Genomic DNA, 56,368 nt, shown 5'->3' with positions numbered 1-56,368 from the left:
CAGGGACCCGGCGCAGATGCAGTTCGCCCAGCTTTACGACGACTACCCGGTGATGGCCTTCGTGCAGATGGAAGGACTGGGCCTGTGCGAGCCGGGCCGGGCCCACGAATACGTGCGCCATAACGACCTGAGCTGGCGCGGCGCGCTGCCGGTGAACACCGGCGGCGGCCAGCTGTCGGCAGGGCAGGCCGGCGCCAGCGGCGGCATGATCGGCGTGTACGAGGCCGCCGCCCAGTTGCTGGGCCGCGCCGAAGGCCGGCAGCTGGACTGCCGGCTGGGCCTGGTCTCCGGCTACGGCATGGTGGCGTATGGCCGCGGCCTGTGTTCCAGCGCCGCCATTCTCGAACGCGTGCACTGAGGAGTCCACATGCTCAAGCCCCAACCACGGATCAACGCCTTGAACCAGCCCTTCTGGCAGGGGTGCAACGAGGGCCGGCTGATGATCCAGTATTGCGGCGCCTGCCAGCGCCACGTCTTCTATCCCCGGGTGTGCTGCCCGTTCTGCCGCGCCGACGGCCTGCAATGGGTGGCCGCGAGCGGACGCGGCAAGGTGATTTCGCATACGACCGTGCGGCGCACCCATCACGACGGCTTCAATCCCGAGGCGCCCTATGTCTTCGCCGCCGTCGAACTGGAGGAGGGGCCGTGCCTGTATGGGCAACTGCCCGGCGCGCCGAGCGATGGCGCGTCGCTGATCGGCCGGCCGGTACGGGCAGCCTTCGTCGAGCACGGGCCGGGCCAGAAGATCGCGGCCTTCCGCCTGGCTTGAGTCCCCGCCATTTTTTTCGGTAGACACGCCATGTCCGACTTTCATGCCAGCACCGAAGTGCGCCGGGATTTTCCCGTCAGCGCCCGGATGCTTTACCTGGACACCGCGCACCAGTCGCCCCTGGCCGCCAGCGTGCGCCGGGCGCTCGAGCGCTTCTACCAGGAGGCCAGCGAGTCCGGCGGGCCCAAGCCGGTGTGGCTGGAAAGGGTGGAGCGGGTGCGCGCCCGCGTCGCGGCCTTCCTGGGCGCACAGGCGCGCGAGCTGGCCTTCACCAAGAACACCTCGGAAGGCCTGAACATCGCGGCCAACGCCATCGACTTCGCGCCGGGCGACAACGTCGTGCTGATCGAGGGCGACCATCCCAACAACGCCTACGCCTGGCTCAACCTGAAGCGGCGCGGCGTGGAAGTGCGTTTCGTCCGGCTGCCGGGCGGCGTGGCCGACGCGGCGCTGTTCGCACCCCGCGTGGATGCGCGCACCCGGGCCATTTCGCTGTCGCACGTGACTTTCCATGCCGGCCAGCGCCACGACGTCGCCGACATCGGCCGGCTGTGCCGGCAGCGCGGGATCTATCTGGTGGTCGACGCCATGCAGTCGGTGGGCGTGCTGCCCATAGACGTCAAGGCGATGGGCATCTCCATGCTGGCGGCGGGCTGCCACAAGGGGCTGCTGGTGCCGCAGGGGCTGGGCCTGTTGTACGTCGATGCGGCGCTGACGGAGCTGCAGCCGGTGTACCTGGCCACGGCGGGGCTGGCGCGTCCGCCCGCCGACCTGATCGCCAATCCCGACGACCTGGCGCTGCGCGAGGACGCCGGCCGCTTCGAGATCGGCAATTACAACCTGCCCGACATCCACGCGCTGGACGCCGCGCTGGACCTGATCGAAAGCGTGGGCGTCGCCGCCATCGAGCGCCACGTGCTGGCGCTGGGCGACCGGCTGATCGAACGCATGGACGCGCTGGGCGTGGGCCTGGTCGGGCCGCGCGAGCGCGCGCGCCGCGCCCATATCTACGTGCTGGACCTGCCGCCCGGCGAATGGATCGGTTTCCTGGCGCAGCAGGGCGTGCGCGTTTCGCCGGAGCGCGACGGCGTGCGCGTGTCTTTCGGCCTGTTCAATACCCCGGAGGACGTGGACCGCGTCGCCGGGATCATCGCCGCCGGCTTGCAGGCGCCCGTATCGGCCTGAGGAAGAGGTGTCGCCTGCGACGTTAATCGCCCGGTCCCGAGGCCGGGCCTGAATCAAGGGGCATGTCATGCAAAAAAGCACATTCTTTCGCTATGCCGCGGCCTGCGCGCTGACGCTGGCGGCGTCCTCGGCCTGGGCCCAGGCGCAGGGGCCCACCCTGCAGAAGATCAAGGAGACCGGCGCGGTGACGCTGGGGTACCGCGAGTCCTCGGTGCCGTTCTCCTTCCTGGACGCGCAGCAAAAGCCGGTGGGCTTTTCGCTGGACCTGTGCGCCGCCATCGTCGATCGCATCAAGCAGCAGCTCGGCATGCCCGACCTGGCGGTCAAGCAGGTGGCGGTGAACTCCTCCAACCGCATCCCGCTGGTGGTCAACGGGACCGTGGATATCGAATGCGGCGGCACGGCCAACAACCTGGCGCGCCAGAAGCAGGTGTCGTTTTCGGTGGCCACGTTCGCGAGCCAGCCGCGCTGGCTGGTGCGCACCGAATCGGGCATGAAGCGGCCGGCCGACCTCAAGGGCAAGACGGTGGTGGTGACCCAGGGTTCGAACGCCGTGGGCTTCGTGCGGGCCGCCAATGACAAGGACAAGCTGGGCGTGAACGTCATCCAGGCCAAGGACCACGGCGAATCCATGCTGACCCTGAGCAACGGGCGCGCGGCCGCCTTCCTGGAGGACGACATCCTGCTGGCCGGCGAGCGCGCCAATTCCCGCGATCCGGCGGCCTTCACCTTCCTGGAGGGCGGCTACCAGCCCGGCTATTACGGCCTGATGTTCAAGAAGGACGACGCGCCGTTCAAGGCCCTGGTCGACGGCGTGCTGACGGGGATGATGAAGGACGGCTCGTTCGAGCAGGCCTACCGCAAATGGTTCGAGTCGCCGATTCCGCCGCGCAACGTCAATCTGAACTTCCCGGTTCCGGAGCGGCTGCGCGAACGCATCGCCTCGCCCAGCGACAAGGTCGATTTCTGATCGCGGCGGGGCGGCCATGTTCAGCGTGCTATTCGAGGAAGTGCCGGAAGGCGGCGAACGCTATCTGGATTGGCTGATGAGCGGCCTGGGCTGGACGCTGTTCCTGGCCCTGGCAGGCTGGGCCGTCGCGTTCGCGCTGGGCGTGGCGGTCGGCTGCGCGCGCACCACGCGCCGGCCGCTGCTGGCGGCGCTGGCGCGGATCTACGTGGAGGTCTTTCGCAACATTCCCGTGATCGTGCAGATGTTCGTCTGGTACTTCGTCATGCCCGAGCTGCTGCCGCGCGCCTGGGGCGACGCGGTCAAGGCCATACCGCCGCCGTGGGGCAGCGTCATCCCGGCCCTGCTGGGGCTGGCGCTGTACACGGCGGCGCGGGTGGCCGAACAGGTCAAGGCCGGGATCGAGGCGCTGCCGCCGGGCCAGCGCAAGGCCGCCGAAGCGCTGGGCATGCGCGGCCTGCAGATCTACCGGCTGGTGCTGCTGCCGCAGGCGCTGCGCATCATCATGCCCACGCTGACCAGCGAGGTCATGGGCATATTCAAGAACAGTTCCGTGGCGCTGACCATAGGCGTGCTGGAGCTGACCGCGCAGGCGCGCCAGATCAACGAGTTCACCTTCCAGACCTTCCAGGCCTTCGGCGCGGCGACGCTGCTGTACCTGCTGCTGGCCTGCCTGGTGTACGCCTGCATGCGGCTGATCGAACGCCGCCTGCGCATTCCAGGCCAGCAGCCCGATCCGGCGCCGCGCAGCCGCCTGCGCTGGCGCAAATCGCTTAAGGAGGTGTCGACGCCATGAACAGCATCGACTTCGGCGCCATCGAGCGCGCGGCGCCTTATCTGCTCGAAGGGCTGGGCTTTTCGCTGCAGCTGACCGCCAGCAGTTTCGTCGGCGGGCTGGTGCTGGGCGTGGCGCTGGCCCTGGTGCGGCACTTGCAGGTGCCCGTGCTCGCGCCCCTGGCCACGGCCTACGTCACGCTGATGCGCGCCATCCCGCTCATCATGGTGCTGTTCTGGTTTTTCTTCCTGGTGCCCATGGTGCTGATGTGGATGACCGGCGCGCCGCGCCCCGTGCCGGTGGGGCCGGTGTATACCGCCTTCATCACCTTCGCGCTGTTCGAGGCGGCCTATTACGCCGAGATCATCCGGGCGGGCCTGAACGCCGTCCCGAAAGGGCAGTACGAGGCCTGCCGGGCGCTGTCCATGTCCACGGCCAAGACCTACTGGCTGGTGGTGCTGCCGCAGGTGCTGCGCTCGGTCAGCCCCATCCTGCTGACCCAGACCATCATCCTGTTCCAGGACACCTCGCTGGTCTACGTGCTTTCGATCACCGACATGCTGGGCGCGGCCTCGAAGATCGCGCAGCGCGACGCCAGCCTGGTCGAAATGTACCTGACCGTCGCCGCGACCTATCTCGTGATTTCCGTACTGGCCTCGCAGGCCGTCGCCTACCTGCGCAAACGCAATGCCGTGGCCGTCCACGCCTGAGCGCCGCGCCCCGACTGGAGAATGACCATGATTGCGATCGACGCCACGCCTGCCGTCCAGCTGCGCAGGCTGAACAAGCACTACGGCGCGTTCCACGTGCTGAAGGACATAGACCTGGAGGTGGCGCAGGGCGAGCGCGTCATCGTCTGCGGGCCGTCGGGTTCAGGCAAGTCCACCATGATCCGCTGCGTCAACGGGCTGGAGAGCTATACGGACGGCGAGGTGCTGGTGCTGGGGCACGCCCTGGCCCACGGCGGCGCGGCGCTGACCCGCGCGCGCCAGGAGGTGGGCATGGTGTTCCAGAGCTTCAACCTGTTTCCCCACCTGACCGTGCTGGAGAACTGCATGCTGGCGCCGGTGCATTGCCAGGCCGTGTCGCGGGCCGAGGCGCGCGAGCTGGCCTCGCATTACCTGGACCGCGTGCACATCGCGGACCAGGCCGGCAAGTACCCCGGCCAGTTGTCCGGCGGGCAGCAGCAGCGCGTGGCCATCGCGCGCGCCCTGTGCATGCGCCCCAAGGTCATGCTGTTCGACGAGCCCACTTCCGCGCTGGACCCGGAGATGGTCAAGGAGGTGCTGGACACCATGCTGGCGCTGGCGGCCGACGGCATGACCATGATCTGCGTGACCCACGAAATGGGCTTCGCCCGCCAGGTCGCCGACCGCGTGGTGTTCATGGACCAGGGCCAGGTGATCGAGCAGGGCTGCCCGGGCCAGATCTTCGACGCCCCGGTCCACGACCGCACGCGGCGTTTCCTGGAGCAGGTGGTGCATTGAGGCAGCGCGGCGCCTATTTGCCGGTCCCGATCAGCGCCAGCAGCCCGTCGGACAAGGTGCCGCGCCAGACCAGGTAGTCGTGGCCGCCGGCCACCTCGCGGTGTTCGACCCAATAGCCCTTGGCGCGCAGCACGTCGCGCAGATGGCGGTTGGTTTCGAGTATGCCCGGCTGGCTGCCGCGCCCGGATTCGAACAGGCCCGCTCCCAGGAAGAAGCGCACCGGCAGCTTGCGCACGGCGGCGAACTGGCGCGTCAGCCACTGGTCCTCTTCGCCGGCCGGCGACCACCAGTACGAGCCCGATTGGCTGAGCACGTTGCCGAACACGTCGGGATGGCGCAGCGCGGCGTAGGCCGAGGCCAGGCCGCCATAGCTCGATCCGCCGACGATGGTGCGCGCCGCCGGCGCGCCCAGGCCTTGCTTGCGCGCCCACGGCATGAGCTCGCGCGCCAGGAAGTCGGCGAACGCCGGGTTGGGCGGTAGTTCCTGGCTGCGCGAATCGGCCGTGGGATTGTCGATGAGCAGGGCCGCGGTCGGGGGGATGACGCCGGCGGCGATCATGTTGTCCAGTATGGTCGGCGTGGGCACCCGGCCCAGGTAGGCGCCGGCGTCGAACAGCACCAGCACGTGGTTTTGCGCGGCCTCAGGCTGCCAGCCCGCCGGACGGTACAGGTGGATCTTGCGCGTGTTGCCCAGGATGGCGCTGTGCAATTCCCGGGTTTCCACCGTGCCGGCCGGCACGTCCGCGCGCGCCTCGACCCAGGGCTGCGCCGGGGCGTCGGCCAATTCCAGAACCGAGTAGGTCTGGAACGGGTCGATGCCGCGCCGGGGATAGGCGCGGGGATTGTACGGGTCGGCTTGCGCGGTCGCCAGGATGGCGCGCCGGCGCGCCATGCCGGAGCCAGGCAGTTCCGGCACGTCGGGCGCCAGGCGGTAGGACAGCCGCGTGGAGCGGGGCACGACGAAGCTGACGTACCAGACGTCGGAGTCGCCCAGCCGGGTCAGCTGCGCATGGTCCGAAGAGGGGCCGCCGAACAGGCGGACATTGCGTTCGGCGCCGCGCCACAGGAACGTGACGCGGTCGCGCGAGGCGTCCACCGGCTCGACCAGCGGGGCGCCGGTCTGCGCCACCTCGTCCCAGAAGGACGCCGTGGCGCCGCCCGAAGCCAGCGTCTGCGCCAGGGCGGCCAGGCGCGGGCTGTCTATCTTCGCGGCGGGCGCATGCTGCGCCGACAGCGGCAGGCGTTCGGTGACCGTCCACCGGTACGCGCCGCGCCCCTGGGCCCGCACCGTAAAGGCGCCGTCGGCCGGCGCCACCAGCATCAGCGTGCCGGCGGGTTTTTCATGGTCGCTCAGCCGGCGCACGTGGCGGCCGGCGGCGTCCAGCAGGTCCAGCGTCACGCCGCTGTCGGCGGCCCAGGTTCCGGCCAGGAACTCGCCTTTCTGCATGGAGATCCGTTCGTCGGAATAGGCCTGCGGCGTGACTGTGCCCTGAGCGGATTGCGCGGCGGCGACTTGCGGCGCCGCGGCCGCCAATGCGCCCGCGAGCGCCGCCGCCGATGCGCGTGCGCGCCATTCCAAACCTTTTTGTTTATGCATGTCCATCCATTTCATCGGCATGGCGCCGATAAGTCATCGAGAGAAAATCTGAGCGCCGCGGTGGCTATTCGGTGCTGGCAAGCGGCAGCCTGGGCGCCCATACGCTGTCGGGCTCGCCGCGCGCGATGCGGCGCGCGCTGGCCTGCGCCAGCCAGGCGAACCCCAGGGCCATCGCCAGCGCCGTGGCGTCCACGGCCAGGGTCGCCGCCGACGCGTGCGCCCAAAGGCCGGACGCGGGAAACAGGGCGCCCAGCAGCGAGGTCGCCGGGATCGCCAGGGCCAGCGCCGCGGCCAGCCTAAGCAGATGCACGCCCGCCGCCGCGCCGCCGCGCAGGAAGGCCCAGGCGATGCACGCGAAGAAAGCCAGGTAGTACAGCGCTTGCAGCCAGGCGTCCAGGTCGCCCACGCGCCCATGAAGCCATTTGGACGCAAGCATCATCAGCGAAATCCCGCATACGCTTCCCAGGCAGACGCCGACGGTGGCCGAGGCCATCAGGCGCGTGTCCAGCCGTTGCGCGGGTATTGCGCCGGTCCGCCGGTCGGCCCGCTTGCGGCGGGTTTCGATCCACAGCAGGTTGCCGCTGTAGAACAGCCAGGCGCCCGCCAGCCCAAGCAGGAAGTACAGCCATTTCACGGCCGCTCCGCCGAAGGACGCCATATGCAGGGCGAAGAAGCTGCTGATCCAGAGATTGGGCGTGTCCTGCCCGCCCGGCAGGTAGTCGGTGCTGAGGACCTTGCCGGAATACGGATCGAGCGCCAGGAAGCCGCCCATTGCCCTGGGCGAGACGGCGCGCTCGTTCTTGCCCCATACGCGCACCAGGGCGCGCGGACCGGCGATGCGCTGGTATTGCAGCGTTTCGGGTTCGAAGCCGGGCGCGAACTCGCGCGCCCGGGCCACCAGCTCCCGGGGCGTGAGCAGGGCCGCCGGATCGCGCGGGCCGGCGGTTTCGGGCGGACCCGCGCGCTGGAACAGCGCCGCCAGCTTGCCCTCGTACATCAGCTTGTCCTGCAGGTCGTAGATGCCGTCGTGAAACGCGAACACGACCGAGCTGAGCGCCATGACGATATGGAAGGGCAGGGAAACGATGCCCACCACGTTGTGCGCGTCCAGCCACATGCGTTTGAGGTTGCGGCCGGTGCGCAGGGCAAAGAAGTCCTTCACCAGCGACGGCAGCAGCACGATGACGCCGGAGACCAGCGCAAGCGCGTACAGCGACGCGACCACGCCCATGAACCAGCGGGCGGGATCGCTGTCGACGGGCAGGCCCACCACGCGGTGCAGCACGTCCACGAAGGACGCCAGCCCGCTGGGCCTGGATTGCTCCATTTGCAGCCCGCCCGCATCCAGGTAGGCGATGTAATGGCGCTTCGATGCTTCATCGCCCTCATTCCCGTCGGCCTCATCCCAGCCCATGCGGGCCGGCACGTGCTCGGCGTTGCGCAGATGAATGGCGAAGCCGTCGGCCACCTCGGGCCGCGCCGCCAGGACGCTGGCGATCAGGCCGGGGGTCTCGTCCAGCGGCAGGTACGAGACGGTCGGATTCGGCGTGGCCCAGCGGACGATGGGCTCTTTGAAGACCGTCAGCGCGCCCGCGTAGAACGCGATGAACAACGCCATGCCCGTCAGAATGCCGGTCCAGGTATGGACGGACTTGTAGATGCGTATCAGGTCGGCTTTCATGGCGTGTCTCCGTCAAAGCGCGCCGGTCAGGAACAGCGCGGCATACAGCGCCAGGCATGCCCCGCCCAGCCAGGCCCAGGCGCGCGCGCCGCTGGTGAAGAAATAGACGGTGCCGAGCACGCCGAGCCAGACGGGCGGCACCAGCCACATGACGAGCTGCGAGCGCGTCACCAGCGGGATGCCGGCGGTCAGCGCGGCCAGCGCGGCGCTGGCGCCGATGGCAAGCGCGAACCCCAGCAGCGCGCCCGCCAGGCTCTTGGATATCCAGTCGCGCCGGATGGCGGCGGGCTTACCGGGTTTCATGCCGGGTTTCATGGGTATCGCTCCCGTGCGATCCCGCGAGAGCGCCGAGGTAGGGGATGAGGCTGAAGAACAGCATCAGGGCCGTGCAGAACACGAACACGGCCGCGACGCGCGTATGGGTGTACAGGCAGCCCCAGCCGCCAAGCGCCAGCAGGACGAGGCCCGCCGTGCGCGCCGGCAGCGTGGGCCAGGGTAGGGGCCGCCAGCGCTGGTTGGGCGAGGCGCGATAGATGCAGAAGCAGCCCAGGAATATGGCGGCCAGGCTGAGGGCGATCAGCGTTTGGATAATCATCTTGGCAAGGTTTCCGCTGGCGCTCAGAAGGTGATGCTGGCGGAGGCCGTGACGGTGCGCGCCGGGCCCAGCGTGGCGATCGGGGTGGTGTCGCTGAAGCTTCCGGCGTAATAGTGCTTGTCGAACACGTTGTTGACGTTCAGGCGCAGCACCACGTCGCGGCCGTTGACCTGCATGGCGTAGCGCGCGCCCAGGTCCAGCTGGCCCCAGCCCGGCAGCCGCAGCTTGTTGGCGGCGTCGGCGTACTGGCTGGAGGTGGCCTGCACGCGGCCGCTCAGGGTCAGGCCGGGCACCCACGGGGCGTCCCATTCCAGCCCGGTATTGGCCTGCCACCGCGGCGCGCCGACCGCGGTATTGTCGTCGTAGCGGCCGAAAGCGGTCTTGACCTGCTTGCCCTGGGAATAGGTGACGCCGCCCAGCACGCGCAGCCCGGGCGCGAGTTCGCCGAAGGTGTTCCATTCCACGCCGCGCACGCGCTTTTCGCCGCCGTCGGCATACGTGGGGCTGGAGGCCGACCCTTGGGCGACCAGCATGGGCTTGTCGATCTGGAAGACGGCCAGCGTATTGACGAACGCGCCCGCGTTCCACTTGACGCCCAGTTCCTTCTGCTCGGTCTTGTAGGGCGCGAACACCTGCCCGTAGTTGCTGGCGGTGGTGTCGGTGACGCTGTCGCCCTTGCTCAGGCCCTGCACGTAGTTGGCGTAGAGCGAGACGTCCGGCCCCCACGGTTTGACGACGATGGCGGCCGCGGGCGTCACGGCGTCCTTGTCGTAGCGGGTCGTCGTCTTGCCGGCGCTGTCGAAGTTCGTGGTCTTGACGCGCTGGTTGCGCAAGCCGGCGGTCACCCGCAGCTTGTCGTCGAGAAAGGACACAGTGTCCACCAGCGCCAGGCTGGACAGGGTATTTTCCGCCGTCTTGGGCGCGCTGCCCGGCATGGCCGGCATGACCGGCGTGACCGGATCGTAGATGTTGGACTTGAAGGTGGAGCGCGCGCCTATGGACGAACCGTCTTCCAGGTCGAGCCGGGAGGCCTGCAGCACCAGTTCGTGGCCGACGCCGCCCGTTTCGAAGCGCGTGCGCAGGCCGGCCTCGGCCGACCTGGCGTCGGTGTAGGCGCGCTGGCCGACGATGACGCCCGTGAAATTGCCCTCGGCGTCGATCTGCCGCGCGTGGGTGCCGTTGATCAGCCCCGATTGGTGGCTGGCGCGCCAGCCCACGCCGGCGAAGGCCGACACATGGTCGTTGAAACGGTATTCGGCCCGCCCGATGACGGCGTTGCTCTGTATGTTGCCGTAGCCGGTGCTGAACAGGTTGGTGCGGGGATCGGGGGCTTCGGGAACGACCGAGCCGCCGAACCAGAACATGGCCGGCGTGCCGCCGCTGAACGATTCCTGGCTATGGTAGGCGTCTATGGATGCGGTGAGCGCGCTGCCGCGATAGTCCAGGTCGGCGGAGAAGAATTCGCGCTTGCGGGATTGGCCGTCCAGCGTGGTGGCGCCGTCGCTGAACGAGCCGTTGACGCGCGCGCCCCAGGCGTTGCCCGCGCCGAAGCGCCGGCCGGCGTCGATGGTGGCGCCCAGCTGGCCGTCGGCCTGCCAGTTCACGCCGTAGGTGGCGGCCGGCGTGTCGCCGGCGCGCTTGGGCACCAGGTTGACGCTGCCGCCGACCGCGCCGCTGGGCGCCATACCGCTGAACAGGGCGTTCGGCCCCTTGAGCACTTCGACCCGCTCGACGAATTCGAGCGGGGTGCGTCCCATGGGCGCCAGGCCGTACATGCCGTTGATGGCCACGTCGTTCTGGTTGACGTCGAAGCCACGGATGCGGAAGTTCTCGTACGCGTGCCCGCTGGACGTGGTGAAGCGGATCGACGGGTCGTTGGCCATGACGTCGGCCAGCGTGCGCGCCTGCTGGTTCTGGATGAGTTCGGCGGTGTAGCTCGTGACGTTGAAGGGCGTGTCCATGACGCTCTGGTTGCCCATGAGACCCAGGCGCGCGCCTTCGGCCACCTGGCCGCCGGCATAGGGCGGGGGCAGGTCCTCGTCGCCCAGCGAACCCGCGGTGACCGTGACCGGTTGCAGCGTGGCCGGCGGCGGCGCGGTCTGCGCCCAGGCGTTGGGCAGCGGCAGAAGCATGCTTAGCGCGAGGCCGGGCGCGAGCCGCAGCATTCGCGAGTCGAGTTGGTGTAGCCGCTGGTTGGACAATTTCCGCTCCATTTCAAAATGCAAATGAGAATGATATCGAATAAATATCTTTTAAGACTAGCCCTGTTTGCCAATCTGGGACGCTTGCCGCAACGCCGGCTTGATCCATGACAAGCCGTGCTAGAGTCGATTTCCCCACTGCCAGCCGACCGACATGTCCTCAGACCTCGATTCCGATTCCGCCATCGCGCCCGCGCGCACCGCGCTGCTGGTCATGCATTACCAGACGGACATCATGGCGTTGTTTCCTTCGGCCGCGCCGGCGCTGCTGGCCAACACCCGCGCGCTGTGCGATGCCGCGCGGCGCCGGGGCGTCGCGGTGTATTTCGTGCGCATCGGATTCAGCGCGGGCTACCCGGAGGTCAGCGCGCTGAACAAGAACGGGCAGGGGATCAGGCGGATGGGGCTGTTCGTCGACGACGAGATCGCGCCGCAACTGGGCCGGCGCGAGGACGAGCCCTTGATCGTGGCGCACCGGGCCAGCGCATTCTTCGGCACCGGGCTGCAGGAGCGGTTGTCGGCGGCGGGCGTGGATACCTTGATGATGGCCGGCATCGCGTCCACCGGGGTGATGCTGTCGTCCATCGCCTATGCCAGCGATGCGGACTTCCGGTTGTTCACGGTCAAGGATTGCTGCTACGACCCGGACCCGGTGGTGCACGAACGCCTGTTCGCGACGGCGTTCGAGTCCCGCTGCACGGTGTTGTCCCTGGAGCAGGCCCTGGCGCTGCTCGCCTAGCCGCCCAGGCGCGCCTGCAGCGAGGCCAGGTAGGCGTCGCGCGAGGGCTGAAGATGGTTGCGGCACACGGTCATCAGCGTGTCGCGGTCGCCGTCGCGCAATGCGTGGATCAGCGCCCAGTGTTCCTGGCGCGAGCGTTCGCGGCTGGCGGCCGAGGTCAGCGTGCCGAAGCGGATGGGATGGGTGCGGCGGGCGTATTCCTCGATGGCCTGGGCCAGCACCGTGTTGTCCGGCAGGCTGAAGAATTCGCGGTGAAAGGACTGGTTGCTGCGGAACACGCGGCGCGCGTCGCCGTCGGCGACGGCCGCGTCATGTTCGCGCTGCACCGCCACCAGCGCGGCCAGCCTGGCCGGCGGCACGGGCAGCGGGATCAGGCTGGCGGCCTGCACCTCCAGCATTTCGCGCAGCGCGTAGAGTTCGCGGACTTCGCGCGCCGGGAAGGCGCGCACCACGGCGCCGACGTTGCGCTTTTTTTCGACCGCGCCCAGCAGTTCCAGCCCGGCCAGCACCTGGCGCACGGCATGGCGCTTCATGGAAAAGCGCGCCATGAGTTCGTCTTCGGTGAGCCGTTCGCGCGGGTGCAGGCGGCCGAAGACGATGTCTTCTTCCAGCGCCTCCATGGCGGCCTGGACGGCGTCGGGGGCCTGCGCTTGCAGGCTGTCGGGCGCGATCGCGTTCATGGGCCGGCTTACTTCCCGGGCACGGTGTCGCGCGTGACGGCGGCGCGCAGGAAGTCGAAGTCCACGCCCTGGTCGGCCTGCGTGACCGTCTGCAGGAACAGCTTGCGGTAGCCGCGCTCGGCGACCGGGCGGCTGACCGGCCGGGCCGCGGCGCGGCGCGCCAGTTCGGCGTCGTCGACCAGCAGCGAGATCTCGCGGCGCGACACCGACAGGCGGATGCGGTCGCCGTTCTCGACATAGGCCAGCGGCCCGCCGATGGCGGCTTCGGGCGTGACGTGCAGCACGATGGTGCCGGCCGCGGTGCCGCTCATGCGGCCGTCGGAGATGCGCACCATGTCCTTGACGCCGGCGCGCGCCAGCTTCTTGGGAATGGGCATGTAGCCGGCTTCCGGCATGCCGGGCGCGCCGGTGGGGCCGATGCGCTTGAGCACCAGGATGTCGTCGGCGGTCACGTCGAGCGCCTCGTCGTCGATGCGCCGGGCCATGTCCTCGGCGTCTTCGAACACCACGGCGCGGCCCTCGTGCTCCATGAGCTGGGCGTTGGCGGCCGACTGCTTGATGATGGCGCCGCCGGGGGCCAGGTTGCCGCGCAGCACGGCCAGGCCGCCCACGGGATAGATGGGCGAGGCGGCGCTGCGGATCACGTCCTGCGCGAAGGCGGGCGGCGCGTCGTCCAGCTCTTCGCCCAGCGTGCGGCCGGACACGGTCAGCGCGTCCAGATGCAGGTAGGGGCGCAGTTCGCGCAGCAGCGCGGGCATGCCGCCGGCGTGGTGGAAGTCTTCCATATAGTGCTGGCCGGAGGGCTTCAGATCCACCAGCACCGGCGTCTCGCGGCTGATGCGGTCCAGGCCGGCCAGGTCGATGTCGATTCCCAGGCGTCCGGCGATCGCCGTCAGGTGCACGATGCCGTTGGTGGAGCCGCCGATGGCCAGCAGCACCCGCAGGGCGTTTTCGATGGACTTGCCGGTCAGGATGCGGTCGGGCGTGAGCCGCGCGGCGGCCATGGCCACGGCGGTGGCGCCGGTTTTCTCGGCCACGCGCACGCGGTCGGCGGTGACGGCCGGCGCCGAGGCGCCGCCGGCGACCATCATGCCCAGGGCTTCGGTGATGCAGGCCATGGTGCTGGCCGTGCCCATCACGGAACAGGTGCCCACGCTGGCCACCAGCTGGTTGTTGACGTCCGCGATCTCCTGCGCGTCGATCTCTTCGGCGCGGTAGCGGCCCCAGTAGCGGCGGCAGTCGGTGCAGGCGCCCACGCGCTCGCCGCGGTGCGAGCCGGTCAGCATGGAGCCGGTGACCAGCTGGATCGCCGGCACGCCGGCCGAGGCCGCGCCCATCAGCTGGGCGGGCACGGTCTTGTCGCAGCCGCCGATCAGCACCACGGCGTCCATGGGCTGTGCGCGGATCATTTCCTCGGTGTCCATGGACATGAGGTTGCGCAGGTACATGCTGGTGGGCTGCGAGAAACTTTCGTGGACCGAAATGGTGGGGAAGTCCATCGGCAGGCCGCCGGCCAGCATCACGCCGCGCTTGACCGCTTCGATCAGCTGCGGGGCGTTGCCGTGGCACGGGTTGTAGCTGCTGCCGGTGTTGACGATGCCGATGATAGGACGCGACAGCGCGTCGTCGGTGTAGCCGGCGCCCTTGATGAAGGCCTTGCGCAGGAACAGCGAAAAGCCGGTGTCGCCGTAGTTGGTGAGCCCGCGCGCCACGCCGCGGGCGGCTGCGCCGGCGCTGTCGAAGGGGCCGGGGGCCGGCTTGTCGTTGTGGGTCTCGTCCGTCATCTTGATCTCGATAATATTATTGATAATTTGATGGCGGCATCATAGCGAGCCTTTGCACACAGCCGCAAGCGCTTTGTACGACGATTTCTATTGATCTGAATATAAGATCAGTCGATAGAAAAATTCTGCTTCTTCAATCAAGTGGCCCACCCTAAACTGGCGCCGTTGACGAGCCGGGCGTTGCTCCAATTCCTATACCCATCCCGGCAGGAGACCTACATGTCAGACCTGCGCCTGCGGCCGCGCCGCGCCGTCCTGTTTTCCCTGCTGGCGCTGTGCGCCGGCGTTTCCGCTCCGGCGCTGGCCGCCGACAGCTATCCCGACAAGCCGATCCGCATGATCGTGCCCTATCCCCCGGGCGGCGCCACCGACGTGATCGGCCGCGTGCTGGCGCAGGAACTCACCGGCGCGCTGGGCCAGTCGGTGGTGGTGGAGAACCGCGCGGGCGCGGCCGGCAACATCGGCGCCGACCAGGTCGCCAAGGCGCCGGCCGACGGCTATACGCTGCTGATGGGCGCGCTGACCAGCCATTCGATCAACGCCGCGCTGTACCGCGGCCGCGTCACCTACGACGTGGAAAAGAGCTTCGCGCCGGTTTCCATTGTCGGCACGGTGCCACTGGTGTTCGTGGTGAACCCGTCGGTGAAGGCCAACACGCTGGCGGAATTCATCGCGCTGGCCAAGTCCAAGCCGGGCTTCATCACCATGGCCTCGGCCGGCAACGGCTCGCCGCAGCACCTGGCCGGCGAAATGTTCAAGCGCACGGCGGGCGTGGACGTGCTGCACGTGCCCTACAAGGGCAGCGGCCCGGCCATGACCGACCTGATGGGCGGCCAGGTACTGAGCATGATCGAGACGGTGCCGGCGGCCCAGGCCAACATCAAGGCCGGCAAGCTGCGCGCGCTGGCGGTGACTTCGCCGCAGCGCGTGGACGCGCTGCCCGACGTGCCCACCGCCGAGCAGGCCGGCCTGAAGGGCTTCGAGGTCAGCTCCATGTTCGGCATCGTGGCGCCGGCCAACACGCCCGCGCCGGTGATCGAGCGCCTGAACGGCGAACTGAAGAAGATCCTGGCCAAGCCCGACGTCCAGGCCTCCCTGCTCAAGCAGGGCGCGATCGCCACCTGGACCACGCCGGCCGACGCCAGCGCCCGCGTGTCGGCCGAAGTGGCGCGCTGGACCAAGGTGATCGACGAGGCCGGCGTCAAGGGAGAGTGACGATACGCCCGCGTCGAGGTTGCGCCGTTACGTCACTTGCGGACGTTCCGGCGCGGCTGTGTCGGGCGCGCAACAAGGCTTGCGTGAAAACGCAAGCGCGCGCATCAAACGGTTTGCGGCCCCTGGGGATTGTTGCGGCAACACGCTGCGACGCCCCTGGGATCGGCCGCAATATTCCGCAATAATCCCCGGCGGCCCCTCTGGGGGAGGTTGACCCTGAATTGACTAAGCCGTAATGTACTTTGCGGGCCGCTCTAGGGCGGCAGGGGGATACAAACGTGACAGACAGCCAGGACGAAAGATCGATCCTGTATACGCATTTCGGCACGCATAGCCCGTACTGGCGCCTTGCCGCCGATAGCGATGCATTCGAGCTGGCCGCGGTCAAGGGCGCGGCGAACATCGCCACGGCCCTGCGTCCCGAGCAGGCGGCGGCGATACGCGCGCTGACCGGCATTACCTCCAGCCTCCCGATCGACATCACGCTGTACGGAGACCCGGTGCGTCTGCACCTGGTGGGCCGCAAGATCAACCCCAACGAATGGGCCGGCACCGCGTCCGCCCATTCCGATACCGCATCCGTCGCCAAGGACCTGGTCGAGGGCCTGTCCTTCGCCGAGACCGTGGTGTCCGAGGCCAACTCGGTCATCGTCATCGTCGACCAGCACGGCCGGGTGCAGCGCTTCAACAAACTGAGCGAGGAATACACCGGCAAGCGCGAACAGGACATCGTCGGGCGCAGCGTGTTCGACATGTTCATGACGCGCGAAGAGGCCATCGCGTCGCGGCGCAACATCGCCGAGTTCTACAAGCACGGCCAGTCCTACGAGGCCGAGCGGGTGATCAACACGGTCAAGGGCCCGCGCCTGTTCCTGTTCCGCAACAAGTTCGTCACCAGCGGCAGCGGCGAGAAACGCACCTACCTGATCTGTTCGGGCACCGACATCACGGAAGAACGCCAGGCCCAGGAACGCCTGCGCGTGCTGGCCAATACCGACATGCTGACCAACCTGCCGAACCGCCACGCGATCACGACGCGGCTGAAGACGGCGCTGGCGGCCGGCGCGGACGCGCGCGGCGGCGTGCTGTTCCTGGACCTGGACAATTTCAAGCGCATCAACGACCACTACGGCCACGGCTTCGGCGACCACCTGCTCAAGTCGGTGGCGGTGGCCATCTCGTCCTGCCTGTCCGAAGGCCAGACGCTGGCGCGGCTGGGCGGCGACGAATTCATCGTGCTGCAGGAAGAGGCCCAGCCCTGGGAACTGGAAGCCACCGCCCAGCGCATCATCGAGCGCCTGCGCGAACCGTTCCGTCAGGGGCTGATCGAGGTCTACACCAGTTGCTCCATCGGCATCGCCATGTACCCCGACCACGGCGACGACCTCGACAGCGTGGTGCGCAGCGCCGACATCGCCATGTACGTGGCCAAGGAAGCCGGACGCCATACCTACCGCGTGTTCCAGCCCGAGATGGACCGCCGCAACGCGGACTACGTGTGGCTCGACACCAACCTGCGCAAGGCCCTGACCGAAGGCCACCTGATGCTGTACTACCAGCCCAAGCTGGCCGGACGCACGGGCGAGGTCACCAGCGTCGAGGCGCTGCTGCGCTGGCGTTCGCCCGAGCGCGGCATGGTCTGTCCGAGCGCCTTCATTCCCTATGCCGAGGAATCGGGCCTGATCTCGCCGCTGGGCGTCTGGGTCATGCGCGAAGCCGCGCGCCAGGCGGCCGCCTGGAAGCAGGACGGCCTGAACATCCGGATCGCCGTCAACATCTCGGCGCGCCAGCTGAATGACAAGGGCGTGGTCAGCGAGTTCATGCGCGCGACCAGCGACGCCGGCCTGGACCCCTGCCTGCTGGACATCGAACTCACCGAAAGCTGCTTGATCGAAGACGAAAACGCGGCCATAGAACTGATCAAGCAGTTCCGCCAGCTGGGCGCGCGGGTGCACCTGGACGACTTCGGCACCGGCTATTCCTCGCTGTCGCAGCTGGCCCGGATTCCGCTGGACGCGATCAAGCTCGACGCCAGCTTCGTGCGCGGGGTCAACGAGAATCCGGTGTCGCAGGCGCTGGCGCGCGCCATCGTCGCCGTTGCGCGCACGCTGGAACTGAAGGTGATAGCCGAGGGCGTGGAAACCCTGGAGGAAGCGGTGTTCGTGGACTCGCTCGGGGTGGACGCCAAGCAGGGCTATCTGTACGCCAAGCCCATGCCGGCGGCCGAATTCTCGGCCTGGCTGGCCCAGCGCCGCCGGCTGCACCTGATCGCCTGATCGCTTGCAGCAGCCGGCCCGGCGCGCCGGGGATCAATGCATGGTGGCTTCCGTGCCCGACTCGGACGTGACGGCGCTGCGCCGGTTCTGCGCCATCACCAGGCGTTCCATGTAGGCGCGGTCCTTGGGATCGATCGAGAACGCGGCCTCGACCCAATCCTCGGTGATGTCCATCAGCTCGGAGCGCGGCAGGCTCAGCACGCGCTGGCGCGCGCGCAGCATGGCGCGCATGCCGTTGAGCTTGGGCCGCATCACGTCGATGAAGGTGCGCGTGGCCTTGTACGCGTCGCCCGGCTCGAACAGCACGTCCACCAGGCCGCGCGCATGGAACCATTCGGCGGTATGGGATTCGCCCGTGCCGATCAGTTCCTCGGCCAGCTTCATGCCCGAACGGCGCGCCACCAGCGAGTACCCGCCCATGCCCGGGAACAGGTTGAACGCCATTTCCGGGAAGCCCATGCGGGCGGTGTTCTGGGCCAGCACGAAGTGGTGCGCCAGCGCCGCCTCGAAGCCGCCGCCCAGCGCGGTGCCCTCGATCATGGCCAGCGAGATCGCGCCGGTGTCGAAGCCGCGGGTGGCGGCGTGCACGCAATCCACGCAGGCCCGGGCGTAGGCCCGCAGGGCCTCGCGGCGGCCGGTGCGGATCGCCTCGGCAAAGAAGTTGAGATCGCCGCCGACGTTGTAGATCTGCGGCACCAGCGAGCCCGTGACCCAGAAGTCGATGGGCAGGCCGGAATCCTTGGCGGCGCGCGCCAGGGTCATGATCTCGTCGATCAATTCATGGTTGAAGCACGGCCGCGGGTGTGCCCGCAGCATCATCCACATGACTCGACGTCCCTCCTCGTAAAACGCGGAGATCTGCTTCAGATTGCCGGCGGCGGTGAAGGGGTGGCAGTCCGGATGAATGAGCTGATTCATTTACTTTCGTCCAATCGATCAAGGTGAGTCGGAGTACTGCGGCTTCAGCCTAATACAGACCTTCGGGCTTCCGTCTCATGCAAAACTCATGCGACTGGCCAGAGTTCTCCGTAATGCAAAGGCCGGAGTGATCGTTGGAGAAAAAATGCGGGCGCGGCGCGGCGCTCAACCCCTCAGCCGAGGCGCGCATACGGAGAAGGGATGAGGGGGCGAGCAAATCCGCGGCTCTCCGGGCGGCGCCCGGCGAGCCGGGCGGGGTGGCCCGGCTCATGCTTAGGAACGAGGGGGGAGAGGGCGACGGCCGCCGCCTTCAGACGATGCCGGTCAGGTAATAGACGGCGATCGTCACGAAAACCGACAGCGTCGAGATCAGCGTGATGGCGAAAATATCGCCGTAGGACTGGCGGTGGGTCAGGCCTGTCACGGCCAGCAGCGTGATCACCGCGCCGTTGTGCGGCAGCGTGTCCATGCCGCCGCTGGCCATGGCGGCGATCCGGTGCAGCACCTCCATCGGGATGCCGGCGGCGTTGGCGCTGTCGATGAAGGTCTGCGCCATGGCGGCCAGCGCAATGCTCATTCCGCCCGAGGCCGAACCGGTGATGCCGGCCAGCGAAGTCACGGCCACCGCCTCGCCGACCAGCGGGTCGGGTATGGCCTTGAGCGCGTCGGCCACCAGCAGAAAACCCGGAAGCGCGGCGATCACGCCGCCGAACCCGTACTCGGCGGCGGTGTTCATGGAGGCCAGCAGCGCGCCCGACACCGCGCTCTTGCTGCCTTCGGCGAAATGCGCCCGGATGGCCGAGAACGAGAACAGCAGAATGGTGGCGATGCCCGCGATCAGCGCGCCCATGACCGCCCACAGCGCGACCTGGTCCTGCGCGTTGACCGGCAGCGGCTGGGGCAGGCCGGGCAGCGCCACTTCGGAGCCGGCCGGATACCAGCCCGGAATCCAGCGCGTCAGCAGATAGTTGGCCACGCCCACCACCACCAGCGGCAGCAGCGCGATCAGCGGATGGTGCTGGCGCTCGCCGGGCGGGGTGGCGGGCTCGTTGCGCAGGTCGGTGCCGTAGGTTTCGCCGGCCGCCGCCGCGCGCTTGCGCCGCCATTCCAGGTAGGCGATGCCGGCCGTCAGCGTGCAGGCCGCGCCGATCAGGCCCAGCCACGGCGCCGCCCAGGTCGTGGTCTCGAAGAACGTGGTGGGGATGATGTTCTGGATCTGTGGCGTGCCGGGCAGGGCGGTCATGGTGAAGGTGAACGCGCCCAGCGCGATCGCGCCCGGCATCAGCCGCTTGGGGATGCCGCCCTGGCGGAACATCTCGGCGGCGAAGGGGTACACCGCGAACACCACCACGAACAGCGACACGCCGCCGTAGGTCAGCACCGCGCAGACCAGCACGATGGCCATGATGGCGCGCTCGGCGCCGATCAGGCGCAGCACCGCCTGCACGATGGCGCGCGAAAAGCCCGACAGTTCGATCAGCTTGCCGAACACGGCGCCCAGCAGAAAGACGGGGAAATAGAGCTTGGCGAAGCCCGCCATGCGCTCCATGAAAATGCCCGAGAACACCGGCGCCAGCGCCGATGGGTCCGTCAGCAGCACCGCGCCCATGGCCGCGATGGGCGCGCAGAGAATCACGCTATAGCCGCGATACGCCGCCAGCATCAGGAACGCCAGCGCCGCCACCACGATGATCAATCCGGTCATTCGGTACTCCAGGAATGAAGAGACAAGGGGTGAGGGGCCTCCACCTTACCGCAACAAACCGGATTGCTTATTGCGCGCGGCCCGCGTTCCGGAAGGTCCGTGCCGGCCCCCGGGGCGGGATACGATGCGCTTTGGTGATAGTCTTCTGCTGCGCGGCCGCGGAATTGCCCGGCCCGCGACCCGTCCAATCCACGTTTACTGAAAAGTGTTCGACCTAGACGACTTTCTTCCCTATCGGATCACGGTGCTCGCTTCCCACATCGCCGTCAGCTTCGCCCGGCAGCATGCCGAGCGCTTCGGGCTGTCGATTCCGGAGTGGCGCGTCGTCGCGGTGCTGGGCCGCCACGGCGAGCTGTCCTCCGGCGAAGTCATGGACAAGACCAGCATGGACAAGGCCAAGGTCAGCCGGGCGGTCACGCGCCTTGCCGCCGCCGGCATCATCGCGCGCAAGGCCCATCCGGAAGACCAGCGCAGCAACCGGCTCGAACTCACCCGCGAGGGGCGGCGCATCCACGACCGCATCACCCCGATCGCCGTCGACCTGGAGCGGGAGCTGCTCTCGGTGCTCACGCGCGAAGAGCAGGAGACGTTCGGCAGGGTGCTGGCCAAGCTGGACCGCAAGGTGCTGGACATGGCCGGCAGCGCGCTCGACGGCGACGCGCACATCTAGGCGCGCGGTTCCTCTCGGTATTTTCCCTTGGTCGCCATCTTGTTCCTTTACAAGCGCCGTTTGAAAAATTAGTATCGTTTCAAACGAAACAAATAGGAGACAAGCAATGAACGCCATTGAAACGGATGCGCTCGCCGAACCCGAAGTGCGCGACGGCCTGCGGATCGATCCCATCACGCCCGCCATCGGCGTGGAAGTCGGCGGCCTGCGCCTGCATGGCGAACTGGATCAGGCGTCGATCGACCTGCTGCGCAAGCTGCTGGTCCGGCACAAGGTGCTGGTGTTTCGCGACCAGGACATCTCCGCGCAGGAGCAGGTCGGGTTCGCGCGGCGCTTCGGCGAACTCGAAGTGCATCCGGTGTTTCCCCGCCACGAGCGCTTTCCCGAACTGGTATTGCTGGGCGGCGACGGCAGCAGGCCGGCGCGCGAGAACATCTATCACAGCGACGTCAGCTGGCGCGAGCTGCCGTCGATGGGCTCGGTGCTGCGATGCGTGGAGTGCCCGCCCGTCGGCGGCGATACGGTCTGGGTGAACATGGAGCTGGCCTATCGGCGGCTGCCCGAGTCCGTCAAATCCGCCATACAGGGATTGCAGGCGGTCCACGACATGCTGCCCGGCTTCATCGACAGGATCGAGCCCGATCGCCGCGCCTGGACGCGGCTGGAATTCCCGCCGCAGATTCACCCGGTGGTGCGCGTGCATCCGGAGTCGGGCGAAAAAGTGCTGTACGTGAACGAAGGCTTCACCACCCATTTGCTCAACTACGTCGAATCGGGCGCCTTCGGCGGCATGCCGGAGTTCGCGACGGGCGCGCGGACCCTGCTCGATTACCTGTTCCAGCAGGCGCGCCGCCCCGAATATCAGATGCGGCTGCGCTGGCGCGAGAAAACGGTGGTCTTCTGGGACAACCGTTCGACCCAGCACTACGCCATCCAGGATTATTTCCCCGCGGTGCGGCGCATGACGCGGGCCACCATAACGGGGGAACGCCCGCTGCAGGCGCGCGCCGCCGCCGCGTCGCCTGCGAGTCTTTCATCCGGTCCGGGAGACAGCGATGCACAACGCTAGCGACCGCCGTTCGGCGGCAATCGTCATTGCCCTGCTGTTCGTCTTCATGCTGATCAACTTCGCGGACAAGGCCGCGCTCGGCCTGGTCGCCGTGCCGCTGATGAAGGAACTGGATCTTTCCGCCGACCAGTTCGGCGTCGTCGCGGGCACCTTCTTTTCGCTGTTCGCGATATCCGGGGTGATCGTCGGATTCCTGGCCAACCGCATCGCCGCCAAGCCGCTGCTCGGCGCCCTGGCGCTGATCTGGACGGTTGCGCAATTGCCGCTGGCCCTGGCCACGGCCAGCATGCCCCTGCTCATCGCGTGCCGGGTGTTGCTGGGGGCGGGCGAGGGGCCGGCGTACCCGCTGGCCCTGCACGCCTGCTACAAGTGGGTGCCCAACGGCAAGCGCAACATTCCCACCGCCATCATCATGCAGGGCGGGCAGGCCGGCATGCTGCTCGCCGGTCCGGTGGTGACCTTGCTGACGATCCACTACGGCTGGCGTTCGGCGTTCCTGGTCCTGGGCGTCGCCGGCCTGCTCTGGATGGTGTTGTGGCAACTGTTTTCCAAAGAAGGCCCGCTGGACCAGGCCGCGCCCGCCGCGGCCGACTCGCCGGGGCAGGCCGTGCCGTACCGCCGCCTGCTGCTGGACCCCACCTACATCGGCAGCGTCGCGGTCTATTGGACGGCGTACTGGGTGGTCGCCATCATCTTCACGTGGATTCCGTCGTATCTGCAGAACGCGCTCGGCTATCCGGCTTCGCAGAGCGGCTGGATGTTCTCGCTATTCATCGCCATCAATATTCCGGTGTCGCTGCTGGGGGCCTACGCCTCGGAAGCCATGCTCAGGCGCGGCTGCAGTTCGCGACTGGCGCGCGGCGTCCTGACGGCGATGCTGACGCTGCTGGGCGCGGCGCTGATCCTGCTGGCCGTGCAGGCCGAGATGCCGCGGGACGTGCGCACCGTGCTGCTGGCGCTGGGTTGCAGCCTGCCGCAGATCAGCTTCGTGCTGTGCCCGGCCATCGTCGGAGAAATATCGCCGGTGCGCCAGCGCGGCGCGGCGCTGGCGATCTGCAACTCCATCGCCACCACCGCCGGCCTGATCGCGCCCATCGTCATGGGGCGGATGATAGGCGCGGGGCTGGGTACGGCCGGATACCAGGACGGCCTGATGTGCTCGGCGGCCGTGCTCGCGGCCGGGGCGATGGTCTGCCTGCTGACCGTCAACTCGGAAGGTAGCCTGCGCAGGGTGGGCGCGATCAAGGCCGCCTAGCATCCATTCACTCATATGAGATCGTCATCATGGTTCCCAAGTTTCTGAACACCATCGACGGCCGCCAGGTGGCAGGCGTGGAATGGTTCGATTCATACAACCCCGCCACCGGCGAAGTCATCGGCCATGTGGCCCAATCGACCGAGGCCCAGCTGGCGCAGGCCGTCACGGCGGCGCGCGCCGCGCAGCCGGCCTGGGAAGCCCTGCCGGACGAGGCGCGCCGGCGCGCCATGGCCGACGTGGCGCAAATCCTGCAGGACAATGCCGAGTACCTCGCGGACTGGGTCACGCGCGAACAGGGCAAGCCGCTGGGCGGCCTGGGCCCCGCCGAGATTCCGGGCGCGCGCTACGAACTGGCGGGCTGCGTGGCCTGGACCCAGGCGCCGGCGGCCATGCCGCTGCACGACGAAACCGTTTTCGAGGACGACAGCCGGCGCGACGTGATGCAGCGCAAGCCCTACGGAGTGATCGCCGCCATCGCGCCGTGGAACTGGCCGCTGCTGATCGCGATCTGGCAGATCATTCCGGCCCTGCGCACCGGCAACACCGTCGTGCTCAAGCCGTCGGAATACACCAGCATCGCAAGCCTGGAAATGATCCGCCTGATCGCAGCGGCGCTGCCGCCGGGCGTCATCAACACCGTGGCCGGGGCCGGCGCCACCGGCGCGGCACTGATCGCCCAGCCAGGCATAGACAAGATTCTGTTTACCGGTTCCGGCCGGACCGGTTCGCACATCGCAGGCACGGCGGCGCAGATGCTGCGGCCCACGACCATGGAGCTGGGTGGCAACGACGCCGCCATCGTCCTGGACGACGCCGATCCCGCCCGGATCGCCACGGGACTCTTCTGGGGCGCGTTCCTCAACATGGGCCAGACCTGCGCCTGCATCAAGCGTCTGTACGTGCCCGACAGCCTGCACGACGCCGTGGTCGCGCAGCTCAGACAATTGGCGGCTTCCATGCCCATGGGCAATGGGTTGGAGCCCGGCGTGGCCATCGGGCCGATCCAGAACCGTCCTCAGCACCAGCGCATCGTCCGGCTGGTCGAGCAGGCCCGGGCGCAAGGCGCGGTGGTGGAGTGCGGCGGCGCGCCGGCGGACGGTCCGGGCAATTTCTATCCCGTCACCCTGGTGACCGGCATCGCAGACGGCGCGGCGCTGGTCGACGAAGAGCAGTTCGGTCCGGTCCTGCCCATCATCCGCTACACGGACCTGGACGCCGCGATCGCCAGCGCCAACCGCCTGGACCTGGGCCTGGGCGCGTCGGTCTGGTCGTCCGATCCGGATCGGGCCGCGTCGGTCGCCGACCGCCTGCAGGCGGGCACGGTCTGGATAAACCAGCATGGCGCGGTGCACCCCGCGGTGCCGTTCGGCGACATCAAGGGCTCCGGCTGGGGCGTGGAGTTCGGCCTGGAGGGACTGAAGGGCGTCACCCGGCCCAAGGTCATCAGCCTGGCCAAGGCCTAGCCGGCGCGTGGCCCGGCGCCGGCGGAATCAGCGCGACAGCAGCGCCTGCGCCTGGGCCGCGATGTTCAGGTCGATGGCGGCGTCGTCGCCATCGTTCAGGTACCAGGCGGCGGACAGCCCGCACCAGGCCACCACCCATTGCAGCAGCCGGCGGCGCTCCAGGCCGGCTTGCCCGGCAACGATTTCCAGGCGCCGCTCGAAGCGGCCGGGCACGATGGCCACCGGCGGTTCGGGGTCCGACAGGTCCGGGTTGCAGAAGATGTTTGCGTAGTCGAACGCGCGCTCGCCATACAGGCGCTTGGGATCGATGACCAGCCAGCCGCGAGCGCCGAAGTTCAGGATGTTGTCGTGGTGCGCGTCGCCATGCAGCACCGCCAGGTCCCGCTGGCTGTCGAGCAGGACGCGGGCATGGCGGGCGCTCTCGGCCAGGATGCCGCCGCGCGCGCGGGCGGCGGGCCAGAGATCGGCGAACCAGGACTCCAGCGGGCGCAGTTCGGGCAAGGGCTTGGCCCGCGGCGCGTGCAGTTCCTGAAGCACGCCGCAGATGATGCGCGTCGCCTCGTCGTCGCGGCCGTTGCGCGCATACTCCGCCAGCGAGCGGCCGCCGGTGGCGCGCTCCAGCACAATGGCCTCGTCGTCGTGCGCGAGCACGCGCGCCGCGCCGTGCCCGTCCCACCAGCGCATCAGCACGCCGCCCTGTTTTTCATCTTCCTCGTGAGAGACCTTGAGCATGGCGGGCTGGCCGCGATGCAGCACCGGCAGCAGCCGCGCCGCATGGGTGACGATGGGGGCGCCGTCGGGCGTCAGATTCCAGCGGGACAGGTAGGCGTCGAACATGGCAGCCGTGGCGGTCTTGATCGGAAGGCCTATGGTAGTGGAAGCGGCGCTCGGCTCCGGCTCAGCGCGCGCCGCGACCCGGCAGCAGCCCGGTGAGCGCCGCGGCCAGCAGATTGACCGCGGCGCTGATGGTGATGGGCAGCGCGTAGCCGCCGCGCAGGTCATAGGCGTAGCCGGCCGCAACCGGGCCGATCAGGGTGCCGAACGCCACGCTGGTGTACAGCACGCCGATGATGCCGCTGACATGGCGGCCGCCGAAGTAGTCCATGACCACGGCAGGCAGCAGCGCGACCCAGCCGCCGTAGAACAGACCGAAGGCCAGCGCGAACAGCGCCAGCGTCCAGAACTGGCCGCAGGCGCCCCATAACGCCAGCGTCGCCGCCATGCCGGCATACATGGCGGCCAGCGACGCGCGCCGGCCCAGGCGGTCGGCCAGCGCGCCCAGCAGATAGCGGCCGGCCGTGCTGCCCGCGCCTATCGAGCCCAGCAGCAGTACGGCGAGCGCGGGCTCGATGCCCCGGTCCAGGGCGTAAGGAACCAGATGCACGAAGGGGACGAATACGCCGAAGGCGCCGGCCAGGCAGGCCAGGTACAACAGGACGAAAGCCTTGCTGCGCACCGCCGTCCGCACCGGCAGGCCGGGCGCCGCCGTGCGCGTCGCGTCGGCGGGCCGCGGACCGGCTGCGCCGTCGGGCAGCAGGCCGCGGTCCGCGGGAGAGTTCTCGATCCAGCGCGCCGCCGCGCAGCCGGCCAGCGCCACGCCCGCGGCCAGTATCAGATACGCGCCGCGCCAGCCCCAGTGGTCGATCAGGACGGCCGCCAGTGCCGGCACCAGCAGCGTGCCCACTCCGATGCCGCTGACCGCCAGTCCCGACGCCATGGCGCGGCGGCGTTCGAACCAGCGCTGCACCGCGCCGACCACCGGCACGTAAGAGCAGCCTATGCCCAGTCCGACGCCCAGGCCATACGCCGCGTAGACCTGCGTCATGTTGCGCGCCGCGCCCGCCAGCGCGAGGCCCGCCGCCAGCAGCAGCATCCCGGCCACGGCCAGCCGTCGTGAACCGTAGCGGTCGGCCAGCGGACCGCTGATGGCGCCGAAGCCGAAATACAGAAAACCCGCCAGCGAGAACACCAGCGATACTGCGCCGCGGGTGGCGGAGAACTCCTGTTGCAGCGCCTCGACGAAAGCGCTGAAAGAATACGCGCTGCCAAAGCCGAGCAAGGTAATCGCAAAGGCGGCGGCCACCACCCGCCATCCGTGGAAGATCGGTGCGGCGCGGCTGCGGCCGCCCAGCGGTTGCGCGGGGGTGGTCATTCGGCGTACTCCCGCGGGCGGCTCAGGTGCCAGCGCGTCGCCGCCTGGAAGGCGGCGCCCAGGCGCAACAGCGTGGCCTCGTTCAAATGAGCCGCCACGAGCTGCACGCCCATGGGCATGCCTGCTTCGCACAGTCCGGCGGGCAGCGTCAGGCAGGGATGGCCGGTCATGTCGAACACGCAGGTATAGCGCTGCAACGCGGCCACCAGCCCTGGCTGGCGGCCCAGCGTGCTGACGGTGGCCAGCGTCAGCGGGGCCATCGGCTGCACCGGCGTCAGCAGCGCATCGACGCCGCCGAACAACGCGTCCACCTTGCCGCGCAAGGCCATGCGCCGCAGCAGGATGCGCTGGTAGTCCGTGCCGGACAGCGCCAGCCCCGCGTCCAGCACGGACGCCAGGACCGGGCCGTAGTCGGCGTTGCGCGCGGGATAGCTGGACGCGTGCGCCACGGCCGCTTCCACCGCGCAGTTCGGCGCCCAATCGCGTACGGCCTGTTCCGCGTCGGCGGCCGGAAAGCGCAGCGGCACCAGCGTCGCGCCCAGTTCCTGGAACACCTGCGCTGCGGCGGCCGTCATGGCCAGCGTCTGCGCGTCCGCGCCGTCGCCGTTCCAGTCTGCGTCGATGCCGATCCGCAGTCCTTGCGCCGGCTCCCCGGCCAGCCGGACGTAAGGCGGCACGGGCGCCTGCAACGCGGTCGGGTCCAGCGGGTCGGGACCGGCGATAGCCTGCAGCAGCACCGCGGCGTCGCGCGCGCTGCGGGCCATGACACCCATGTGATCCAGCGACGGCGCCAGTTCGAAGGCGCCGTGGCGGCTGACGCGGCCCCAGGTCGGCTTGATGCCCGTCAGCCCGGCGGCGGCGCTCGGCCAGCGGATCGAGCCGCCGGTGTCCGAGGCCGTCGCGCCGAAACACAGGCCCGCCGCCGTCGCCACCGCCGATCCGCTGGACGAGATCCCGGTCCAGTAGGCGGCGTTCCATGGGTTGCGCGGCGGCGCGATGTCGGGATGGTGATCCGAATAGGCGCCCTCGGTCATCTGCAACTGTCCCAGCAGCACCGCGCCCGCCTCGCGCAGCCGGCGCGTCACGGTAGCGTCGTAGTCCGCCGGCTTGTCACGGTGAAGCACGCCGCCGGCGGCCGTCGGCACGCCTTTGCGCCGGAACAGATCCTTCAACGCGATGGGCACGCCGTGCAGCGGACCGCGATAGCGGCCGGCGCGGATCTCGGCCTCGGCCGCCTCGGCCTCGCGCAGCGCCGACGCCGCCGTAACGCGGGCATAGCTGCGCAAGACGCCGTCCAGTTTTTCGATTCGCTGCAATTGGGCGCGCGTGACCTCGACCGGCGACGCGTCGCCCGACCGGATCAGCGCGGCCAGCTCGGTCAGTTCCAGTTAATGGGGGGCAGCGCCCGGCTTGATGGCTGGTAGGGAGTTCATCTATGCTTTATCTAACGTGTACAAGGGCAAGGACTGCAAGTTAATCCCTGGAAACAAGCCCGTACAAGCCATGATTTCTATGCTTTTCGCATTAGAAAAACTAAACATTGTGTCGCCATCCAGATTGCCTCCGCTAAACGCTTTGCGCGCCTTCGAGGCCGCGGCCCGCCACCTGTCGGTAAAGGCCGCGGCCGAGGAACTGTGCGTGACGCCCGGCGCGGTCAGCCAGATGGTCAAGACGCTAGAGCAGCATCTGGGCGTGGCGCTGTTTCTGCGCATGAACCGCCGCATCCAGCTCACCGACGCGGGCCGCGATTTTCTGCCGCCGGTGCGCAACGCCTTCCGCCAGATACTCGCGGCCTCGGCGCGCGTCGCCTCGCCGCCGGCCAGCCGCGTTCTCGTGGTCGGCACCACCGCGTTCTTCGCCTCGGCCTGGCTGATCCCGCGGCTGGCCGATTTCCATGCCCGCCATCCCGAAATCGATTTGCAGATCGTCACGGGCAACGCCCTGGCGGCGTTCGGTCGCGACGGCGCGGACATCGCGATCCGCCACGGACTGGGCCGCTATCCGGGCTTGCAGAGCGAACACCTGTTGACCGTGGCGGTCGTGCCCGTGGCCGCGGCCGGACTCGTCGCCACCCTGGGCATGCCGCGCAGCGCGCGCGACCTGCTGGACTGGCCGCGCGTGCACGATCAGGCGCGCAGCGGCTGGCAGCTATGGTTCGCGGCCCAGGGCGTCGAAGACGCGGGTATGCCGAGAGGTCCGGCCTTCGACGACGGCGGCCTGCTTCTGAAAGCGGTCGCCGCGGGGCAGGGCGCGGGCCTGTTGCCGGCCGCGATGGTGGCCGACGAACTGGCCTCGGGCCGCCTCGTGCAACTGGCGGACCAGGCCAGGCTGGAAGAGTTTGCGTACTACCTGGTCTGGCCGGGCAGGGCCGCGCTGCCGGACAAGGCGCGCGCGTTTCGCGACTGGCTGCGGGAATCGGGCGCCCGATGAGCGCGCCTCAGGCGCTGCCCGCCGCGGTCAGCGCCGCAGCCCGCCGCGCCAGTTCCGCCACGCCCAGGCTGGTGGCCAGCGTATGCCGTTCCAGCTCGTGCAGCGGCACCCAGCGGGCCTCGCTGGCGTCGTCGCCGGCGACGGGCTCGCCCGACCGCCAGCGGCACAGCACCGCGATCAGGATGAAATGGCGGCGCAGCGCGCCCGACTCGTCGCGGTCGAACACGTCCACCGCGTCGAACACCTGCACCGGCTCGGCGCGCACACCGGTTTCCTCCAGCAGTTCGCGCGCGGCGGCGTCCTCGATGCGCTCGCCGGCCTCGATCTTGCCGCCGGGAAACGCCCAGCGGCCCGCATCGGGAGGATTGGCGCGGCGTACCAGCAGCACCTGGCCGTCGCGCACCACGGCCGCGATCGTGGCGGGAATGGGATGTGTGGTCATTGCGGAGTGTTATTTGAGCGCCGGGCCGGGATACGCCGCGCGGACCTGCCTGTCGTGTTGACCCGTTCATCATATGACAGTAGCGCAAATCCCCGTGGTGCCGGCCTCGATTCCTGGTGCACACTGTCGCCACGCGCCGCCACGAGCGCATGCGATCGACAACAGGGGCTTGCAGCATGGACACACCGGACCGGCAGTTGCGCTATTTCCTGCGGATAGCCGAATTGAAATCGCTGTCGCGGGCGGCGGAGGAGCTGGATCAGACGCAGTCCGGACTCAGCCGGCAACTGGCCGCGCTGGAAGCGCACGTGGGCAAGCCGCTGTTCACGCGCACCGGGCGCGGGGTGGAACTGACCGAGGCCGGGGCCCGCCTGTTGGACGGCATATCGCCGGCCTACCGCAGCATCGACCGTACGCTGGAGGCGGTGCGCCAGCGCGAGGGCGTCACCCAGGGGACGGTCCGTCTGGCCACGGTGCATACGCTGAGCTATTACTTCATGGCCGAGGTGGTGGCCAGTTTCGTCAGCAGGCATGATCACGTGAATCTTTCCGTCATGGGCCGCAGTTCGCCCGAGGTGGTGGCGCTGGTGGAAAGCGGCAAGGCGGACGTGGGCTTCGTCTACGATTCGGCGGTCGCCTCGGACAACCTGGCCTCGACCACGCTGTTCGACGACGATATGTGCCTGATCGTGCAGGGCGGCCAGCCGTTGGTGGACAACGCGGACCTGGCTGGCATGAGCCTGCGGCTGGTCGGTTTTCCGCCGCATTACGCCCTGCGCAAGATGATCCACAGCGCCGGGCTGGAGCCCGAGTTCGTCGCCGAGGCCGAGACCATAGACGCCATGCTCAAGCTGGTGTCTTCCGGGGTGGGCGCCTGTATCCTGCCTTCGCGCATCCCCGACAAGCTGCTCAACGACTACGGCCTGCGCAAGGTTCGCATCCACAGCCCGATCCTGCGGCGGCGCGTGGTCGCCATCACGCTTGCGCGCCGCCAGCCTTTGCCTCTGGTGAGCGGCCTGTTGGCCAGCGCCGTCCGCATCGCCCTGCAATAGCCCGGCGGCCGCCTCGGGCGGCGCGCCGAATAGCAGCTATGACCCTGGCTGCATGGCTGGATTGCGCCGCGGTTTCCATACTGTCGGTACTGCGCGCGCCGTGCGCCGCAGGCATAACAGGGGAAGACATGAATACCGCGTTAAGGGAAAAATCCTACTTCGACACCCGCGCCACGCAGGAAATGGCGCGCCATCTGCATGCCGTGCCGCGCAGCATCCAGGAGACCATGGCCTACGCCTGTCGCATCCTGGCCATGACCGAGCAGGAGGCCGGCCTGGCCGGGCAGATCAGCATGCGCTCGCAGCGGCCCGGCGCCTATTGGACGCTGCGCTTCGGCCTGGGCTTCGATGAAGCCACGCCGGCCGATTTCATCGAGGTCGACCGCGACCTGCACACGCTGACGGGCGAGGGCATGGCCAATCCGGCCACGCGTTTTCACCTGTGGGTCTACGAGGCCCGGCCCGACGTGCAGTCGATCATCCACACGCATTCGCCCTGGGCCTCGGCGCTGGCGGCGGCCCGCCAGCCGCTGGTGGTCGCCCAGATGGACATGACACCGCTGCATGACGATTGCGCCTTTCTGGGCGAATGGCCGGGCGTGCCGATCGCGGACCAGGAGGGCGTCATCATCTCCCGGGCGCTGGGCGCCAAGCGGGCCATCATCCTGGCCCACCATGGCTATCTGACGGCGGGCCAGTCCTGCGAAGAGGCGACCTACCTGTCGGTGTACCTCGAACGCGCCGCCCGCATGCAGATCCGCGCCCAGGCGTTCGGCCCGCTCACGCCCGTGGACGATGCGCTGGCGCGCGAAGCGCACGACTACCTGCTCAAGCCCTCGATCGTCAACGCGACGTTCAACTACTGGGCCCGGCAGACGCATGGCGTCGCGTCCCTGCCGCTGCCGGCCGCCTGACGCCGCTGCGCGGCATTCCTCCAGACACTTTTCGGGGAGTCACGACATGATGACGACCAAGCCTGCGGCTGCGCGCTCGCGCCGCGAATACGTGACGGCCGGACTGGCCAGCATGATGGGCACCACGATCGAGTGGTACGACTTTTTTCTTTATGGCACGGCCGCGGCGCTGATCTTCAACAAGATCTTCTTTCCGGCCTTCGATCCGCTGACCGGTACGCTGGCGGCGTTCGCCACCTATTCGGTGGGTTTTTTCGCGCGGCCGCTGGGCGGCGTGATCTTCGGCCACTACGGCGACAAGATAGGCCGCAAGTCCATGCTGCTGATCACGCTGCTGCTGATGGGCGTGCCCACGATACTGATCGGACTGATTCCTTCCTACGAGCAGATCGGCTACTGGGCCGCGGTGCTGCTGGTGCTGATGCGTTTTCTGCAAGGCATCGCGGTGGGCGGCGAATGGGGCGGGGCGGTGCTGATGGCGGTAGAGCACGCTCCCAACGGCAAAAAGGGCTTCTTCGGCAGCCTGCCGCAGGCCGGCGTGGCGCCGGGCCTGATCCTGTCGTCACTGGCGATGGGGGCGGTCGCGTCCCTGCCCGAGGCCGACATGCTGGCCTGGGGCTGGCGCCTGCCGTTTCTGGCCAGCGTGGTGCTGCTGCTGGTGGGCTGGTTCATCCGCGTCAAGGTGGCCGAATCGCCGGACTTCGAGCAGATGCGCGACAAGGGCGCCAAGGTCGAAGTGCCGGTGGCCGAGGTGCTGAAAAACCATCGCCGCGCGCTGCTGGTGGTGGTGGGCGCGAGGCTGGCGGAAGTGACCTGGTTCTATACCGTGGTGACGTTTTCCCTGGCCTACGCGACCGGCACGCTGGGCATCCCCCGCTCGGTGATGCTGGACGCCACCATCTGGGGCGCGGCGCTGGCGCTCATCACCATGCCGCTGTTCGGCATGCTGGGCGACCGCATCGGTCACAAGTGGGTGTTCATGGCCGGCACCATCGGTATCCTGGTGTGCGCGCCGCTGTTCTTCCTGTGGCTGGGCAGCCGTGAGACTGGCTGGATCATTGCGGCGGTGTGCCTGGCGATCGGCCTGGTGTATGCCTGCCTGTACGGGCCGGAGGGCACACTGTTTTCCAGCCAGTTCCCGGCCCATGTGCGCTATACGGGAATTTCGCTGGCGGTGCAGGTCGCCGGCGCCATCGGCGGCGGGCTTGCGCCCATCGTGGCGACCTGGCTGCTGGCCAAAGGCGGTGGCGATCCCAAGTACGTGGTGTGGTATCTGGCGCTCCTGGGGCTGGTCGCCCTGTACAGCGCCTGGCGCATGCGCAGCGAAGCCGCTGCGCCCGTGCTGCGCGTGCCGGCCCGCACGGACCTGAGGACGCCATGAAGACCATCGACTATTACTTCTGGATGAATTCGGACTGGGCATTCCTGGGCGCCGACCGCCTGGAGGCGCTGGCGGCCAGGCGACAGGCGGCGATCCGCTACCTGCCGGTAGACCTGCCCGAGGTCTACGCCCGCACCGGCGGCATATTGCTGGGCCGGCGCGCGCCAGAGCGCCAGGCCTACCGCGTGACGGAACTGGCGCGCTGGTGCCGCAAGCTGGGCATCCACGTCAATCCGCAGCCGGCCCACATGTGCCCGGACGCCAGCCTGGCCTCGCGCATCGTCATCGCGGCCGACAGCGCGGGCCTACCGGTGGCGGCCCTGTACAAGGCCATTCTGAAAGCGCAGTGGTGCGACGAGCAGGATATTTCCGACCCAGCCGCGCTACGCGCCATCGTGCAGCGCGAGGGCCTGGACGCCGCGGCGCTGCTGGAGGCGGCGGCGCGGCCCGAAACGGAGGCAGCCTATCGGCGCAACACCGATGCCGCGGTGGCAGCCGGGGTATTCGGGTCGCCGTCCTACGTCTATCGCGGCGAGCTGTTCTGGGGGCAGGACAGGCTCGACATGCTGGAGGAGGCGGTCGCGGCCTAGGCGGCGCGCCGCCCGTTTCACCGCGCGGTCGCGCCTGCTTCGGCCTGGCTGCGGCCGCGCGCCAGGAATTCGGCGGCACGCACGATGTCGACGTCGTTGCGGCGGTCCTCCGCCATGTAAGGAACCTGCTTGCGGAACTCGCGCCACAAGGCCCCGGTGCCCGCACCGGTCTTGAAATCGGGCTGTTTCGCAATGCGCAGGTCCACCGCCTGGGCGGCGTGCATCAGCTCCACCGCCAGCAGCGTCGTCATGCGGTCGACCTGGGCGGCCAGCCTGCGTCCGGAGGCGGGCGCGTTGGTGCCCACGTCCTCGATGTTTCCGGCCTGGGGCTGCACGTCGGTCGACATCGGCATGGACAGCGTCCGGATCTCCGCCGCCAGCGAGGAGACGGTTTTCTGGATGGGGCCATAGCCGATCGCGCCGTTGCCCGGGCTCAGAAACCTCGGCAGGCCGGTGAAGCCCGGGTCCGTCAGCCTGAGCGTGCGTTGCGTCGACAATTGCGCCACCTGGGACAGGGCCACCGTCATGCCCTGCAGGGGCAGCGCCCAGCCGCTGGGATCGAATCCGGCGCTGGGCAGCACGGCGCCGCGGACGGGCCCTTCGGTGACGTAGAACTGGCGCTCGTAGGGCTGCGCCGTCTCGGGCGGGCGGGCGTCCAGGGCCACGGTGGGATTGTCGTCGGAACTGTTGATCTGCAGCTGCAGCTGCCGTTGCAGCAGGTCCAGCATGTCGCGCGCCGCGCCGTGCGCCTGGCTCACCGTGCGAAAGCTCAGCGGGTCCTGCAGCGGCCGCTGGGCGTCCTGCTGCCAGAGCGAACTGCCTTGCAGCATGGCCGTCATGTGCTGCGCCGTGCGCAGTTGCCCGCCGTAGGGGCGCTGGGCCTGCGCGGCCGGCAGTATCGGCGCGAGATTGCCGTTCAGGCCTTCCAGCGACAGCGCCGCGACCGTGTCGGCCTGCGTCAGCAGCCTGGCGGCGTCCAGCGCCGCCAGCGATGCGACGGCGGCGCCATAGGCGTTCGAACTGACGATGGACAGCGCGTCCTTGCCGAAGGGCCGCACCGGCTCCAGGCCGGCCTGGCGCAGCGCCTCGGCCGCGGGCAGGCGCCGGCCGCCATAATAGGCTTCGCCTTCGCCCGTCATGGCCAGTCCGATCTGCGGCAGGATCGTGATGTCCGCTTCCCCGACCGAGCCTTCGCCGAACATGACGGGAGTGATCCCGCGGTTGATGAATTCGGCGTACCGGCGCAGCACCGCCGGCTGCATGCCCGAACCGCCGAACAGGGCGGTATTGAGCCGGATGAGCATCGCCGCGCGCGTGACGTCCTGCGGCGATTCGGCGCCGTAGGCGGCGCTGTGCGAGCGCAGCAGGTTGCGGTTGAACTGTTCCGACAGCTTGCGGACCTCGGCCGAAATCTCGCTGCCCTCGAAAATGGTCTGGTCCTTGTTGAGTCCGACGCCGCGGTTCAGGCCGTACACGGGACGTTCCAGCCGGGCATACGCGAGCAGAAGGTCGTACGAACGCTGGGCCCGCAGCATGGCGTCGTCGGCCAGGGTCACGCCGCAGCCCCGCCGGGCCACGGATTCGACCTGCGCCAAGGTGAGCGAGCGGCCGTCGAGCGCGACCGGATCGCAGGCGGGGGCGGCGGTCGCCGCGGACGCAAGCAGGGCCGCCAGCAGCATGGCCGCAGGCAGGGCGGCGCGCGCAGGCGGGGCGAGGGCGGGGACGGGATGGCGATTGCAGTCGGGCATCAGGACTCCTGGCGAGAGGAAATGGGCGTGGCGCCGCCGCGGGCGACGGAGAGGCCCGCGGCGATGGAGGTCGAGGCGTTGCCGGTGCTAAGGGCGGGCCTGGCCGCGCAGCGGCAGGCGCAGCAGGTCCTGGCCCAGCACGACCGGGCCCGAGAAGGTCTGGCGGGCTTTTTCCCAATGTTCGGGGGGCGCGTCGCCGGGCACCAGATGCGACAGCACCAGCGTCTTGACGCCCGCACGGGCGGCCACTTCGCCGGCCTGCTCGGGGGTGGTGTGCGCTTCCAGCAACTGTTTGGCCAAGGCCTGCTGGCGCGCGTTCCAGGGCTTGGCGCCGACGATGTGGTCGACCCAGGCCGGATCGATCGCCTCGTGCACCAGAACGTCGGCGCCGCGCGCCAGCCTGATCAGGTTTTCGCTGACCGCGGTGTCGCCCGAGAACACCACCGAACCCGCGGCGGTGTCGAAACGATAGGCGAAGTTGGGATACACCAGCCCGTGCGGCACCAGCACGGCGCTGACCTTGACGCGCTCATCCTGCCAGACGGGGAACGGTTCCATCGGTGGCGCCGGGTCCGTGTTCGGGTCCCGCACCACGCCGGCCGGCACGGCGATATCGTGCGCGTCGAAGAACTGGCGGATGTCCGGGACGCCTTCGCTGCGCACGCGTATGTTGAGGTCGGCCGACATGCCGGCGACGACCGATTCGACCAGATCGCGGGTTCCGGCCGAGGGGTTTTCGGCATGGATCACCGGATCGTCCTTCATGCCGGGCGCCAGCGGCGGCAGCACGCCGCGGCGTCCGGGGCCGTAGATCTGCATTGAGGCCTTGGCCCGGCGCCGGGCGCTGGGGTCGTACATCAACAGCGTGGCCAGGTCGATGACATGGTCGGTGTGCAGGTGCGTGAAGAACAGCGCCTGCTCCGCGCCGGGCTTGACGCCGGCGCGCCGCAGCTGGCGGTAGGCGCCCGAACCCAGATCGACGATATAGGCCCGGCCGTCCACCAGCACCGCCGACGAGATTCCATGGGGCGAGTCCTCGCCGTACCAGGTCGGTCCTCCGGCCACGCCGAGCAGGACCAGCTCGGCCGCGGGCGGGGGTTCGGCCGCGAGCGGACCCGAAGCCAGGCTCGCCAGCGCGAAGGCGGCGGCGATCAATGTCTTGCGTGCTTTGGCGTTAAACATGGCGGCTCTGCGGAAGAAGGGTCAACGCGACCAGCGCAACCGCGCTGGCGCCCATTACATACAAGGCGGGGGCGAACGCGATCCCCGTGGTGTAGGTGATCCAGGTCAGGATGGCGGGGGCGAAGCCGCCCAGGACGGTGACCGCCGTGTTGTACGACAGGGACATGCCCGAGGAGCGCACCGCGGTGGGAAAGACCTCGGACAGCGCCGCCGGCGCCACGCCCACATACAAGGACACCATCAGGCAGAACAGCGACTGCACCACGATGAGCGTGCCCTGGGTATGCGAGTCCCGCAGCCACATCATGAGCGGATAGACGGCGAGCAGCATGATGAGGGCGGCCACGCGCAGCACGTTGCGGCGGCCGTAGCGGTCCGACAGCGTGCCGGCGAAGACGCAGCCCCCGATCAGGAACAGGTTGCCCACCAGGGCGGCCAGGAAGGCTTGCGAACTGGAAAAGCCCATCGACTTCTGTACGTAGATGGGCATGAAGATGATCAGCGCATAGGGGCCGATGGCCCACAGCACGGAGATGCACAGGCCCGTCAGCAGCTCTTTGGGATAGTCGCGGATCACCGACAGCAGCGGCGTTTTGACGGGCTTGCCCTGGCGGGCCTGGCGCGCCTGTTCCTCGCGGAAGTGCGGCGTTTCGTCCAGCGCCCGCCGCATCCACAGGCCGACCGGCGCGATCGCCAGGCCGATGATGAACGGCACGCGCCAGCCCCATTCGCCCACCTGCTGTTCGGTCAGCAGCGTGGTGACCAGGGTCGCGACCAGCGCGCCCAGCAGGTTGGAGATGCCCATGCTGGCCTGCAGCCACGAGGCGTATTGGCCGCGCTTGCCTTCGGGCGCATGTTCGACCAGGAAGGCGGTGGCGCCGCCCACTTCGCCGCCGGCCGAAAAGCCCTGCAGCACCCGGCCGCACACGATGAGCAGCGGCGCGCCCACGCCGATCGCCGCATAGGGAGGCGCGGCGGCGATGAGCAGCGTTCCCAGGGCCATCAGCATGATGGTCAGCGTCAGCGCCGCCTTGCGGCCGGCGCGGTCGCCGTAGGAGCCCAGCACCAGCGCGCCCAGCGGCCGCACGACGAAACCCAGCCCGAAGGCCAGGAACGACGCCATCAGCTGGACCGCCGGATCGGAGTTCTGGAAGAAGTTCTGCCCGATGTACACCGCGAACAGGGCATAGACCGTGAAGTCGTACCATTCGAGCGCATTGCCGGCCGATGCGGCGATGACCGCCTTGCGTCCGCTGTGCATGCCGGCCGCTGGAGCGGACTCATGGTCCGGCATGGCGGCGGCTCCCGGGTTGAGCGTGATGTCTTTCATTTTTTCCCCATCGAGGTCGTGTGCGCCTGTATGACGCTATATGTATCGCCTGTGGCTCTCCCGCCTCGGGCGGGAGAGGGTTTTCGCTTGCTACGCTGGCCGGCTCGAGGCCAGTTCGGAAAGATGGTGCTGGCGCGAGCCGAACCGGGCCTCGATCACCGTCACCCGCTTGAAATGCGCGCCGACCTGCAATTCCTCGGTCATGCCGATGCCGCCATGGAGCTGGATCGCGCCCTGGCCGACGATGCGCGCGGACCTGCCGACCTGCGCCTTGGCCATGGAAAGCAGCCGCGTCGCCTCCGGCAGGCCTTCGGCCAGCGCCATGTTGGCCGCCAGGGTGAGCGAACGGGCTTCTTCCAGCGCCGTGTACATGTCCACCTGCCGGTGCTGCAGCGCCTGGAAGGCGCCGATGGCGCGCCCGAACTGCTGGCGCACTTTCAGATAGGCCAGGGTGGCGTCGTGCATGGCCTGCATCGCGCCGACGGCGTCGCCGCACAGCGCGCCGATCGCGTGCGCGTACAGGTCGTCCAGCACGGCGGCGCCTTCGTCCGGCCGGCCCAGCACGGCGGCCCGGTCGATGCGCACGTCGTCGAAGCGCAGGTGCGCGGCGTTGCCGCCGTCCAGCCTGCGGAAGGCGCGCTGCGTCACGCCCGGGGCGTCGGCCGGCACCAGGAACAGGGTGATGCCGTCGCGCTCGCCCGGCTGGCCGGCGGTGCGCGCCGACACCATGAACGCCTGTGCGCCCGGCGCGTCCGACACCGTGTGCTTGGCGCCCTGCAGCACGTAGCCGTCGCCGTCGCGCCGCGCTTTCATGGCGACGGCGTAGCGGTTTTCGTGCGCGCCGGCCTCGCGGTGGGCCAGCGCCATTCTGTAGTCGCCGCGGGCAAGCGGGCCCAGGCAGGCTTCGCGCTGCGCCGGGCTGCCGTGGCGCAGCAGGCAGCCCGCGCCCAGGACGGCGGTCGCCAGGTAGGGCTCGCCGGCCAGCGCCTTGCCCAACGCCTCCATGACGATCATGGCCTCCACCGGCCCGCCGCCGATGCCGCCCAGGTCTTCCGGCAGCAGCAACGCCAGCCATCCCAGTTCGGCCATCAGCGTCCAGTCTTCCGGCGCATAGCCGCGGGCGCTGGCGACCAGGCGCCTGCGCCGTTCGAAATCGCCGCAGTCGCGCACGTAGGCCTCGGTGCTGTCCCGCAGCATGCGCTGCACTTCATTGAACGAAAAATCCATCGTCGTCTCCTACAGCGCCAGCACGTGCTTGGCCAGAATGTTGCGCTGGATTTCGTTGGACCCGCCCCAGATCGTGACCTTGCGCAGATTGAGGTAGAGCGGCCCGGCGGCCGCCGCGAAATCCGGACCCAGCGCGTCGGCGTCGGCGCCCGTTCCGTCCAGCAGCGCTTCGTCCAGGGCCAGCGCGTCCGCGCCCAGGCAGTCCATGGCCAGTTCGCTGATCGACTGTTCGATTTCCGTGCCGCGTATCTTCAGGATGGAGGCGGCGCTGCCGGGACTCTGGCCCGCGTTCATGGCGCTAAGAAAGCGCAGCTCGGTGTATTCCAGCGCGCACAGCTGCGTTTCCAGGTCCGCCACGCGCAGGCGCAGGGCAGGGTCGTCCAGCCGGCAGCCGCCCATGCCGTCGGGCAGGCGCTGCGCCACGCCCTTGACCCGCGACAGCAGGCGTTTGGAGCGGGCCACGCCCGAGATCACGAAGCGCTCGTGTTCGAGCAGGAACTTGCCGTAGGACCAGCCGGCGCCTTCTCCGCCGACCCGCTGGGAAGCCGGAACCCGCACGTTGTCGAAGAACACCTCGTTGACTTCGGCGTCTCCGTCCAGCATGCGGATGGGGCGCAGGCTGATGCCGGGCGAGCGCATGTCCAGCAGCAGGAAAGAGATGCCCTGCTGGGGGCGTTCTTCCTTGCTGGTGCGCACCAGGGCGAACATCCAGTCGGCCCATTGCGCCCAGGTGGTCCAGATCTTGGAGCCGTTGACGATGTAATCGTCGCCGTCGCGCACGGCCGTCGTGCGCAGCGAAGCCAGGTCCGAGCCGGACCCCGGCTCGGAATAGCCCTGGCACCACCAGTCACGGTTGGCCAGGATGCGCGGCAGAAAGCGCGCCTTCTGCGCTTCGTCGCCATAGGTGTAGATCACCGGCCCCACCATGTTGACGCCGAACTGCACCAGCGGCGGACAGGGCTGCGCGCCATACTCCTGCTGGAACAGATACTTCTGCACCGGGCTCCAGCCGGGCCCGCCGTACTGCTCGGGCCAGTTCACCGCATACCAGCCGCGCGCCGCCAGGACGTCCTGCCAGCGCACGTAATCGCTGCGTTCCAGACGCAGCCCCAGTTCCACCTTGCGCCGGATATCGCTCGGCAGGTTCTGCGCGATGAAATCGCGTACTTCGCAGCGGAATCGCTCTTCTTCCGGGCTGAACCGCATTTCCATTCCGTTTCTCCTCAGATCACGCCCGCCGCGCGCAGGCCGTCGATGGCCGCGGCGTCCATTCCCAATACGTCGGCGAGCACCGACGCGCTGTGCTGCCCCAGCGTCGGCGCGCCATCCAGCCTGCCCCGCGCCACCCCGGAAAAATGCACCGGCTGTTCGACCAGCTCCACCTCGCCCAGCACGGGGTGGAGCGCGCGGGTGGCCAGCCGCCGCACGCGCGCCTGTTCGCTGTCGATCGCCTGGGCCGTGTCCTGGATGGGCGCGGCGGGTACGCCGGCTCGCGTCAGGGCCGCCACGGCCTCTTCCACGCTTTGCGTCGTGCTCCACGCCTCGATCAGCGGCCGCAGCTCGGCGTCGTTGCGGCTGCGCTCGCCGTCGCTGCCGAAGCGCGGATCGGCGGGCAGGTCGGGCCGGCCTATGGTGTCCGCCACCGCCTGGAACAGCTTGTCGTTGGCCGCCGCGATGACCAGGTGCCCGTCGCGCGCGGCGTAGGCGCCGAAGGGCGAGCTCAGCGGATGCCGGTTGCCGACGCGCACCGGCGGGACGCCGCCGAACAGGTACTGGGCCAGCGCGGTGGGCTGCATGGCCAGCAGCGCATCGAACATGGCCACATCGATATGGCGGCCGCGTCCGCTGCGTTCGCGGTCGTACAGGGCGGCCATGATTCCCCAGGCGGCGAACATGCCGGCGCAGATGTCGCCGACCGACTCGCCGATGAGCGTCGGCGCGCCGTCGGCCTCGCCGGTCAGGCTCATCATTCCGCTCATGGCCTGCGCCACCACGTCGTAGGACGGCCGCCCCGCGTTGGGGCCGTTCTGGCCGAACCCGGAGATGCTGCAATACACCAGGTCGGGTTTGCGCCCGGCCAGTTCGGCATAGCCGATGCCCAGCCTGTCGGCCACGCCGGGCTTGAAGTTCTCGATGACCACGTCGCTTCTGGCGGCGAGTTCGCGCGCGATGCGCTGGCCCTCGGCATGCTTCAGGTCGAGGCGCACGCTTTTCTTGCCCCGGTTGTTGAGGATGAAGTTGGTGCTTTCGCCCTGGACCATGCGGCCCATGTGCCGCTGGTCGTCGCCTTGCGGCGGTTCGACCTTGATCACCTCGGCGCCCAGGTCGGCGAGCATCGCGGTGCAATAGGGCCCGGCCAGCACCCTCGTGAAATCCAGCACCCGCAAGCCTTGCAGCATTTTGTTTTCCATGTCGCCAGTCGCCATGTCCGTGGAATCAACGGCCGCCCGCGGCGGTATCGATGCGGGCGATTCCCTTTTTGTTCACCTCGTCCAGGGCCTCTTCGTAGCCGGCGTCCGCATAGCGCAGCACGCCGCTGGCCGTGTCGTTGGTCAAGGACAGGCGCAGCCGCTCGTCGGCAGCGCTGGAGCCGTCGGCCACGACGGTGACGCCGGCGCTGGTCATGTAGCCGCTGTATCCGCCGCCGCCCGAATGGATCGCCACCAGGTCGGCGCTGGACGAACAGTTGATCATCGCGTTGAGCAGCGGCCAGTCGGCAATGGCGTCCGAGCCGTCGCGCATGTTTTCCGTCATGATGTTGGGGTGGGCCATCGCGCCGGCGTCCAGGTGGTCGCGCGTGAAGGCGACCGGCGCGCTCAGCTCGCCGTCGCGAACCATCCGGTTCACCTCCAGCGCCAGTTCGGTGCGTTCGCCGTGGCCCAGCCAGGCGATGCGCGCGGGCAGCCCCTCGAACGGCACCTCTTCGCGCGCCAGCCTGATCCAGTTGGACACGATGAAGTTGTCCGGAAAACGCCGCAGCAGGAAATCGTCGATCTTGCGGATGTCTTCGGGGTCGTTGGACAGCGCGATCCAGCGGAACGGGCCGATGGCGCGCGCGAACAGCGGCCTCAGGAAGGCTTCCGTGAAGACCGGGATCTCGAAGGCGCGCTCGACGCCGCCCTGGCTGGCGTGGGTGCGGATGAGGTTGCCGTTGTCGAACACCACCGCGCCGCGGTCCTTGAAGCCCAGCATCGCGGTGACGTGGCGCACGATGGACTCGCGGCTGGCGTCCATCAGGCGGGAAACGTCGGTGCGGCGCAATTGCGCCACCTGCTCCAGCGTGTAGCCGGCGGGGATGTAGCCGTAGACCAGGTCATGCGCCGACGTCTGGTCCGTGACGATGTCCGGCACGATGCCGCGCGCCAGGATCTCCGGATAGACGTCGGCGGCATTGCCCAGCAGGCCCACGGAAATGGGCTCGCGGCGGGCCTGCGCCTGGCGGATCAGTTCCAGCGCTTCGTCCAGCGAGTCCGCGCGCCGCTCCAGGAAGCCGGCCTTGATCCGTTTTTCGATGCGTTCGGGATTGATCTCGACCGTGAGGATGGCGGCGTTCGCCATGCGGCCGGCCAGCGGCTGCGCCCCGCCCATGCCGCCCATGCCCGCCGTCAGGATGAAGCGGCCGCGCAGGTCATTGCCGAAATGGCGCTCGGCGATGCGCGAAAAGATCTCGTAGGTTCCCTGGATCACGCCTTGCGAGCCGATGTACTGCCAGTCTCCCGCCGTCAGCCCGCCCCAGCAGATCAGGTTGTCCCGTTCCCACTGGTAGAAATTCTCGGCCCGCGCCCATTGGCCGACCATATTGCAGTTGGCCATGATGACGATGGGCGCCTGCGGATGCGTGCGCAGCACGCCGATGGGCTTGCCCGACTGCACGATCAGGGTCTGGTCTTCTTCCAGGTCGAGCAAGGCCTGCACGATGGCGTCATGCGAAGGCCAGTCGCGCGCGGCCCGGCCCAGCGCGGCATAGACCACCAGGTTGTCGGGGTCCTCGCCCACGGCCAGCACGTTCTCCAGCAGGCGCAGCAAGGCTTCCTGGCGCCATCCTTTGCAGCGCAGCGCATTGCCGCCGGGGATATTGAATTCGCGTTTCACGTCGGTGTTCCTCAGGGTGCCAGTGCGTAGTCGGTGAAGTTCATGCCCAATGCCTTTTCCACGATCGGATAGACCGAGGGATCGGTGACGCTGGAAGACAGGGGGATGTGTTGCTTGCTGACGTGCAGGATGCTGACCCCCAGGCCCGGGCGCAGCTTTCCGGCGCTTACCGGGTTGCCGTCGGCGTCCAGCGTGGTGATGACGTCCGGATAGCAGGCGATGCGTTCGCCGTGGGCGTCGGTCACCGCCATGTGTTCGTTCATCACGTGGATCACGCGCTTGCCCGCGCCTTCGCCGATTTCCACGGTGCCGATGTCGAAGGCTTCCTCGGTGTATTGCAGCGTGTTGCGCACGACCTTGCCCGAGCCGATGATTTCGCCGGCAGTGGCCTTGCAGATGGCGTCGATCACGGCGGTGCCGCCGCGCGGTTGCGCCGCGAGTATGGCCTCGCCCAGCGCCAGGGCCTTGCTGATGCCGCCCAGCGCCGCATGCCGGCGCACATACGACGCGCGTATCGGGTTGCGGCAGCTTGCGATGAAGCCGCCCGCCATGTCCGCGGCCTTGCGCAGCACCGGCGACACCTTGCCGGTGGCGCCGTGGACGGTCAGTTCGATATAGGAGTTGCTGGCGCGATTGCCGCCGACGGCGCACTGGATCATCGGCTCGGGGCTGCCCGCCATGCCCAGCGAGCCCATGTCGCCGGTGGGGTGGGCGCGGATGTCGCCCACGGCGTCCACGACCTTGGTGCCCAGCACCGCCGAAGGCAGCCAGCCGTTGAGGGTGCTGGACATGCCGTTCTGGCCGATGATCAGCCCGTACACGGGTTCGCCCAGCGCGTCCTGCAGCCGCTGCGCGGCCTTGACGTAATCGATGCCCAGCATCTGCCAGTCGGTCAGTCCGCCCGGGGCGCCGATGGCCGCGGCCGTGGCGATCCAGGCGTCGTCCGGCACTTCGTCCATCGAGACCAGTTCCGGCCGGCCGATGGTGACCGCCATCGAACCCAGTTCACGGCCGTGCTCGGCCCAGCCGCCGCCGCCGCAGGCGAATACCGAGCCGCCCCGGACCGCCGCCTCGACATCGCGCATAGTCAAGATTCTTCCCATGATGCCTTCCTCCCGATTGCTGTTGAAACCTTCCCGCGCGTTGGACACGGGATAGACGGGGGCATCATAGGAATCAAATTTGATAATGTCGTATTACCTTTTATGCCTTATGCATAACATCACGTTAATCGATGGCGGCCGCCAGAGTGGGGGAGTCAACCCACGGCCTGATGCCCTAAGGGATATCCCCAGTGCAGTGGCCGGCGCTAGGCGTCCTGGTCGAGGTTGTGCAGCACGTTGATGAATGCCAGCGCCAGCCGCGACAGCGGCTGCAGCTGCAGATGGAACACGTTGACCGGGGCGTTCACCGTTCCGCTGATGGGCACGGTGACCACTTCTGACCAGATCGGCCCGGCCACCGTGATTTCGTCCACCAGCGCCACGCCTGCGCCCGCCTGCACCAGGGCGCAGGCGACGTGGGCCTGCTGGACTTCGATGCGCGGCTCGGGCTGCGCCTCTTCGCCGCCGAACAGTTTGTTGATCAGTATGCCGAACGGAATGTCGGCGCTATAGCCGATCAAGGGCTCGTTGACCAGGTCGCGCACCGTCACCTTGCCGCGCGCGGCGAGGGGATGGCCCTTGGGCAGCACCGCCACGATCTTGTTTTCGTACAGCGGCTGCCAGGCCAGGCTCGGGTGGTCCACGGGCATGTACGCCACGCCCAGCTCCACCTGCTGCGTCAGCAGGGATTGCTGCATCACGGCGGGAATCAGCGTCTGCAGCACGATGCGGACCTCGGGAAAGTGGCGGCGGAACTGCGCGATGGCGCGCGGCAGCAGCGACTGACCCAGGCTGGGGCTGCAGGAAAGGCGCAGCTGGCCCTCGCGGTTTTCCGCCAGGTTGTCCGCCACTTCGTTGACCCGCTGCACGTTCTGGTAGAGGGCCGTGACTTCCACGAACAGCCGGCGCGCCTCCGGGGTGGGGTAGAGCCGGCCCTTGATGCGCTGGAACAGCATCAGGCCCAGGCGCTGCTCGGTATAGGCGATCAGCCGGCTGACGGCCGGCTGGGACACGAACAGCAGCTTGGACGCGCCGCTGATGGAACCGCTGAGCATGATGGCCCGGAAGACCTCGATCTGCCGCAGATTCAATTTCATCCGATTAACCTGATGTTAATTGCTACATACATATAAGCATAAGACGTTTTGGATGGTCGCTCACTACACTTCCTGCACTCAATCAAGGAATGGATGCGGTCATGAGCGATTTCGATTTGGTGGTGCGCGGCAATATCGTCGATCCGGACGCGGTGGCGGCCGACGCCTGGCTGGCGGTTCGGGACGGGAAAATCGCGGCGCGCGGCGTCGGCGAGCCGCCCGCGGCGCGCGACAGCGTGGACGCGCGGGGGCAGTGGATCGTGCCCGGGGTGGTGGACGGCCAGGTACACGCGGGCAGCCAGCAGAACCAGGAAGGGCTGGGATGGGCTTCGCGCGCGGCAGCCGCGGGCGGGGTCACGGTCATGGTGGACATGCCTTACGACGACCCGCAACCGGTGGCGTCGCGTCCGCAGCTGGACGCCAAGATCGCCGAAGCGCAGCGCGACTGTCACGTGGACGTCGCGCTGTTCGGCACCCTGAATACCGAGCACGGCCTGCAGGCCGCGGCGGGACTCATCGAAGGCGGCGTGTGCGCGTTCAAGTTCTCCACCTTCGAAGCCACCCCGGGGCGCTTTCCCCGCATCGAAGAGGACGACCTGTATGAGGCGTTCCGCCTGATCGCGCCGTCGGGCCTGGCCTGCGGCGTGCACAACCAGATGCAGGAACTGACGCGCAAGAACATCGCGCGCCTGGTCGACGCCGGCGACACGGGCTGGGACGCCTTCATGCGCGCCCATACGCCGCTGATCGAAAACCTCGCCACGGCGCTGATCTACGAGATCGGCGCCGAGACGGGCGCGCGCGCGCACGCCGTGCACGTGTCGACGTCGCGCGGGTTCGAAATCTGCAACATGTATCGCCGCAGCGGCCATCGCGCCAGCATCGAGACCTGCGTGCAGTACTTGATGCTCAATCATGAGGAACATACCCGCCGTTTCGGCGCCAAGACCAAGCACTACCCGCCGATCCGGCCCAAGGCCGAGGTGGACCTGCTGTGGACGCACATCGCCAACGACGAATGCACTTTCGTCTCGTCGGACCATGTGAGCTGGGGCCTGGAGCGCAAGCAGAATCCCAACGTCTTCAAGAACTCGTCCGGCGGCCCGGGCCTGGAAACGCTGCTGCCGGCATTCTGGACCGGCTGCGAAGAGCATGGCATCGCACCGTCCATGGTGGTGCGGCAGTTGAGCCGCAACCCGGCGCAGCACTTCCTGCTCGACGACCGCAAGGGCACGCTGGAAGTGGGCAAGGACGCCGACATCGTCATCCTCAAGCCGGAACGCTACGCCTACGACCCCGCGACCAGTCTCTCGGCGGTGCAGTGGAGCTCGTTCGAGGGCCGGGAATTCACCGTGCGCGTGGCCGGCACCTGGTGCCGCGGCCAGCAGGCGTACGATGGCCGGCGCATCGTCAACCAGAAGGGCGATGGCCGTTTCCTGCGGCCGCGCAGCGCCTGAGGAGGCGGGAATATGTCAGCCGAATTTCCTCCCCTGAACGCGCAGCGTCTGTGGCGCCGCGTCGAGACCCTGGCCGGATTCACCGAACCCGGCGTTCCCTGGACCCGGCGCGCGTTCTCGCCCCTGTTCACCGAAGCGCGAAACTGGCTGCGCCAGGAATTCGAGGCCGCGGGCCTGCAGGTCGGCCTCGACGCCGGCGGCAACCTGACGGGACGCAGGGCCGGGCGCGACCCTGGCCGCAAGCCGATATCCACCGGCTCGCATTGCGATACGGTGTCCGGCGGCGGCCGCTTCGACGGCATCATCGGCGTACTGGCCGGCATCGAAGTCGCCCACGCGATGCGGGAACATGGCGTCGAGCTGGCGCATCCGTTCGAGGTGATCGATTTTCTTTCCGAGGAGCCCAGCGACTACGGTCCCTCGTGCATCGGCAGCCGCGCGTTGAGCGGCAAGCTGGACAGCGCCATGCTGGCCGCGCGCAACCCGCAGGGAGAAAGCCTGGCCGAGGGCCTGCGCCGCATCGGCGCGGACCCGCAGGCGCTGCATGCGCCGTTGCGCGGTCCGGGCGGCACCGCGGCGTTCGTCGAACTGCACATCGAACAGGGCCCGGTGCTGGAAAGCCGCCGCATACCCATCGGCGTGGTCACCAACATCGTCGGTATCCGCCGGGTGCTGATCACCGTGGACGGGCAGCCGGACCACGCCGGCACCACGCCCATGGACATCCGCCGCGACGCCCTGGTGGGCGCGGCCCGGTTCATCGACGCCGCCCACCGTCGGGCCAGCGCGTTGAATGGCGCGCCCCATTACGTGGTCGCCACCGTGGGGCGCCTGACCTTGACGCCCAATGCCGCCAACGCCGTGCCGGGCAGGGTGGAGATGGTGCTGGAGGTGCGCAGCGACAGCGACGCCGTGCTGGACGGCTTTCCGGAGGCGCTGATGGACGAGGTGGGCGACGGCCTGAAGGCGCTGAGGCTGACCGCGTCCATGACGCCGGTCAGCCGCGCCGCGCCCACCGATTGCTCGCCGCTGGTGATGAGCGCGGTCGAAACCGCATCGCAGCGGTTGGGATATGCCTCGATGCGCCTGCCCAGCGGCGCCGGGCACGATGCCGTCTACATGGCGCCCACGGGGCCGATGGGGATGATCTTCATCCCCTGCCTGAACGGGCGCAGCCATTGTCCCGAGGAATGGATCGAGCCCGAGCAGCTGCTGGATGGCGCCCGCGTGCTGTACCAGACGGTGCTGGAGCTCGACTCCGCGCTGCGGCGGTGAGGACGCCGTCCTACCGCTTCACCAGCGGACAGCTGGACTTCGACAGCGGCATGAAGGCCTGGTCGCCCGGCAGGGTGGCCACCAGCTTGTAGTAGTCCCAGGGGCGCTTGGACTCCGACGGCTGCTTGACCTCGAACAGATACATGTCGTGCACCATGCGGCCGTCTTCGCGGATGCGGCCGTTGGCGGCGAAGAAGTCGTTGATCGGCATGGACTTCATCTGCTTCATGACGGCGGCGGTTTCGTCGGTGCCGGCGGCCTGCACGGCCTTCAGGTAGTGCATCACGGACGAATACGTGCCGGCCTGGCTCATGTTGGGCATTTTCCCGAGCTTGTCGTAGTAGCGCTGGGACCAGGCGCGCGTCTGGTCGTTCATGTCCCAGTAGAAGGCCTCGGTCAGGGTCAGGCCGGCAGCGGCCTGCAGGCCGATGGCGTGGATGTCGTTGATGTAGAGCAGCAGCCCGGCCATTTTCTGGCCGCCCTTGGTCAGGCCGAATTCGCTGGCCGCCTTGATGGCGTTGACGGTGTCGCCGCCGGCGTTGGCCAGGCCCACGATCTGCGCGCGGCTGGCCTGGGCCTGCAGCAGGTAGGAGGCGAAGTCGCTGGAGCCCAGCGGGTGGCGCGACGCGCCCAGCACGGTGCCGCCGTTGGCCTTCACCACTTCGGTCGCCGAGGCCTGCAAGGTGTGGCCGAAGGCATAGTCGGCGGTCAGGAAGTACCAGCTCTTGCCGCCCTGTTCGACGGTGGCGCGCGCCGTGGTGTTGGCCAGCGACCAGGTGTCGTAGGTGTAGTGCACGGAGTAGGGCGAGCACAGGTCGTTGGTGATGCGCTCGGTGCCCGGCCCGCTGTAGACCACGATCTTCTTCTTTTCGCGCGCGACTTCCAGCACCGCCAGCGCGGGCGCCGAGCCGGCCACGTCCATGATGGCGTCCACCTGTTCGGTGTCGTACCACTGGCGCGCCTTGGCCGCGGCGATGTCGGCCTTGTTCTGGTGGTCCACCACCAGCAGGTCGATCTTCCTGCCCAGCACGGTGCCGCCGAAATCCTCGATCGCCATTTGCGCCGCGGTGGCGCTGCCCTTGCCGGTCACGTCGGCGTACACGCCGCTCATGTCCAGGATCAGCCCCAGGCGGACGATGTCGTCGGAAATCGCGCCGGGCGGGGCCGCCGCGGCCCCGGCGGTGACGGCGGAGCTGGCGAAAACCAGGGCGAGGGCGCTGCGCAACTGCGGGAAAATCCGTGGCGTTCCAGGGCGTTTCATGGCGGTCTCCGTTGCGGATGCTGCGGGAAAGGAAGGGCGCGGTCAGCGGCTGCCAAGCAGGTCGAATTCCATGCGCACCTTGCGGAAAGGGAATTCCAGCCGCGCGAAATACACCACGCGGCCGTCGATGCAGACATAGCGCCGCAGTTCGGCGACAGGGGAGGACACGGGGATCTGCAGGGACTCGGCCGATTCCTGGCCGGCCTCGATCACGTTGAGCACCTGCCGCGCCTCGTCGATGCGCGCGCCGTAGTACTGGTCCAGCACCGGCGCCACGGTGCTTTTGCGGATGCGGGCGCGGTGCTTGCGGAACAGCCCGCTGTCGAGGAACACCTCGCTGTAGCAGAACGGGCCAGCCTCGGTGGTGTGGACCCGGCGCAGATATTGGAAGCTGCCGCCGCGCTCGGCCTCGCAAGGCATGCCCAGCGAATCGGGCAGCGGCGAGTCGGCGCTGGACTCCACCAGCGACACCGTGCCCAGCTGATTGCTCAGCTCGACGGTTTCGGCCCAGGTCTTGGGTATCAGCAGCGTGGGGACTTCGGGCAGTTCGGCGTTGACGAAGGTGCCCGAGCCGCGCGAGCGCCGGATCAGGCCGTCCTCCTCCAGCAGGCCGAAGGCCTGGCGGATGGTGGCGCGCGAAATGCCGTAGGTGGCCATCAACGCGTCCAGCGGCGGGATCTGCTGGCCGGGTCGCCAGGTGCGGTTCTGGATATGGCTGCGAAACAGCGCGGCCGCCTGCAGATAGAGCGGCTGCGGGCTGTGCGAAAAAAGTTTGCGCGCGGCCATGGTCAGGGCGAGGAAGCGGAGAGGAGCGCGTCGGCCATTTCGCGCAGCCGGTGCTTCTGGATCTTGACCGAGTTGGCGCTTTCCACCGAAGGGAAGGCGTCGAGCACGGTAAAGCCCGCCGGCACCTTGAAGCCGGCCATGGCCGCCTTGCAGGCCGCGGTCCAGCCGGCCGGGTCGGCCTGCGCGCCCGCGCGCAGCAGCACGAAGGCGTAGGGCACGATCTTGCCGGCGCGGGTGGCCCCGACCACCTGGCAGGCGCGCACGCCGGGCAGGGTCTCGACGAGCTGTTCGATCTCCACCGGGTTGACCAGGAAGCCGGACAGCCGCAGCGAATCGCCCATGCGGGTCTGGAACACGAACTGGCGCGGCGTCAGCGTATAGCCCAGGTCGCCCGTCTTGAAATAGCCGTCGTCCGTGACGGCGGCGGCGCTGGCCTCGGGGTTGTCGAGGTAGCCGCGCATCAGGCTGGGCGAGAGGATTTCGAGTTCGCCGGACTGGCCGTGCGGCAGGATCTCGCCGCTGGCCGGGTCGCGGGCGCGCACCCGGGCCTCGGGATAGATCAGCGTGCCGCCCGGCTGGTGGCGCGCGGAGACGTCGCCCTCGGCCGGGTCGCGCGGCTGGCCGGCCACCAGCGCCACCAGTTCGCTGGAACCGTACAGGCCGGTAAGCGGGACGCCGGCCTCGCGCGCGAGGTCCAGCATGTGGTCCAGCGCCGGCGTGAAGCTGGCGAAGCCGAACAGCCGGGCCGAGGCGAAGTCGCCCGGCGCGCCGGCCTGCATCATGCCGACCAGCGCTTCGTTGTTGGCGTAGGTGTGCGTGACGGCGTAGCGGCGCACGGCGGCGGCCGATTCGGCGGCGTCGAAGACCGGCGCGCAGACCACCGGCACGCCCCGGGCCAGTCCGCCGGCCAGCGTGGCGAAACCGAAGGCGCCGCAAAACGGCGCGCTGGCCAGCACGCAGCTATGCGCGTCGTAGCCGTAGGCCGCGGCCACCGTCGCGCCGTGGCGCAGCAGCGTGGCCTGGTCGTGCAGCACGAATTTGGGCTTGGACGTGGTGCCGGAAGTGGTGAAGCACAACACGCCGGCGTTGCCGTGCGCGGCCGGCGCGGGATCGGGGCAGGCCAGCAGGTCTGCGTAGCGGTGCGCGGGCCGGCCGTGCACCGCCGGCGATTCGCCGGGCTGCGCCAGCGCGACGGCGCCGGCCAGCCGGGCCAGGTGCTGCGGCGCGACCTGGTCCAGGATGCCCTGGAAGTCGATGCCCTTGAACCCCGGCCAGTAGATCAGCCAGTCGGCCTGGCCGCGGCCCAGGATGTCGGCCACTTCCAGCGCCCGGAAGCGGGTGTTGACCGCCAGCACCAGCGCGCCCAGGTGCGCGCAGGCCAGGAACGATTCCACCCAGGCCGAGCAGTTCGGCAGCCACACCGCCACGCGCTGGCCGGGCCGCACGCCCAGCCGCGCCAGGCCCGCGGCCAGCGCCCGGCTGCGCGCGCGCAGCGCGGCGGCGCTGACGGGCGTGTCGCGGTCGATCAGCAGCGGGCTGTCGGGCTGGCGCTCGGCCAGCGCGTCCAGGTGGGCGGAGAAAGTCGAGTAGGGCAGGTCCATGATTCACACCGTGGCGATGGGTGTCACGGGCGAACCCACCGCGCCCGGCATGCGCAGGGGCGGGGCCGTCAGCAGGAAGCGGTTGCGCCCCTCGGCATGCAGCCAGTCGGCCAGGTCCTTCAGGTACCAGAGTTCGGCCAGCGGCACGCCCAGCTTGAAGAGGCAGTGGTGGTGCAGCGGCAGGATGGAATGGCCCGGCCCCGAGCTGCGGGCCGGATAGGCCTCGACCGCGTAGTTGTCGGCGCACAGCGCCGCGATGCCGGATCGCGTGATCCAGTCCAGCAACGCCGGGTCGGAGCCGTCGAGCACCGCGCCGGTCTGCTCCAGCGCGTGCGCGTCGGGCTGGCCGTCCATGGCCACGACCGCTTCGGCGAAGCCGGTGCGCAGCACCAGCATGTCGCCGCTTTCGACCGAGACGTTCTGGGCCAGCATGGCCGCCTGCAGTTCGGCGTGGCCGACCAGCTTGCGGCCGGGGCCGAAGGCGCGCTCCAGGTCCACCAGCACGCCGCGGCCCTGCATGCCTTTCTCGGCGTAGCGGCTGACGCTGAGCTTGCGCGCGTACGAGCCGCCGGGCGGGCAGCAGGCGTCGGCGTCGGCGCCGCCGAACACGTCCACGCCGGCGGCGTAGCCGTTGTAGTAGACGCGGCGCGGCTCGCCGTCGCCGTGGATGTCGAACATCGCGCCCACGTGGCACAGGCCGTCCCATTGCGTCGAGTACTGCATCGACAGCGTGACCTGGTCGTCGGACAGCACGTCCACCGCTTCCGGCTGCACCTGCGACATCTGGAAATTGAGGTAGGGCGTGCCCTCGCGGAACGTGGGCCTGAGCTGCGGCGCGTGGCGCCGCGGGTTCAGGACGTTGCCGCCGGGCAGGTCCAGCGGCAGGGACAGGCAGAACACCTTGCCGGCGCGCACCTCGCGCACCGCCTGCAGCACTTTTTCTTCGGTCAGCAGGTTCAGGCGGCCGAGCTCGTCGTCGGCGCCGAAGTCGCCCCAGGTCGATCCTTCCGGGCGTCGGTTCCAGCGTTTCATCTACTTGTCTCCCATCGGTTTTCTATGCTTTTATGCATATAGTACGTATTTACGTACTTTTAAAAAAGTACCAGAAAAAGCCCGCGACCAGCGGGTTCGAGAGGAGACCACAGCATGACGCAATTCCTGCCTCTGCGCACCGGCTGGCGCCGCTGCGCGATCGCCGCGCTGACCGTGCTGGCGCTGCCGGCGGCCCAGGCCGCGGGCTATCCCGACCATCCCGTGACGGTCGTGGTCCCTTACCCGCCGGGCGGCGGCGCGGACCTGTTCGGCCGCGCCATCGCGCACGCGCTGGAGCCGGGGCTGAAGCAGACCGTGCTGGTCGAGAACCGGCCCGGCGCGGGCGGCAATATCGGCATGGCCTACGTGGCCCGCGCCAAGGCCGACGGCTATACGCTGGGCCTGGGCACCATCGGCACGCAGACCATCAACCAGTTCCTGTACCGCAACATGCCGTTCGATCCCGAACGCGACCTGGTGCCGATCGCGCTCGTGTCCACCACGCCCAACGTCATCGCGGTGAGTGCGAAGTCGCCCTACAAGACCGTGGCCGACGTGATCCAGGCGGCCAAGCAGTCCAAGGACAAGAAGCTGACCTACGCCTCGCCCGGCGTCGGTTCCTCGGTACACTTGACCGGGGCGTATTTCGAGGCGATGGCGGGCGTGACCATGCTGCACGTGCCGTTCAAGGGAACCTCCGCTTCGCTGCCGGCCGTGGCCGGCGGCCAGGTCGACCTGCTGTTCGACAACCTGCCCGGCTCGCTGGCGCAGATCAAGGACGGCAGCCTGGTGCGCGGCGTGGCCGTGACCTCGGCGACCCGCGATCCTTCGGCGCCGGAACTGCCGACCGTGGCGGAGTCGGGCCTGCCGGGCTTCGACGTCACGGCCTGGTTCGCGCTGTACGCGCCGCGCGGCACGCCCGAGCCGGTGGTCAAGCAACTGATCGAAGCGGCGCGCAGCGGCCTGCAAAGCCCAGCCATCGCCAAGAACTTCGCCGGCATGGGGGCCAAGCCCGGCACGCGCTTCGGCGCGGACCTGGCGGCTTTCGAAACCGAGGAGCGCAAGAAGTGGGGCGGCCTCATCAAGGACAAGGGAATCACCGCGCAATGAGCAAGCCCACCGCACTGGTCACCGGCGGCAGCCGGGGCATCGGCCGCGCCATCGTGGCGCGCCTGGTCGAGGACGGCTACGAGGTCGTCAACTTCAGCCGCGGCGCGCCCGAGGCGCTGCTGCCGGGCGAAACCTTCCGCTCGGTGGACCTGGGCGACGCCGCCGCCACCGTCGCCGCCGCGCGCGAACTGGCGGCTGAACGCCCGGTGCTGAACCTGGTGAACAACGCCGGCATGATCCAGGTCGCCCGCCTCGAAGACGTGACCCAGGAGCAGCTGGCGCGCACGCTCGCGCTGAACATGACGGCGCCGCTGTTGCTGATGCAGGCGCTGTTGCCCGGCATGCGCGCGGCGCGCTACGGGCGCGTGGTCAACATAGGCAGTCGCGCCGGACTGGGCAAGGGCGGGCGCACGGCCTACGGCGCGTCCAAGGCCGGTCTGGCCGGCATGACGCGGACCTGGGCGCTGGAGCTGGCCGCCGACGGCGTCACGGTCAACACCGTGGCGCCGGGTCCGGTGGCCACCGAGCTGTTCAACGAGTCGAATCCGCCGGGCGCGCCGCAGACCGTGGCGCTGGAGGCCTCGATCCCGATGGGCCGCGTGGGCCAGCCCCAGGAAGTGGCGCATGCCGTCGCCATGCTGCTGGACCCGCGCGCCGGCTACATCACCGGCCAGCTGCTGTACGTGTGCGGCGGGGTGTCGGTGGGGTTGGCGGGCTGAAGCTTCATTTGGGCGCCGAGCGCAGCGCGAACTGCCGCGCCAGTTCCTTGCGCGGCAGCTTGCCGGTCGCGGCCAGCGCGGCGGCGCGTTCCTCGCGCAGGCGCTTGAGCGCCTCGCTGGGCGGCACGCCGAAATGCGCGGCGAACTTGCGCTGGAAGCTGCGCCGCGACATGCCGCAGGCCTCGGCCATGTCGTCCACCGACCAGCGCGCCGAGAGGCGCGCTTCCATTTTTTCGAGCAGCTCGCGAAACGGCGCGGCCATCCGGTCCTGCAGGCGCAGCGTCTGGCTGTACTGGCGCTGGTCGCCGTTGCGCCGCATGAAGACCACCAGCCGGCGGGCCACCTGCTGCGACAGGCCCGCGCCGAAATCGCGCTCGATCAGCGCCAGCGCCAGGTCGATGCCCGCGGTCACGCCGGCCGAGGTCCAGTACTTGCCGCTTTCGATATAGATGCGGTCGTCCTGCACCCGCAGCGCGGGGTGCTGCGCCTGCAGGCGCGCGGCCGAGCGCCAGTGGGTGGTGACGGACAGCCCGTCCAGCAGGCCGGTGGCCGCCAGCACGAAGGCACCGGTGCACACGCTGCAGACGCGCCGCGCGCGCGGTTCGCGGCGGCGCAGCCAGGCCTGGATTCCGGCGTCGGCGCTGGCGAGGTCCGCGCCGGGGCCGCCGGGCACGACGATCGTGTCGACGGGCGCATCGCCGTCCTGCGCATAGACGCCGTCGGCCTGCATGCGCAGGCCCTGGTCCCAGGTCGCGGCCAGCGGCGCGGCGGCGACGGTGCGTAGCCGGTACAGCGGGCGGCCGGCTTCGTCGTTGGCCGAGCTGAAGGCCTGCCAGGGCCCGGCCAGGTCCAGCGGCTGGAAACCGTCGTACAGCGCGAACACGATCTCCCGTGGCGCGTCCGCGCCCGCAATTGGCGCGCCGCGATGCGCGCCTGCGCCTATGCTGGAAGCCGGCGTTTCTGAAGGAGCATCGTCATGCATGTGAATTTTCTCTTGTTCGAGGGGCTGACCCAGCTGGATATGACCGGGCCGTACGAAGTGCTGGCCAACGCGCCGGGCTTCACCGTGGATTTTGTCGCAAAAACGCGCGATCCGGTGCGCTGCGACCGCGGGCTGCGGTTCGTGCCCACGCAGACCCTGGCGTCGGCGCCGCCCTGCGATCTGCTGGTGGCGCCGGGCGGGCCGGGCACCGACGACGCCATCGTCGATCCGGAGTGGGTGGACTTCACCCGCAGGCAGGGGCTGGCCGCCGCTTACGTGTTCGGCATCTGCACCGGTTCGCTGCTGTTGGGCGCGGCGGGGCTGCTGCGCGGCAAGCGCGCCTCCAGCCACTGGCGCGCGCGCGAACTGCT

The 56,368-nt window shown here is 68.9% G+C and carries 51 protein-coding genes (2 of these 51 running past the window's edge); 24 read left to right on the top strand and 27 right to left on the bottom strand.

Annotated elements, in window-relative coordinates; genetic code table 11:
- From AC1M14_RS16080 to AC1M14_RS16050, 7 genes are all read left to right on the top strand, one after another.
- On the top strand, positions 1-358 hold the final stretch of the coding sequence (locus AC1M14_RS16080; protein WP_479730012.1) for a thiolase family protein. It extends 803 nt beyond the left edge of the window; 358 of the gene's 1,161 nt are visible here — the last part of the coding sequence; its start codon lies beyond the left edge, outside the window; its stop codon occupies positions 356-358.
- Between the two features lie 9 nt (positions 359-367).
- On the top strand, positions 368-769 hold the full coding sequence (locus AC1M14_RS16075; RefSeq protein WP_479730011.1) for a Zn-ribbon domain-containing OB-fold protein: 402 nt from the start codon (positions 368-370) through the stop codon (positions 767-769).
- Positions 770-799: 30 nt separating this feature from the next.
- Positions 800-1,954, top strand: a complete 1,155-nt coding sequence (locus AC1M14_RS16070; protein WP_102771488.1) for an aminotransferase class V-fold PLP-dependent enzyme — start codon at positions 800-802, stop codon at positions 1,952-1,954.
- A gap of 67 nt (positions 1,955-2,021) precedes the next feature.
- Entirely contained in the window at positions 2,022-2,924 is a 903-nt protein-coding gene (locus AC1M14_RS16065) for a transporter substrate-binding domain-containing protein (RefSeq protein WP_102771487.1), read from the top strand.
- A 16-nt stretch (positions 2,925-2,940) separates the two neighbouring features.
- Positions 2,941-3,717: an amino acid ABC transporter permease gene (locus tag AC1M14_RS16060; protein ID WP_111825405.1), complete on the top strand. Its 777-nt coding sequence runs from the start codon at positions 2,941-2,943 to the stop codon at positions 3,715-3,717.
- Entirely contained in the window at positions 3,714-4,406 is a 693-nt protein-coding gene (locus AC1M14_RS16055) for an amino acid ABC transporter permease (RefSeq protein WP_479730010.1), read from the top strand. The genes AC1M14_RS16060 and AC1M14_RS16055 overlap by 4 nt, the downstream gene beginning before the upstream one ends.
- Before the next feature lie 21 nt (positions 4,407-4,427).
- Positions 4,428-5,183 (top strand): amino acid ABC transporter ATP-binding protein, encoded by a 756-nt coding sequence (locus tag AC1M14_RS16050; RefSeq protein WP_479730009.1) that lies wholly within the window; start codon positions 4,428-4,430, stop codon positions 5,181-5,183.
- A 13-nt stretch (positions 5,184-5,196) separates the two neighbouring features.
- Here the strand turns inward: AC1M14_RS16050 and fes are convergent, their stop codons facing one another.
- The 5 genes from fes to AC1M14_RS16025 all read right to left on the bottom strand — a co-directional run bounded on the left by fes (position 5,197) and on the right by AC1M14_RS16025 (position 11,188).
- Positions 5,197-6,780 (bottom strand): enterochelin esterase, encoded by a 1,584-nt coding sequence (fes, locus tag AC1M14_RS16045; protein ID WP_479730008.1) that lies wholly within the window; start codon positions 6,778-6,780, stop codon positions 5,197-5,199.
- 64 nt (positions 6,781-6,844) lie between these two features.
- Complete coding sequence (locus tag AC1M14_RS16040; RefSeq protein WP_479730007.1) at positions 6,845-8,461, bottom strand: PepSY-associated TM helix domain-containing protein; 1,617 nt, start codon at positions 8,459-8,461, stop codon at positions 6,845-6,847.
- A 12-nt stretch (positions 8,462-8,473) separates the two neighbouring features.
- Entirely contained in the window at positions 8,474-8,764 is a 291-nt protein-coding gene (locus AC1M14_RS16035; protein ID WP_102771482.1) for a hypothetical protein, read from the bottom strand.
- Complete coding sequence (locus AC1M14_RS16030; protein ID WP_247747603.1) at positions 8,751-9,056, bottom strand: hypothetical protein; 306 nt, start codon at positions 9,054-9,056, stop codon at positions 8,751-8,753. Before AC1M14_RS16030 ends, AC1M14_RS16035 begins: the two co-directional genes overlap by 14 nt.
- Before the next feature lie 23 nt (positions 9,057-9,079).
- Positions 9,080-11,188 carry a TonB-dependent receptor gene (locus AC1M14_RS16025; RefSeq protein WP_479730006.1) on the bottom strand — a complete coding sequence of 703 codons (2,109 nt, stop codon included), beginning with the start codon at positions 11,186-11,188 and terminating at the stop codon, positions 9,080-9,082.
- 223 nt (positions 11,189-11,411) lie between these two features.
- Between AC1M14_RS16025 and AC1M14_RS16020 the strand changes: the two genes are divergently transcribed.
- Complete coding sequence (locus AC1M14_RS16020; RefSeq protein WP_479730005.1) at positions 11,412-11,996, top strand: cysteine hydrolase family protein; 585 nt, start codon at positions 11,412-11,414, stop codon at positions 11,994-11,996.
- Here AC1M14_RS16020 and AC1M14_RS16015 read toward each other — a convergent pair.
- Positions 11,993-12,676, bottom strand: coding sequence for a GntR family transcriptional regulator (locus AC1M14_RS16015; protein WP_111825400.1), 684 nt, complete (start codon positions 12,674-12,676; stop codon positions 11,993-11,995). The two genes, AC1M14_RS16020 and AC1M14_RS16015, sit on opposite strands and share 4 nt — an antisense overlap.
- Before the next feature lie 8 nt (positions 12,677-12,684).
- A complete protein-coding gene (locus AC1M14_RS16010; protein WP_168202130.1) occupies positions 12,685-14,460 on the bottom strand; it encodes an IlvD/Edd family dehydratase in 1,776 nt (591 codons plus the stop codon).
- A gap of 219 nt (positions 14,461-14,679) precedes the next feature.
- Here AC1M14_RS16010 and AC1M14_RS16005 point away from each other — a divergent pair, with 219 nt between their 5' ends.
- Positions 14,680-15,675, top strand: coding sequence for a Bug family tripartite tricarboxylate transporter substrate binding protein (locus AC1M14_RS16005; RefSeq protein WP_102771478.1), 996 nt, complete (start codon positions 14,680-14,682; stop codon positions 15,673-15,675).
- 278 nt (positions 15,676-15,953) lie between these two features.
- The gene (gene pdeR / locus AC1M14_RS16000) at positions 15,954-17,951 is read left to right on the top strand and encodes a cyclic di-GMP phosphodiesterase (protein WP_102771477.1); all 1,998 of its coding nucleotides are present in this window, start codon (positions 15,954-15,956) and stop codon (positions 17,949-17,951) included.
- A gap of 33 nt (positions 17,952-17,984) precedes the next feature.
- Here the strand turns inward: pdeR and AC1M14_RS15995 are convergent, their stop codons facing one another.
- Together AC1M14_RS15995 and AC1M14_RS15990 are read right to left on the bottom strand one after the other, a co-directional pair.
- Positions 17,985-18,869, bottom strand: a complete 885-nt coding sequence (locus AC1M14_RS15995; protein ID WP_102771476.1) for a crotonase/enoyl-CoA hydratase family protein — start codon at positions 18,867-18,869, stop codon at positions 17,985-17,987.
- 310 nt (positions 18,870-19,179) lie between these two features.
- Entirely contained in the window at positions 19,180-20,574 is a 1,395-nt protein-coding gene (locus AC1M14_RS15990; RefSeq protein WP_209164886.1) for a GntP family permease, read from the bottom strand.
- 205 nt (positions 20,575-20,779) lie between these two features.
- On the opposite strand from AC1M14_RS15990, the gene AC1M14_RS15985 reads away from it, so the two are divergent.
- The 4 genes from AC1M14_RS15985 to AC1M14_RS15970 all read left to right on the top strand — a co-directional run bounded on the left by AC1M14_RS15985 (position 20,780) and on the right by AC1M14_RS15970 (position 25,034).
- Positions 20,780-21,244 (top strand): MarR family winged helix-turn-helix transcriptional regulator, encoded by a 465-nt coding sequence (locus tag AC1M14_RS15985; RefSeq protein WP_479730004.1) that lies wholly within the window; start codon positions 20,780-20,782, stop codon positions 21,242-21,244.
- A 106-nt stretch (positions 21,245-21,350) separates the two neighbouring features.
- The gene (locus AC1M14_RS15980; protein WP_479730003.1) at positions 21,351-22,313 is read left to right on the top strand and encodes a TauD/TfdA dioxygenase family protein; all 963 of its coding nucleotides are present in this window, start codon (positions 21,351-21,353) and stop codon (positions 22,311-22,313) included.
- The gene (locus AC1M14_RS15975) at positions 22,300-23,568 is read left to right on the top strand and encodes an MFS transporter (protein WP_479730002.1); all 1,269 of its coding nucleotides are present in this window, start codon (positions 22,300-22,302) and stop codon (positions 23,566-23,568) included. The genes AC1M14_RS15980 and AC1M14_RS15975 overlap by 14 nt, the downstream gene beginning before the upstream one ends.
- Positions 23,569-23,597: 29 nt before the next feature.
- Positions 23,598-25,034: an aldehyde dehydrogenase family protein gene (locus AC1M14_RS15970; RefSeq protein WP_479730001.1), complete on the top strand. Its 1,437-nt coding sequence runs from the start codon at positions 23,598-23,600 to the stop codon at positions 25,032-25,034.
- 27 nt (positions 25,035-25,061) lie between these two features.
- On the opposite strand, the gene AC1M14_RS15965 is transcribed toward AC1M14_RS15970, so the two are convergent.
- The 3 genes from AC1M14_RS15965 to AC1M14_RS15955 all read right to left on the bottom strand — a co-directional run bounded on the left by AC1M14_RS15965 (position 25,062) and on the right by AC1M14_RS15955 (position 28,502).
- Positions 25,062-25,871: an aminoglycoside phosphotransferase family protein gene (locus tag AC1M14_RS15965; protein WP_479730000.1), complete on the bottom strand. Its 810-nt coding sequence runs from the start codon at positions 25,869-25,871 to the stop codon at positions 25,062-25,064.
- Between the two features lie 61 nt (positions 25,872-25,932).
- Positions 25,933-27,186: an MFS transporter gene (locus tag AC1M14_RS15960; protein WP_479729999.1), complete on the bottom strand. Its 1,254-nt coding sequence runs from the start codon at positions 27,184-27,186 to the stop codon at positions 25,933-25,935.
- The gene (locus AC1M14_RS15955) at positions 27,183-28,502 is read right to left on the bottom strand and encodes an amidase (protein ID WP_479729998.1); all 1,320 of its coding nucleotides are present in this window, start codon (positions 28,500-28,502) and stop codon (positions 27,183-27,185) included. The genes AC1M14_RS15960 and AC1M14_RS15955 overlap by 4 nt, the downstream gene beginning before the upstream one ends.
- A 226-nt stretch (positions 28,503-28,728) precedes the next feature.
- Between AC1M14_RS15955 and gcvA the strand changes: the two genes are divergently transcribed.
- Positions 28,729-29,616, top strand: a complete 888-nt coding sequence (gene gcvA, locus AC1M14_RS15950) for a transcriptional regulator GcvA (protein WP_102771466.1) — start codon at positions 28,729-28,731, stop codon at positions 29,614-29,616.
- A gap of 7 nt (positions 29,617-29,623) precedes the next feature.
- Here gcvA and AC1M14_RS15945 read toward each other — a convergent pair whose 3' ends face one another.
- On the bottom strand, positions 29,624-30,058 hold the full coding sequence (locus tag AC1M14_RS15945; protein WP_102771465.1) for an NUDIX hydrolase: 435 nt from the start codon (positions 30,056-30,058) through the stop codon (positions 29,624-29,626).
- 176 nt (positions 30,059-30,234) lie between these two features.
- Here AC1M14_RS15945 and AC1M14_RS15940 point away from each other — a divergent pair, with 176 nt between their 5' ends.
- The 4 genes from AC1M14_RS15940 to AC1M14_RS15925 all read left to right on the top strand — a co-directional run bounded on the left by AC1M14_RS15940 (position 30,235) and on the right by AC1M14_RS15925 (position 33,995).
- Entirely contained in the window at positions 30,235-31,110 is an 876-nt protein-coding gene (locus AC1M14_RS15940; RefSeq protein ID WP_479729997.1) for a LysR family transcriptional regulator, read from the top strand.
- Positions 31,111-31,238: 128 nt separating this feature from the next.
- Entirely contained in the window at positions 31,239-32,024 is a 786-nt protein-coding gene (locus AC1M14_RS15935; RefSeq protein ID WP_479729996.1) for an aldolase, read from the top strand.
- 46 nt (positions 32,025-32,070) lie between these two features.
- Positions 32,071-33,405 carry an MFS transporter gene (locus AC1M14_RS15930; protein WP_479729995.1) on the top strand — a complete coding sequence of 445 codons (1,335 nt, stop codon included), beginning with the start codon at positions 32,071-32,073 and terminating at the stop codon, positions 33,403-33,405.
- Entirely contained in the window at positions 33,402-33,995 is a 594-nt protein-coding gene (locus AC1M14_RS15925) for a DsbA family protein (protein ID WP_479729994.1), read from the top strand. The genes AC1M14_RS15930 and AC1M14_RS15925 overlap by 4 nt, the downstream gene beginning before the upstream one ends.
- A gap of 17 nt (positions 33,996-34,012) precedes the next feature.
- On the opposite strand, the gene AC1M14_RS15920 is transcribed toward AC1M14_RS15925, so the two are convergent.
- The 9 genes from AC1M14_RS15920 to AC1M14_RS15880 all read right to left on the bottom strand — a co-directional run bounded on the left by AC1M14_RS15920 (position 34,013) and on the right by AC1M14_RS15880 (position 45,774).
- Positions 34,013-35,674 carry an HAL/PAL/TAL family ammonia-lyase gene (locus AC1M14_RS15920; RefSeq protein ID WP_479731810.1) on the bottom strand — a complete coding sequence of 554 codons (1,662 nt, stop codon included), beginning with the start codon at positions 35,672-35,674 and terminating at the stop codon, positions 34,013-34,015.
- 156 nt (positions 35,675-35,830) lie between these two features.
- Positions 35,831-36,925, bottom strand: a complete 1,095-nt coding sequence (locus AC1M14_RS15915; RefSeq protein WP_479729993.1) for an MBL fold metallo-hydrolase — start codon at positions 36,923-36,925, stop codon at positions 35,831-35,833.
- A complete protein-coding gene (locus tag AC1M14_RS15910) occupies positions 36,918-38,255 on the bottom strand; it encodes an MFS transporter (RefSeq protein ID WP_102771458.1) in 1,338 nt (445 codons plus the stop codon). Before AC1M14_RS15910 ends, AC1M14_RS15915 begins: the two co-directional genes overlap by 8 nt.
- A gap of 90 nt (positions 38,256-38,345) precedes the next feature.
- A complete protein-coding gene (locus AC1M14_RS15905; RefSeq protein WP_102771457.1) occupies positions 38,346-39,482 on the bottom strand; it encodes an acyl-CoA dehydrogenase family protein in 1,137 nt (378 codons plus the stop codon).
- 9 nt (positions 39,483-39,491) lie between these two features.
- Positions 39,492-40,694, bottom strand: a complete 1,203-nt coding sequence (locus AC1M14_RS15900; protein ID WP_479729992.1) for an acyl-CoA dehydrogenase family protein — start codon at positions 40,692-40,694, stop codon at positions 39,492-39,494.
- Positions 40,695-40,705: 11 nt separating this feature from the next.
- Positions 40,706-41,881 (bottom strand): CaiB/BaiF CoA transferase family protein, encoded by a 1,176-nt coding sequence (locus AC1M14_RS15895; protein WP_479729991.1) that lies wholly within the window; start codon positions 41,879-41,881, stop codon positions 40,706-40,708.
- A 37-nt stretch (positions 41,882-41,918) separates the two neighbouring features.
- On the bottom strand, positions 41,919-43,574 hold the full coding sequence (locus AC1M14_RS15890; RefSeq protein ID WP_111825388.1) for a urocanate hydratase: 1,656 nt from the start codon (positions 43,572-43,574) through the stop codon (positions 41,919-41,921).
- Positions 43,575-43,585: 11 nt separating this feature from the next.
- Positions 43,586-44,677, bottom strand: a complete 1,092-nt coding sequence (locus AC1M14_RS15885) for a DUF917 domain-containing protein (RefSeq protein WP_479729990.1) — start codon at positions 44,675-44,677, stop codon at positions 43,586-43,588.
- 206 nt (positions 44,678-44,883) lie between these two features.
- Positions 44,884-45,774, bottom strand: coding sequence for a LysR family transcriptional regulator (locus AC1M14_RS15880; protein ID WP_102771454.1), 891 nt, complete (start codon positions 45,772-45,774; stop codon positions 44,884-44,886).
- Positions 45,775-45,875: 101 nt separating this feature from the next.
- On the opposite strand from AC1M14_RS15880, the gene AC1M14_RS15875 reads away from it, so the two are divergent.
- A complete protein-coding gene (locus AC1M14_RS15875) occupies positions 45,876-47,231 on the top strand; it encodes a dihydroorotase (RefSeq protein WP_102771453.1) in 1,356 nt (451 codons plus the stop codon).
- A gap of 12 nt (positions 47,232-47,243) precedes the next feature.
- Positions 47,244-48,506, top strand: coding sequence for a Zn-dependent hydrolase (locus tag AC1M14_RS15870; RefSeq protein WP_111825386.1), 1,263 nt, complete (start codon positions 47,244-47,246; stop codon positions 48,504-48,506).
- Positions 48,507-48,516: 10 nt separating this feature from the next.
- Here the strand turns inward: AC1M14_RS15870 and AC1M14_RS15865 are convergent, their stop codons facing one another.
- Genes AC1M14_RS15865 through AC1M14_RS15850 form a run of 4 tightly spaced genes read right to left on the bottom strand, consistent with a single transcriptional unit; the run spans position 48,517 to position 53,186 of the window.
- On the bottom strand, positions 48,517-49,767 hold the full coding sequence (locus tag AC1M14_RS15865) for an ABC transporter substrate-binding protein (protein ID WP_209164895.1): 1,251 nt from the start codon (positions 49,765-49,767) through the stop codon (positions 48,517-48,519).
- A gap of 42 nt (positions 49,768-49,809) precedes the next feature.
- Entirely contained in the window at positions 49,810-50,553 is a 744-nt protein-coding gene (locus AC1M14_RS15860) for a GntR family transcriptional regulator (protein ID WP_479729989.1), read from the bottom strand.
- Between the two features lie 2 nt (positions 50,554-50,555).
- Positions 50,556-52,154, bottom strand: a complete 1,599-nt coding sequence (locus tag AC1M14_RS15855; RefSeq protein ID WP_479729988.1) for an AMP-binding protein — start codon at positions 52,152-52,154, stop codon at positions 50,556-50,558.
- A gap of 3 nt (positions 52,155-52,157) precedes the next feature.
- Positions 52,158-53,186 carry a cyclase family protein gene (locus AC1M14_RS15850; RefSeq protein ID WP_102771448.1) on the bottom strand — a complete coding sequence of 343 codons (1,029 nt, stop codon included), beginning with the start codon at positions 53,184-53,186 and terminating at the stop codon, positions 52,158-52,160.
- Between the two features lie 114 nt (positions 53,187-53,300).
- Between AC1M14_RS15850 and AC1M14_RS15845 the strand changes: the two genes are divergently transcribed.
- Both AC1M14_RS15845 and AC1M14_RS15840 read left to right on the top strand, forming a co-directional pair.
- Positions 53,301-54,296 carry a Bug family tripartite tricarboxylate transporter substrate binding protein gene (locus AC1M14_RS15845; RefSeq protein WP_111825382.1) on the top strand — a complete coding sequence of 332 codons (996 nt, stop codon included), beginning with the start codon at positions 53,301-53,303 and terminating at the stop codon, positions 54,294-54,296.
- On the top strand, positions 54,293-55,015 hold the full coding sequence (locus AC1M14_RS15840; RefSeq protein ID WP_102771446.1) for an SDR family oxidoreductase: 723 nt from the start codon (positions 54,293-54,295) through the stop codon (positions 55,013-55,015). The genes AC1M14_RS15845 and AC1M14_RS15840 overlap by 4 nt, the downstream gene beginning before the upstream one ends.
- A gap of 4 nt (positions 55,016-55,019) precedes the next feature.
- Here AC1M14_RS15840 and AC1M14_RS15835 read toward each other — a convergent pair whose 3' ends face one another.
- Positions 55,020-55,901, bottom strand: coding sequence for a GlxA family transcriptional regulator (locus tag AC1M14_RS15835; RefSeq protein ID WP_479731809.1), 882 nt, complete (start codon positions 55,899-55,901; stop codon positions 55,020-55,022).
- Between the two features lie 90 nt (positions 55,902-55,991).
- Between AC1M14_RS15835 and AC1M14_RS15830 the strand changes: the two genes are divergently transcribed.
- Positions 55,992-56,368 carry the 5' portion of a DJ-1/PfpI family protein gene (locus tag AC1M14_RS15830; protein ID WP_479729987.1) on the top strand. The gene runs 301 nt beyond the window's last position, so the window shows 377 of its 678 coding nt (coding positions 1-377); the start codon lies at positions 55,992-55,994; its stop codon lies beyond the right edge, outside the window.

The sequence above is a fragment of the Achromobacter sp. SX5 genome (genome assembly GCF_056711425.1).
Note: the sequence above shows the minus strand (reverse complement) of the source record. Positions and strands in the feature narration are given on the sequence as shown.

Bases quoted from the DNA above. Each gene is read 5' to 3' on its own strand.
- AC1M14_RS16075 (WP_479730011.1), top strand. From the start codon at position 368: ATGCTCAAGCCCCAACCACGGATCAACGCCTTGAACCAGCCCTTCTGG.
- AC1M14_RS16070 (WP_102771488.1), top strand. From the start codon at position 800: ATGTCCGACTTTCATGCCAGCACCGAAGTGCGCCGGGATTTTCCCGTC.
- AC1M14_RS16065 (WP_102771487.1), top strand. From the start codon at position 2,022: ATGCAAAAAAGCACATTCTTTCGCTATGCCGCGGCCTGCGCGCTGACG.
- AC1M14_RS16060 (WP_111825405.1), top strand. From the start codon at position 2,941: ATGTTCAGCGTGCTATTCGAGGAAGTGCCGGAAGGCGGCGAACGCTAT.
- AC1M14_RS16055 (WP_479730010.1), top strand. From the start codon at position 3,714: ATGAACAGCATCGACTTCGGCGCCATCGAGCGCGCGGCGCCTTATCTG.
- AC1M14_RS16050 (WP_479730009.1), top strand. From the start codon at position 4,428: ATGACCATGATTGCGATCGACGCCACGCCTGCCGTCCAGCTGCGCAGG.
- fes (WP_479730008.1), bottom strand. From the start codon at position 6,780: ATGCATAAACAAAAAGGTTTGGAATGGCGCGCACGCGCATCGGCGGCG.
- AC1M14_RS16040 (WP_479730007.1), bottom strand. From the start codon at position 8,461: ATGAAAGCCGACCTGATACGCATCTACAAGTCCGTCCATACCTGGACC.
- AC1M14_RS16035 (WP_102771482.1), bottom strand. From the start codon at position 8,764: ATGAAACCCGGTAAGCCCGCCGCCATCCGGCGCGACTGGATATCCAAG.
- AC1M14_RS16030 (WP_247747603.1), bottom strand. From the start codon at position 9,056: ATGATTATCCAAACGCTGATCGCCCTCAGCCTGGCCGCCATATTCCTG.
- AC1M14_RS16025 (WP_479730006.1), bottom strand. From the start codon at position 11,188: ATGCTTCTGCCGCTGCCCAACGCCTGGGCGCAGACCGCGCCGCCGCCG.
- AC1M14_RS16020 (WP_479730005.1), top strand. From the start codon at position 11,412: ATGTCCTCAGACCTCGATTCCGATTCCGCCATCGCGCCCGCGCGCACC.
- AC1M14_RS16015 (WP_111825400.1), bottom strand. From the start codon at position 12,676: ATGAACGCGATCGCGCCCGACAGCCTGCAAGCGCAGGCCCCCGACGCC.
- AC1M14_RS16010 (WP_168202130.1), bottom strand. From the start codon at position 14,460: ATGACGGACGAGACCCACAACGACAAGCCGGCCCCCGGCCCCTTCGAC.
- AC1M14_RS16005 (WP_102771478.1), top strand. From the start codon at position 14,680: ATGTCAGACCTGCGCCTGCGGCCGCGCCGCGCCGTCCTGTTTTCCCTG.
- AC1M14_RS15995 (WP_102771476.1), bottom strand. From the start codon at position 18,869: ATGAATCAGCTCATTCATCCGGACTGCCACCCCTTCACCGCCGCCGGC.
- AC1M14_RS15990 (WP_209164886.1), bottom strand. From the start codon at position 20,574: ATGACCGGATTGATCATCGTGGTGGCGGCGCTGGCGTTCCTGATGCTG.
- AC1M14_RS15980 (WP_479730003.1), top strand. From the start codon at position 21,351: ATGAACGCCATTGAAACGGATGCGCTCGCCGAACCCGAAGTGCGCGAC.
- AC1M14_RS15975 (WP_479730002.1), top strand. From the start codon at position 22,300: ATGCACAACGCTAGCGACCGCCGTTCGGCGGCAATCGTCATTGCCCTG.
- AC1M14_RS15970 (WP_479730001.1), top strand. From the start codon at position 23,598: ATGGTTCCCAAGTTTCTGAACACCATCGACGGCCGCCAGGTGGCAGGC.
- AC1M14_RS15965 (WP_479730000.1), bottom strand. From the start codon at position 25,871: ATGTTCGACGCCTACCTGTCCCGCTGGAATCTGACGCCCGACGGCGCC.
- AC1M14_RS15960 (WP_479729999.1), bottom strand. From the start codon at position 27,186: ATGACCACCCCCGCGCAACCGCTGGGCGGCCGCAGCCGCGCCGCACCG.
- AC1M14_RS15945 (WP_102771465.1), bottom strand. From the start codon at position 30,058: ATGACCACACATCCCATTCCCGCCACGATCGCGGCCGTGGTGCGCGAC.
- AC1M14_RS15940 (WP_479729997.1), top strand. From the start codon at position 30,235: ATGGACACACCGGACCGGCAGTTGCGCTATTTCCTGCGGATAGCCGAA.
- AC1M14_RS15935 (WP_479729996.1), top strand. From the start codon at position 31,239: ATGAATACCGCGTTAAGGGAAAAATCCTACTTCGACACCCGCGCCACG.
- AC1M14_RS15930 (WP_479729995.1), top strand. From the start codon at position 32,071: ATGATGACGACCAAGCCTGCGGCTGCGCGCTCGCGCCGCGAATACGTG.
- AC1M14_RS15925 (WP_479729994.1), top strand. From the start codon at position 33,402: ATGAAGACCATCGACTATTACTTCTGGATGAATTCGGACTGGGCATTC.
- AC1M14_RS15920 (WP_479731810.1), bottom strand. From the start codon at position 35,674: ATGCTGCTGGCGGCCCTGCTTGCGTCCGCGGCGACCGCCGCCCCCGCC.
- AC1M14_RS15915 (WP_479729993.1), bottom strand. From the start codon at position 36,925: ATGTTTAACGCCAAAGCACGCAAGACATTGATCGCCGCCGCCTTCGCG.
- AC1M14_RS15910 (WP_102771458.1), bottom strand. From the start codon at position 38,255: ATGAAAGACATCACGCTCAACCCGGGAGCCGCCGCCATGCCGGACCAT.
- AC1M14_RS15905 (WP_102771457.1), bottom strand. From the start codon at position 39,482: ATGGATTTTTCGTTCAATGAAGTGCAGCGCATGCTGCGGGACAGCACC.
- AC1M14_RS15900 (WP_479729992.1), bottom strand. From the start codon at position 40,694: ATGGAAATGCGGTTCAGCCCGGAAGAAGAGCGATTCCGCTGCGAAGTA.
- AC1M14_RS15895 (WP_479729991.1), bottom strand. From the start codon at position 41,881: ATGCTGCAAGGCTTGCGGGTGCTGGATTTCACGAGGGTGCTGGCCGGG.
- AC1M14_RS15885 (WP_479729990.1), bottom strand. From the start codon at position 44,677: ATGGGAAGAATCTTGACTATGCGCGATGTCGAGGCGGCGGTCCGGGGC.
- AC1M14_RS15880 (WP_102771454.1), bottom strand. From the start codon at position 45,774: ATGAAATTGAATCTGCGGCAGATCGAGGTCTTCCGGGCCATCATGCTC.
- AC1M14_RS15875 (WP_102771453.1), top strand. From the start codon at position 45,876: ATGAGCGATTTCGATTTGGTGGTGCGCGGCAATATCGTCGATCCGGAC.
- AC1M14_RS15870 (WP_111825386.1), top strand. From the start codon at position 47,244: ATGTCAGCCGAATTTCCTCCCCTGAACGCGCAGCGTCTGTGGCGCCGC.
- AC1M14_RS15865 (WP_209164895.1), bottom strand. From the start codon at position 49,767: ATGAAACGCCCTGGAACGCCACGGATTTTCCCGCAGTTGCGCAGCGCC.
- AC1M14_RS15860 (WP_479729989.1), bottom strand. From the start codon at position 50,553: ATGGCCGCGCGCAAACTTTTTTCGCACAGCCCGCAGCCGCTCTATCTG.
- AC1M14_RS15855 (WP_479729988.1), bottom strand. From the start codon at position 52,154: ATGGACCTGCCCTACTCGACTTTCTCCGCCCACCTGGACGCGCTGGCC.
- AC1M14_RS15850 (WP_102771448.1), bottom strand. From the start codon at position 53,186: ATGAAACGCTGGAACCGACGCCCGGAAGGATCGACCTGGGGCGACTTC.
- AC1M14_RS15845 (WP_111825382.1), top strand. From the start codon at position 53,301: ATGACGCAATTCCTGCCTCTGCGCACCGGCTGGCGCCGCTGCGCGATC.
- AC1M14_RS15840 (WP_102771446.1), top strand. From the start codon at position 54,293: ATGAGCAAGCCCACCGCACTGGTCACCGGCGGCAGCCGGGGCATCGGC.